Source organism: uncultured Sphingomonas sp. (assembly GCF_964237335.1).
Lineage (GTDB): Bacteria > Pseudomonadota > Alphaproteobacteria > Sphingomonadales > Sphingomonadaceae > Sphingomonas.
Genome location: NZ_CAXSHM010000003.1, coordinates 110,988 through 166,736 on the forward strand (window position 1 = coordinate 110,988; position 55,749 = coordinate 166,736).

A 55,749-nucleotide genomic window follows, 5' to 3' on the forward strand; every position below is an offset into this window, starting at 1 on the left:
CCGGCCCGGCCATGAGGAAGGAGGCGAACGCGAACAGGTACCGCATCCGCGCCTCCTACCCGATCCGAGTCGCGGCGGAACCCTGCGGCGACGAAGCGACGGTCAGGGAAGGTGGCCCGCGAAGGCGGCGAGCACGTCGGCGTAAAGCTGGCGCTTGAACGGCACCGCCAGCCCCGGCAGCTCGGCGGGATCGGCCCAGCGCCACGCGCGGAACTCGGGATGCGGCGTCGCGAGATCGATCCGGGCGTCGGCGCCGGTGAAGCGGAACAGGAACCACCATTGGCGCTGGCCGCGATACCGGCCCTTCCACGCCTTGCCGATCAGCTCGGGCGGCAGATCGTAGGTCAGTGGCTCCGGCGCCTCGGCGACCAGTTCGATCAGGTCGGGGGTGATGCCCGTCTCCTCGCCCAGCTCGCGGATCGCTGCGGTGCGCGGCTCCTCGCCGGGATCGATCCCGCCCTGCGGCATCTGCCAGCCGGCCTGCGTTGTATCGATCCGCTGACCGACGAACACCCGGCCGGCGCGGTTGACGAGGAGAATGCCCGCGCAGGGGCGATATGGGAGAGCGGCGGGATCGGTCATCGCGCCACCGCCTCGGCCACCGCCGCCTTCACGGCGGCCAGATACGCCGCGACGTCACCGACCGACGACGGGATCGCACGGCGCAGGGTTACGAAGCCGTGGATGGTGCCCGCCGCCTCGCGGTAGACGACCGGGATGCCCGCCTCGATCAGCCGCGCGGCATAGTCGCGGCCCTGGTCGCGGATCGGGTCGAGCCCCGCCGTCACGATCACCGCCCGCGGCAGGCCCGCGACGCTGCCCGCCTTGGGAGAGCCGCGGCTGTGGCTCAGGTCCGCCTGATATGAGTCGCGGAACCACGCCATCGACTTGTCCGTCAACAGATAGCCGTCCGAGAACGCGCGCATCGAGGGATAGTCGCCGTCCCAGTCGGTCGCCGGATAGATCGGCGCCTGCACCAGCACCGGCACCGCGGCGGGCGCGTCGCGCAGCGCCATGGCGGTGATGATCGAGAGCGTCCCGCCCGCGCTGTCGCCCATCAGGACCAAGCCGGTGACGTGGCGCCCCAGCAGCGCGGCCGGGCTGCCCGCCACCCAGCGCGCCGCCGCCTCGACGTCGTCAGGCGCGGCGGGCCAGCGGTGCTCGGGCGCGAGGCGGTAATCGACCGAGACGACCGGCAGGTCGAGCTGCCGCGCCGCCTCCGCGCAGAAGCTCGCATGCGTGTCGACGTTGCCGAGCACGAAGCCGCCGCCATGCGCGAAGATCACGACGGGCCCGGGCTCACGCGAGGCGCGCGCGTCGAACAGCCGGGCCGGGATGTCGCCGTCGGGCGACGGGATGGCGAGGTCGACGATCGTCGCCAGCTCACCCACCGGCGGATCGACCACGTCCTTCATCGCGAGGTAGGTCGCGCGCGCGGCGGGCGCCTCCAGCTCGTACATCTTGGGCCCGGGCACGGCGTTCAGATAGGCCAGGAACGCGGCGACGTCCGGCCGGACGTAGGGAGTGGCGTCGGTCATGGGACGGGCCTCGTGGACGTGGCTGGGCAGGAGTCTTACCTAGGACGGGTGATCCCCATCGTCCATCACCCGGCCTATGTCGCCGCACCCGATCCCCGAGCCATGGCCCAGTCGAGCAAGAACGGCCTGATCCGGGACCTGCTGCGGGCAAGCGGCGCGACACTGGCGTGGCATACGCCCGAGCCGATGCCTCGCCGCTGGCTGGAGGAGGTGCACGACCCGGACTATGTCGCCGAGGTGCTGGAGGCCCGCGTGCCGCGCGCGAAGGAACGGCGGATCGGCTTCCCGGTGACGCCCGCGGTGGCGGAGCGGGCGCAGGCGGTGCCGGGCGGGACGTACCTCGCAGCGCGCCTGGCGCTGGAGCACGGGTTCGCGGCGAACAGCGCCGGCGGCAGCCACCATGCGCTCGCCGACACGGGGGCGGGATATTGCGTTTTCAACGACCTGGCGCTGGCGGCCGTCAGACTGGTCGAGGAGGGAACGCTCGAGCGGCTGCTGGTGGTCGACGTCGACGTCCACCAGGGCGACGGCACCGCCGCGTTGACGGCCGGGCGGCCGGGCATCGCCACCTATTCGATCCACGCCGCCAAGAACTTCCCCGTCCGCAAGGCGAGATCGACGCTCGACGTGGAGCTGGCCGACGGGGTGGGGGACGACGAATACCTCGCCACGCTGGAGGCGACGCTGGTGCCGCTGCTCGACGAGGTGCGGCCGCAGATCATCCTGTACCAGGCGGGCGTCGACCCGTTCGCGGGCGACCGGCTCGGCCGGCTGGCGCTGACCGACGCAGGGCTGGCGCGGCGCGAGGCGCTGGTGGCGCGACTGGTCCGCGCCCGCGGCCTGCCGCTCGCGAGCACGGTCGGCGGAGGCTATGGCGACGACAAGGCGGCGATCTCGCGGCGGCACGTGGCGGCGATCCTGGGGCTGGGCGCGGCGCTGGTGGGCTGACGGGCGCCCGTGCAAGAGTAGGTAACAGTAGGTAACACCAAAACGTATCGCTGCGTGGTGCCGTGGAGGGACGGCGCCCTGGGCGGGTAGGATGGGAGGAACCGGGACTGTCAAAGAACCCGCTGAGCTTGTCACCGGAAATCCAACATAGCAAGGACATGAGCAACAACCGTCTACGCACTAATCCTCCCGCTGGCGGGTGAGGATAAGCGAACGCTATCGGCACCACACCACCTCACCCTAAAGTTGCGCCATGCTCCCCTGCGTCCATTCTCCCTTGGCGCACCCCGCGCCGCGCGCCTATGGAACGCCGCATACGCACCGCCCAAGGAACCCGCATGGCATCCGCCATCCACGAGACCACGCTCGCCGAGGCGACCGCCCACCCCAATCCTGAGTCCATCGTCGTCCGCTTCGCCGGCGACTCCGGCGATGGGATGCAGTTGACGGGCGGGCAGTTCACCCTGTCCACCGCGCTCGCGGGCAACGATCTGGCGACCTTTCCCGATTTCCCCGCCGAGATCCGTGCGCCGCAGGGCACGCTGTTCGGCGTGAGCGCGTTCCAGATCAACTTCGGCTCGGCGGAGATCGAGACGGCGGGCGATGCGCCCGACGTGCTGATCGCGATGAACCCCGCTGGCCTGAAGGTGAACGTCGACAGCCTCAAGCCCGGCGGTCTCATCATCGCCGACGAGGGCGAGTTCGGGCAGCGCAACCTCGACAAGGCGAAATATGCCGCCAACCCGTTGACCGACGGCAGCCTGGCGAAGTGGCAGTTGATGACGCTCGACATCAGCCAGTTGACGCTAGACGCGGTGAAGCCGTTCGGGCTGGGCAACAAGGAATCGCTCCGCTGCAAGAACATGTGGACGCTGGGGCTATCACTCTGGATGTTCGATCGTGACCGGCAGCCGATCGTCGACTGGCTGAAATCGAAGTTCGCCAAGGCGCCGACGCTGGCGGAGGCGAACATCGCCGCATTGAACGCCGGCCATGCCTATGGCGAGACGGCCGAACTCTCCGGGCCGATGAAGCAGCACAGCGTGCCGGCCGCGCCGGTCGCGCCCGGCCTCTACCGCACCGTCACGGGGGCGGAGGCGATCAGCCTGGGGCTCGTCGCCGGCACGACGCTGGCCGACGTGCCGATGTTCTTCGGCGGTTATCCGATCACGCCCGCCTCGGCGATCCTCCACCACCTCGCGCGGTTGAAGGAATATCGCGTCACGACGTTCCAGGCGGAGGACGAGATCGCCGCGATCGGCTCGGCGATCGGCGCGTCCTATGCGGGGCAGCTCGGCGTCACCTCGTCGTCCGGGCCGGGCATCGCGTTGAAGGGCGAGGCGATGGGGCTGGCGATCATGACCGAGCTCCCGCTCGTCATCGTCAACTCGCAGCGCGGCGGGCCCTCGACCGGACTTCCCACCAAGACCGAGCAATCCGACCTGTACCAGGCGGTCTACGGGCGAAACGGTGACGCGCCGATGCCGGTGATCGCCGCGCGCTCGGCGGCCGATTGTTTCGACTGCGCGATCGAGGCGGTGCGGATCGCGGTCACCTATATGACGCCCGTGATGCTGCTGACCGACGGCTATATCGCCAACGCCGCCGAGCCGTGGCGCGTGCCAGACATGAGCGGCTATGCGCCGTTCCCGGTCCAGTATCTGGAGACGGTGCCAGAGGGTGGCTTCCTGCCCTATGCGCGCGACGCGAAGCTCGCGCGGCCGTGGGTGAAGCCCGGGACGCCGGGCCTGCTCCACCGCATCGGCGGGATCGAGAAGAAGCAGGGCACGGGCAACATCGACTATTCGCCCGCCAACCACCAGGAGATGACCGACACCCGCAAGGCCAAGGTCGACGGGATCGCGGTGCCCGACCAGCGGGTGGAGCTTGGCGAGGCGCGTGGCACGCTCGCGGTGGTCGGCTGGGGATCGACATTCGGGCCGATCCACCAGGCGGTGCGCCGGCTGCGCAAGCGCGGCGTCGACGTCGCGCACATCCACCTGCGCCATATCTGGCCGATGCCGGGAAATCTCGGCGCGTTGCTGGAGGGTTACGAGCACATCCTGGTGCCCGAGATGAACACCGGCCAGCTCAAGACCGTGTTGCGCGACCAGTATCTGGTGGACGCCAAGTCGCTCACCAAAGTGTCCGGCCAGCCGTTCCGCATCGCGGAGATCGAGGATGCGATCCTGGCGTTCTTCGACGGCGGGACGGAAGGTGGCGAGGTTCGGGCAGACAGCACGCAACTGCCCGATCCGATTGCTGGATACGACGACGGCACGGCCAAGGCGCTGGAACCTGACCGCGAAGCCGCGCTGACGCCGACGGAACATTAGTCCACGGCCGTCACCCCAGCGCACGCTGGGGTCTTCCTGTTACCACGAGATGCCAGCTTTCGCTGGCATGACGCGGAGTTTGCACATGAACGACATGACCCCCTTCGCCAGCAAGCCCAAGGACTGGGAGACCGACCAGGAGGTGCGCTGGTGCCCAGGCTGCGGCGATTACGCCATCCTGAAGGCGGTGCAGCGCACGATGCCGGACTTGGGCGTGCGGCCGGAGAACACCGTGTTCGTGTCGGGCATCGGCTGCTCGTCGCGCTTCCCTTATTACATGGAGACGTATGGCTTCCACACCATCCACGGCCGCGCGCCGGCGGTGGCGACGGGGGTGAAGCTCGCCAATCCGGAGCTCGACGTGTGGATCATCACCGGCGACGGCGATGCGCTGTCGATCGGCGGCAACCACACGATGCACCTGATCCGCCGCAACCTGAACTGCCAGTTCCTGCTGTTCAACAACGAGATATACGGGCTGACCAAGGGGCAATATTCCCCCACCAGCCGGATCGGCACGCGCACGCCGACGTCGCCGCTCGGCTCGGTCGACCGGCCCGCCAACCCGTGCGCCTTCGCGCTGGGCAGCGGCGCGCGGTTCGTGGCACGCGCGATCGACGTCAACAAGAACCTTGTCCCCGTGCTCAAGGCCGCGCACGCGCATGTCGGCACCGCGTTCGTCGAGATCTTCCAGAATTGCATCGTCTACAACGACGACGTGTTCGCGTCCTTCACCGACAAGAAGGCGGGCGCGGACGGCAAGCAGTTGTGGCTGGAGGACGGCAAGCCGATGCTGTTCGCCGGCGGCACGCTGGGTATCGCGCTCGACCTGCAGCGGCTCCAGTTGAAGGTGGTGACGGTGACGGGCGGCGACTGGCAGGCGGCGGGCGTGCTGGTGCATGACGTCACCAATCGCACGATGGCGCATCTGCTCGTCGAGATGGAGTTCGGGCCGTTTCCGATGGCGTTGGGCGTGCTGCTCGACGACCCCGCACCGACGTTCGACGCCGCGGTGATCGAGCAGAATCGCACCGCGAGCGAGGGCAAGCGCGCCGACCTGCAATCGCTGCTGAGCAAGGGCCAGACCTGGATGGTCGACAAGCAGCCGCACGCGATCTGATGCGGCGTTGAAGGGGCACTGCGATCTAGCTATGTTCCGTACCGACAGGCGGAGTTGGCGATGAGCGAAGAGACCGAGAACCTTACGATCCGGCTGTTGCAGGAGATGCGCGCACAGATCGAGCGCACGAACATGCGGATCGAGGAGATGACCGACCAGATCACCGACCTGGTCCAGCGCATCGACGGCAACACACTCGTGTTCAACCTCGTCGCCGGCGTGGTGCACGATCACGAGGATCGGATCGTCACGTTGGAAGGCGGACGTTCCTGACGCCGAAACGCTCGCCCATGTCCGATCCCGTCCTCCTGTGGCTCCGTCAGGACCTGCGCCTCGCCGACCAGCCCGCGCTGATCGCCGCGGCTGCGGAGGGCTCGGTGATCCCGGTCTATGTGCTCGACGACGAGAGCGCGGGCGCGTGGCGGATCGGTGGTGCGCAGCGCTGGTGGCTGCATCATTCGCTGGCCTCGCTCGACGCGGCGATGCGGGGCATCGGCAGCCGGCTGATCCTGCGGCGCGGGCGCGCCGTCGACGTGCTGCGCGCGCTGATCGAGGAAACGGGCGCCACCCGCATCCACGCGATCCGTCATTACGAGCCCTGGTGGCGCGCGGCGGAAGCGGCGCTGGTGGACGTGCTGACCTTGCACGACGGCAATCACCTGGTCCCGATCGAGCAGGTCCGCACCGGGTCAGGCGCGCCGTTCCGCGTCTATTCGTCGTTCTGGAAGGCGCTGCAGGCGCAACTGCCGCCGCCTAACCCCGAGCCCGCCCCCACGAAGCTGCAAGCGCCGAAGACGTGGCCGGCGAGCGACGCGCTGGCGGACTGGGGCCTGCTGCCCAAGCGCGACTGGGCCGCGGCGTTCGCGGACGAGTGGACCCCCGGCGAGGCGGCGGGGCTGGCGGCGGCGGACGCGTTCGCGGACCATGTCGACGCTTACGAGACGCAGCGCAACCTGCCGTCGGTCGCCGGCACATCGCGTCTGTCGCCGCACCTCCACCATGGCGAGGTGTCGGCGCGAACCGTCTGGCATGCGCTCGACGGCCATGCCGAGGCCGAGAAGTTCCGCAAGGAGCTCGCCTGGCGCGATTTCACCGACGGCGTCGTGCTGGCGCTGCCCGACTATGCCGAGACGAACGGCCGGCCGCGCTACGACGCGCTGACGTGGCGGACCGGCGAGGATGCCGACGCCGACCGCAAGGCGTGGGAACAGGGGCGCACCGGCTATCCGATCGTCGACGCCGGCATGCGCCAGCTCTGGACGAGTGGCTGGATGCACAACCGCGTCCGCATGATCTGCGCGAGCTTCAGCGTAAAGCACCTGCTGATCGACTGGCGCGCAGGCGAGCGCTGGTACTGGGATTGCCTGGTCGACGCCGACTATGGCAACAATTCGGTCAACTGGCAGTGGATCGCGGGCACCGGCGTCGACGCCAACATGTTCGGCCGGATCATGGCGCCGCTATCACAGTCGGAGAAGTTCGATGCGGGCGATTACATCCGCCGCTGGGTGCCCGAGCTGGCGGACCTGGGCGACGACGTGATCCACGATCCCGACGCCCATGGGGCGCGTCCCGGTGCCTATCCGGCGAAGATCGTCGGCCACCGCGAGGCGCGAGACCGGGCGTTGGCCGCCAACCGCGCGATCGGCTGACGGCCGACCGGTGGTTGCGATGACGGGGGCCTGATGCCAGAGGCGCGGGCGTGAACGCCGTGTCGCCAGCACCCGAACGAGCCCGCCCGGCGGCCTGGCACCGCCGCGCTGTCGCGGCGCCATTCCACCGCCTTCTCGATCGGATCGACGGAGGGCTGGCGACAGGCGCGATCGAGGCGAGTCTGCCTGACGGCAGCACCCGGCGGCTCGGCGACCGCGCGCCCGGTCCGGTCGCGATCGTCGCCGTCCACCGCTGGCGTGCGCTGGTGCGGCTGGCGACGCGCGGATCGGTCGGCTGGTACGAGGGGTGGGCGGCGGGCGACTGGTCCGCCTGCGATCCGGTGCCGCTGTTCGACCTGTTCATGCGCAACCGCGTGACGCTGGGCGTCGCCGCGCGGTCGGGCGGCGTAGTGCGCGTGGCGGACCGGATGTGGCACCGCTTACGCCGCAACACGCAGGCGGGAGCCCGCCGCAACGTCGCCGCGCATTACGATCTCGGCAACGACTTCTACCGCGAGTGGCTCGACGAAACGATGAGCTACTCCAGCGCGATCTTCCGCGATCCCGAGGAACCGCTGGAGGTTGCCCAGCGGCGCAAGGTCGACCTGCTGCTCGATCGGCTGGCGCTTCGACCGGGTGACGGGCTGACGGAGATTGGTTGCGGCTGGGGGTTCCTTGCCGAGGTCGCGGCACGACGCGGTGCGCAGGTTGTCGCCTTAACGTTGTCGCATGAGCAGAAGCAGATCGCAGAAGCGCGGATTGCCGCGGCGGGCCTGTCGGACGAGGTCGCGGTGACGCTGAAGGACTATCGCGACGCAACGGGCCTGAAGGATGCCGTTGTGAGCTGCGAGATGGTGGAGGCGGTGGGGGAGCGGTACTGGCCCGCGTATCTGGAGACGATCGCACGCGTGCTGAAACCGGGCGGACGCGCGGCGATCCAGTTCATCGCGATCGCCGAGGACGTCTTTCCCGCTTATGCGGCCGGTGTGGACTTCATCCAGCGGTACGTGTTCCCCGGTGGCATGCTGCTGTCGGAAGCACGGTTCCGGTCGATCGCGGAGGGGGCGGGGCTGGAATGGCGCGACCGGACCGGATTTGGCGCTGACTATGCCGAGACGCTGCGCCGCTGGCGGCTGCGGTTCGATGCGGCGGTGGCGGAAGGGCGGCTGCCGGCCCGGTTCGACGCGCGGTTTGCGGGCCTGTGGCGGTATTACCTGATGTACTGCGAGGGTGGGTTTCGCGGCGGCGGCATCGACGTGGCGCAGGTGACGTTGGTGAAGAGCCCCGTCACCCCGGGCCCGACCCGGGGTCCCGCTTCTGCCTGCATCGAGAAGAAGCGGGACCCCGGCTCAAGGCCGGGGTGACAAGGTGCCTACCCCTCCACCCTCTCCCGATACCCCGCGGGGAAGCCCGCCACCGCCAGCGCCGCTATCCGCTCGGCCACGACCGCCGGCTCCTTGACGCTCGCCGGGTCCTCGCCCGGGAAGGCGTCGGCGCGCATGCGGGTGCGGGTCGCGCCGGGGTCGAGGATCGCTGTGCGGATGGGGCTGATCTGCTCCATCTCCTCGCCATAGGCGCCGACCAGCGTCTCCAGCGCCGCCTTGGACGCGCCATACGCACCCCAGAAGGCGCGAGGTCGCTGCGCCACAGTTGACGTGACCGCGATCACCTTGCCCGCCGCCGAGGCGCGCAGCATGGGATCGAAGGCGGCGATCAGCGAGGCGGGCGCGCTGACGTTGAGCGTCAGGATCGCGGCCAGTTCCTTAGGGTCGATCGCCGGCACCGCCGCCAGCGGACCCAAGCGGCCGGCGTTGAGCACCAGCAGGTCGAGCGCGGTCCACCGCTCGGCGATCGCGGCGGCGAGGCGCGCGATGCTGTCCGCCTGCGTCAGGTCGAGCGGCGCGATCGTGGCGCTGCCGCCGGCGTCGAAGATCGCCTCCTCGACGCGCTCCAGCCCCGCAGCGTCGCGCGCCGTGATGACGACGTGCGCGCCGCGGGCGGCCAGCGCCAACGCGGTGGCCGCGCCGATGCCGCGGCTGGCGCCGGTGACGAGGGCAAGTTGGTGGGCGAGGGGCTGGTCCATGAGGGATTCCAAAGGCAGTGCGATGATTCCCGTTCATGCTGAGCTTGTCGAAGCACTGCCCTCGTACGGAAGAAGGGCAGCCCTTCGACAAGCTCAGGGCGAACGGGGTGGGGTACTGGGTTCCCGAGGTCAGGCGACCCGCTCGGCGAGGAGCGCGAACTGGTCGACGTCTTCGGTCTCGTCCTGGTCGGTCAACCGGGTGGGATAATCGCCGGTGAAGCAGGCGTCGCAATGGCTTGGGCGGCCGCTTTCCCGGCCAGGTTGCCCGAGCGCCTTGTAGAGGCCGTCGATCGAGACGAACGCCAGGCTGTCGGCGTGGATGAAGTCGGTCATTCCGCCGAGATCCAGCTTGGCGGCGAGCAGCTTCGCGCGCTCGGGCGTGTCGACGCCGTAGAAGCAGGAATGGCGTGTGGGTGGCGAGGCGATCCGCATATGGACCTCCGCCGCGCCGGCCTCGTGCATCATCTCCACGATCTTGAGCGAGGTGGTGCCGCGCACGATCGAATCGTCGACCAGGATCACGCGCTTGCCCTTGATGAGCGCGCGATTGGCGTTGTGCTTCAGCTTGACGCCGAGGTGGCGCACCTTGTCGCCCGGCTGGATGAAGGTGCGGCCGACGTAATGCGAGCGGATAATGCCGAGCTCGAACGGGATGCCGCTCTGCTGCGCATAGCCGATCGCAGCCGGCACGCCCGAATCGGGCACCGGGATGACGAGATCGGCGTCGACGGGCGACTCGATCGCGAGCTGCGCGCCGATCGCCTTGCGCACGTCGTAGACGGACAGGTCACCGGCGATCGAGTCGGGGCGCGAGAAATACACCCATTCGAAGATGCACGGTCGCGGCGCGACCGCGCGGAACGGGCGGATCGACTCGATCTGCGTGCCGCGGATCAGCACGACCTCGCCGGGATCGATGGTGCGCTCGAACGTCGCGCCGACCACGTCGAGCGCCACCGTCTCCGACGCCACGATGACGGCGCCGTCGAGCCTGCCCATCACCAGCGGCCGGATGCCGAGCGGGTCGCGGCAGGCGATCATGCCCTCGGGCGTCATCACGACGAGCGAATAGGCGCCCTCCACCTGTTTCAGCGCGTCGATGAACCGGTCGATCAGCGTGCGGTAGTGGGATGTGGCGACGAGGTGGATGATCGTCTCGGTGTCCGACGTCGACTGGAAGATCGCGCCGCGCCGGACGAGCTCGCGCCGCAGCGTCATCGCATTGGACAAATTGCCGTTGTGCGACACCGCGAACCCGCCGCTCGCGAGCTCCGCGTAGAGCGGCTGGACGTTGCGTAGCGACGTGTCGCCGGTGGTGGAATAGCGGACATGTCCGCAGGCGACCGTGCCCGGCAGCGAGCGGATCACGTCGTCACGATCGAAATTGCCAGCGACATGCCCCATCGCGCGGTGGACGTGGAACTGGCGCCCGTCCCAGCTCGCGATGCCGCCCGCCTCTTGTCCTCGATGCTGGAGCGCATGCAGCCCGAGCGCCACGAGCGCGGCGGCGCCGTCCGAGCCCGACACGCCGAACACCCCGCACTCTTCGCGCAGGTGATCGTCCTCGAACGGATGGGTCGTGAGCATCGGTGGGGGCTTCCCGGTCAGGAGCCGCGCCTATAGGCCCGGTGGCCGGCCTTGTCGCCTGTTTGTCATCCACCCTGCGGAACGCGAGCGTCGGGCGGCGGGTTTGGCGCCCACACAAGCGATTCCGGAGACTTACCCCATGGCCGATCTTTCCCAGGCGCGCGTCCTGATCCTCGCGACGGACGGCTTCGAGCGCGACGAGCTGTTCGGCCCGCGCCAGGCGCTCCTCGACGCAGGCGCCAAGGTGACACTCGCCTCCATCAAGACCGATCCGATCCAGGGCGTGGTGAACGACAGCGAGAAGGCGGAGACGATCACGCCCGACCTTACGCTGGAGGCCGTCGACACCGAGGAGTATGACGCGCTGCTGCTGCCGGGCGGCGTCGGCAATCCCGACAAGATGCGGCTTGAGGAGCGGGCGGTGGAGATCGTCCAGGAGTTCATGGACGACGACAAGCTGGTCGCGGCGATCTGCCATGCGCCGTGGTTGCTGGTGGAGGCGGACGTGGTCGACGGGCGGCGGATGACGAGCTGGCCGTCGATCCGCACCGATCTGGAGAACGCCGGCGCGGACGTGGTGGACGAGGAGGTGGTGGTCGACGGCAATCTGGTCACCAGCCGCAAGCCGGCGGATATCCCTGCGTTCAACAAGGCGATCCTCAGCGCGCTGGAGGCGGAGTTCGCCGACGAGGAAGCGGCGGCCTGAGGTTCAGCCGTGCGGGGCGGGGCTTCCTTCGGGTCGCCTCGCCCGTGTGGCCAACCGAGTGGGCAGCGTCTCGATCCACCGTTGCGCGGGCTTTTCCCAGAGTTGGTACAGCGCGAAAGATGCGGCGAGGACGATCGTCAGGTACAGCGCGATCAACACCGCCGGCACCGCGCGCGGATCGTCGACCAACGCGAGCTTGAAGACGAGAAACAGCAGGAAATGCGACAGATACGTCGCGAAGCTGATCTCGCCGAGCAGGTGGAGCGGGCGGGTCGCGAGCGGGTTGCGGCGCCACCCGCTGGTGAGCGCCAGCAGCATCAGCAGCGCGGCGAAAGCGGCAGGTATGGCCAGCGTCTCGGGCAAGGCTTGGGTCGCTGCCGCCCCGAACAACAGGACGCCGCCCCCCGCAGCTATTGCAGCCGGCAGCGCCGGTCGCTCCCGCCAGCGGCCGTACAGCTCGCACAGCGCGGTGCCGGCGGCGAACTCGATCAGGCAGCGTGCCAGGCCGAGCCGTGCGATGTCGAAGCCGAGGCTCGTCGCGCCATGGCCGGCGAACACCGCGTGCAGCAGGACGAACAGCGCGCCGATCGCGGCCAGCACCGCCGCCGTCGGCAACCGGCGCCAGTCCACCACCGCGATCAGCACCGGGAACAGCAGATAGGCGCCCCACTCGGCGCTGATCGACCAGGCGGGATCGTTCCATGTCAGCCGGTCGGTAAAACCCCATTCCTGTATCAGCGCGACGTGCAGCGGCAGCTCGGCGAAAGGGAAGTGCCCGCCGTCACTGCGGCCGGTCGCTGCCAGCATGATCGCGATGGCGACCGCCAAGGCGAGCATCAGGAGGTGCAGCGGCCACACGCGCGCGACGCGCTTCCACCAGAACCGCCGCACCGCGCCGGCGTCCCCGTCCCGCAGCCGCTCGTGCCAGGCCAGCCAGATCACGAAGCCCGACAGCAGGAAGAAGAAGTCGACCGCCAGATAGCCCTTGGCCAGCACGGCCACGACGGACGCGGGCAGGCCCGCGATCGACAGGCGGATGTGGTAAAGCACCACCAGCCACGCGGCGATGCCTCTCGCGCCGGTCAGCGCGCGGAGCTCGGGCGGACGAGCGCTCAAGCCGGCACCACCGCCGGCCGCGCGCGCCGCATCGGGCGGAAGCTCTGCCCTGCGGCGACCCGTGCGAGATAGGTGTCGAGCCCGATCTGCGCGCCGATCAGCATGTAGACGAACGGCTGGAACGCGATGGCGATGAACGCCGCGCCGAACAGATAGACGATGTGCCCGTTCTGCAGCGCGCCCGCGAGCGGCGCCACCCACGCCTGGTCGGGCGGTGCGTCGCGATAGCGGCGGCGCAGCACCTCCATGTGGACGAGACCGGCGATGTTGATGAGCAACCAGAGCGCCGCGCCGGGATAGCCCTGCTCGCCCAGCATCTCGAAATAGGCGCTGTGGTAGGCGCGGGCGGCGTCGACCTCCAGCTTGCTGGTGACGGTGGTGGCGGCGCCGGTGCCGGTGACGGCGACCGTGTCGTAGCGGATGTGGTTGCCGCGATACGCCTCGAACCCGCCGCCCAGCGGGTGCGTCTTGGCGTACTCCCACGTCCAGGCCCATACGGCGAGCCGAGTCGAGGCGCTGGCGTCGGCCTGATACGTCTTGATGGTGTTCATCCGCTCGGTGAAGGCGGACGGCAGGAACGGCACCGCGACCAGGCCGATCGCCGCCAGCATGCCGAGGTACAGGAACTTGCGCCTGGCATCGCGCAGCATCAGCACCGCGAGCAGCCCGATGCACAGCAGCCCGGTGCGCGTCGACGTGCCGATCGGGATCAGCAGGCAGGCGAAGATCAGCGCGAGGCAGAACACCGTCACCTTCCAGTTCGGCCGGAAGATCGTGCCGTGGCGGATGAACCAGGCGATGACGGGGATGATTGCGATCGCCACCGCCGAGATCGTGCTGCCCTCGTACAGCCCCGAATTGTTCGAGACCATGAGGTTGAGCTCGCCGTAACCGCCGCCACTCGCCAGTGTCTTCAGCGCACCGATGATGATGATCGAGGCGGCGGACAGGATCATGAACGCCAGCAGCGCCTCGATCCGTAGGCGCGTGCGCAAGGTGAACGGCAGGAAGGCGGCGAAGGCCAGCGCCTTCCAGACCCATCCCCATTTGTCGAGCGCCTCGACCGGGAAGTCGGCGGACAGCGTGGTGGCGAGGCAATAGCCGAGCAGCGCGACGATCATCACCTGCCGCGGCGCGATCCGGATGCCGCTCTTGTCGTCCGCCACCGCCCAGCCGCCGACCGCGAGGCCGACCGCGATCAGCGAGATCGGCACAGCGTTGAGCAGGTAGTAGGTCAGCCGCTGCGGCGCGACGATGTCGATATAGACGTACGCCAGCACGAACAGGAACGGGCGGCGGAAACCCATGCCGAACAGGACCAGCAGATAGCCGATGAACGCGAGATCACGCACGCGGGCGTTCTCCCGCGGGCGGCGGCGATGCGGCAGGCGGCTCGCGGTCGAGGTCAGGGCGGCGCATCAGCAGGACGGCGACGAGCATCATCAGCCCGTGGCTGACCAGCAGCGCGAAATTGTCGATCATGCGCGCCTCCGGGGGTTCGAGAGCCTTGCCCTGCTCCCGTTCAGGCTGAGCTTGTTGAAGGGCTGCCTTTCTGTCGGATGAAAGGGCAGGGCTTCGACAAGCTCAGCCTGAACGGGAGCGGTGAGAGGAGTGGTTAGGTACGCGGTGCCGGTTGACGGCCCGTTAAGCGGCCGCTGGCACAAGCTGCGGCATGCGCATCCTCCACGTCCTCGATCATGGCCTGCCGCTGCAGAGCGGCTACACCTTCCGCACCCGCGCGATCCTGACGGCGCAGCAGGCGCGCGGATGGCAGGTCGCTGCCGTCACCGGCGCGCGGCAGGGCGAGAGTGCGGCCACGTGCGAGACGATCGACGGGCTGACGTTCCACCGCACGCCCATGCCCCCCAAGCTGCCGTTCCCGCTGCGCGAGGCGGCGGAGATCGCCGCGCTGGCCCGCCGGGTGGACGCGGCCGTCGCCACGTTTCGGCCCGACATCCTCCACGCGCATTCGCCGGTGCTGGGCGCACTGGCGGCGTTGCGGGTCGCGCGGCAGCGGCACCTGCCACTGGTGTACGAGATCCGCGCCTTCTGGGAGGACGCGGCCGTCGGCAACGGCACGGGCCGCGAGGGATCGCTCCGCTACCGCGCGACACGCGCGCTCGAAAGCTGGGTGGTCGGCCGCGCCGACGCCGTCGTGGTGATCTGCGAAGGCTTGCGCGGAGACCTGATCGCGCGCGGCGTCGATCCGGGCAAGATCGTGGTCTCGCCCAACGGCGTCGACCTGACGTTGTTCGGCGCAGCCCCGCCGCGCGACGAGGCGCTCGCGGCCGAGCTCGGACTGGAGGATGCCGAGACGATCGGCTTCATCGGCAGCTTCTACGATTACGAGGGGCTCGACGACCTGATCGCGGCCATGCCCGCGCTGGTCGCCGCCCGCCCGCGCGCGCGGCTGCTGCTGGTGGGTGGCGGGCCGATGGAGGCGGTATTGCGGGCGCAGGCGGCGGCGTCGCCGGTCGCGGGGCAGATCCGCTTCGCCGGCCGGGTGCCGCACACGCAGGTGGAACGCTATTACGGCCTCGTCGACGTGCTCGCCTATCCGCGCAAGCGGATGCGGCTGACCGATCTGGTCACGCCGCTGAAGCCGTTGGAGGCGATGGCGCAGGGTCGGCTGGTGGCCGCGTCCGACGTCGGCGGCCACCGCGAGCTGATCCGGGACGGCGACACCGGCACGCTGTTCGCGCCTGACCGGCCGCCCGCCATCGCCGCCGCGCTGGCGGACCTGCTGGCGGACCGCAGCGGATGGGACGCGCGCCGCGCCCGTGCCCGCGCGTTCGTCGAGGCAGACCGTAACTGGGCGTCAAACATTTCGCGTTACTGGCCGGTTTACCAGCAACTTGCTGGCCATCATTCAGTGGACGCTCCATGGTCGCACGCACCGATACTCCCCGCCTGACAGCGCCTTTCGCTCCGCCCACACTCGCCGCTGTCGGCGGCACGGTGGCGGGCGCGACCGTCGCGCTTGCCTGCCTCGCCGGACCCGCCGGATTGCTGGAGTCGGTCGTCGGGCACAGCGGGGTCGCCGCGCTGGTCAACGCCGCCGCGCCGCCGCTCGGGCTGACGGCGCGTGCCGTGCTGGCGACCGGTGGCGGCCTGCTGGTGGCCGCGGTGACGTGGGCGATACTGGTGCTGGTGGCGGGCGACCGCCGCGTGCCGACAGGCTTGCCCTCGCTGCGCCTGCCGACCCGTCGCCCAAAGCGCCTTCCTGGCGGCCAGGCCGTGCGCCGCGCCGACTCGCATCCCGATGCGCCACCGCGCCCGCCGATCCTGGCCGAGCGTGACCTGGGCGCCCCCTTTCTGTCGATCGTCGCCGCTGAACAGTCGGTCCCGTCCGCCGACGATCGCGCGCTGCCGGCGGATCTGGATACCGCGCTCGCCGCAATCGATCCCGCCGCGATCCCGGACGTGCCGCGCGAGCCCGCCCGTCCAGTGGCGCCGCTGGCAGTCGTCGCCGCCTCACCGCGACCGGCTACGTCGCCCATCCCCTCGCTGGCATCATCGCCGCCGCTGGCGCCGGGCGAGCGCATCGACAGCATCGAACTGGGCGCCGACGTGCGCGACCGGCAGGACACGATCGAATCGTTACTCGCCCGGCTCGAGCGCGGCGCACGGCGCAGGCCCGTTTCGACGGTCGAACGGGCTCCCCCGCCGGAGTCAGAGGCCGTCGGCGCGGAGCCGGGCGGATCGCTGGCCGAAACGCTGGGCTCGCTGCGCCGGCTCGCGATGCGCGGCTGAACCCGCCTCAGGCGTCTTCGATCGTCAGCGCCTCGATCGCGATGTCGGCGATCGTCCCGCTCCGGATCACGCTCGCGACCGCTAAATCGACCAGCAGATGCCTGCCGAGTCGGAACTGCGCCTCCGACAGGCCGGCGAGCCAGATCGCCAAGGCGTCGTCGTCGCAGGCGATCAGCCGGATCACGTGCCGCGCCCCGACGAAGGTCGCGCTGGCCCAGCTCGTGCTGGTCATCTCCACGAGCTCGGCCGCAGACGCGAGCGGCGCGCTCGCCAGCAGCGTGCGGAGGAGAATGACGGCTGGATCGCTCTGCGCGCCAGTGCGAGGCGGCGTGGTCATGCTGGTCCTCCGGACAGGAACGCCTCGACCCGTGCGACGGTCCGCGGTCGCAACTCGCGTCCGCGCCGCAGGTCGTGGACCAGGCGAGGGTCTTTGATCGCGAGCCGCCCGAAGGTTGTGGGGCGCATGTTGGTCTGGCGCAGGTAGCGGTCGATCTTGACCATCAGGCACATGGGGCATCCTTTCGACTCCGGTTTCCGTACCCGCTTTGTTCTTTTCTCAAATCCAACTTGTCTAGGAAAAATCCTAGAGCTATTTGTCGTGGGTGTTTGACGACGATCCTCGCGTGGCGCTCGCGACGCTGGTGTCCGCCGGCGAGGGAGAGAGCCTGTCGTCGCTGTCGCGACTGATCGGGCGCAACGAGGCGTATCTGCAGCAGTTCGTGAAGCGCGGCTCGCCGCGGCGGCTGGCGGAGGCGGACCGGGCGCTGCTGGCGCGTTATTTCGGCGTGGAAGAGGCGGTGCTGGGTGGGCCGAAGCCGGCGGCGTCGTTGCCCCTGGTATCCGTGCCGCGGCTCGATGCGCGCGTGTCGGCGGGGCCGGGCGCGCTCAACGACGATGATCGGATCGTGGACGCGATCGACTTTCCGCCACAGATGCTGCGGTCGATCGGTGTGCGCGGCGCCGTCGCGCTGGTGGAGGCGACGGGCGACTCGATGGCGCCCGGCATCGCGGACGGGGACCTGCTGCTCGTCGACCAGGGCGACCGGCGGGTCACCGCGACGGGGCGGGTGTTCGTGATCCGGATCGACGGCGCGACGCTGGTGAAGCGGGTCGCGCGCCGCGGCGGGGCTATCATGGTGACGAGCGACAATCCTTCGGCATCGCCAGTCGCGGCGGACGCGGTGGAGGTGATCGGCCGCGTCGTCTGGCAGTCACGCGCGGTGCGGTGACGCGCGGGAAGGCTACGCCCGCCGGAAGGCTACGCCCGCCGGTGTTCGCGCCACCAGATCGCGAGCGAAGCAAGGATGCCGAGCCCCGTGCCGACGAGGAAACCCGGCGTCGCCTCGCCCATCAAAAAGCCGACCGCCGCGCCCCCGATCGCTCCCAACGCGATCAGCGCGCCGCCGGCCGAGGCGGGGGGGGGAGGCGGGGGAACAGGCTCGGCCATCTCGTCGCTCCTGCCACGTCCCGCCGCGCCATGCCAGCGTCGCAGGGTCGTGCTGACGGCCAGCGATCGGCCGCATGAACGGCACGGTTCGCTGAACGCCGTCCGCGACCCCCTGTCGTCGCCCACCCTGCCACGCTAGGGACCGGTCATGTGGTTGCGGGCACGCAGGGCCGGCGCGGGATGGTGCGCGGCCGGGATGATCGTGGCCGCCCCGGCCTGGGGGCAGACGACTCCCGCCGGGCAACCGGCTCGCGACGGGCCTGCGACCACTGCGCCTGACGGCTCGGCGGTGATGGCGCCGCTGCCCGGCATCGGCGTCGACTGGCCGGACCTCGCGACCGCGCCCGGCGCGCCCGCGGCGGCGGCCGCCACGACCCGCGCGGCCGGGGACACCCGTTACGGCGTGCGGCTCGACGGGCTGGGCGCGGCGGGGACGCCGCTGCTGCGCGAACGGTTCGACGGCGCCTCGGCGCTGCGGCTCCACGGCGGCGACGTCGCCAACGCCGCCCAGCTCGACCGGCGGGCGCGCGAGGATGCGGCCCTGCTCGTCGACCTGCTCCGCGCGGAAGGGTATTACGACGCTCAGGTCGCGACGCGGATCGATCGGTCGGCAGCGGCGCGGCCGGTGATGGTCCTCGCCGCCACGCCGGGCGCGCTCTACCGGTTCGGCAGCGTCACAGTCTCCGGCCTCGCGAGCATGGACGGCGCGGCGGCGCTGCGTGGCGCCTATCGCGTCAAGGCGAACGATCCGGTCGATGCCGACGCGATCGCCGCGGCGCAGGCGGGCCTGCTGACCCGGATCACCGACTCCGGCTATCCCTTCGCGGTCGTGGCGCAGCCCGAGATCGTCCTCGACCGCGCCAGCCGCTCGGCGACGCTGGCGCTGGCGGTCACGCCGGGCGGCGCGCGGCGGTTCGGGCGGATCACCGCCAACCCCGACAACCACGTCTTCGACGCCGACCATGTCGCCGACATCGCCCGGTTCCGGCCCGGCGAGACCTATGACGCGTCGGAGCTGGTCGACCTGAAACGGGCGCTGATCCAGACCGGGCTGGTGTCGGTCGCCGACGTGAAGCCCGTCGAGGGGAGCGCGCCGGGCACCGTGGACGTCGCGGTCCACCTGGAGCGCGCGCCGCCGCACACGATCGCGGGCGAGCTTGGCTATGGCGCCGGCGAGGGCGCGCGGGCGGAGCTGTCGTGGACGCACCGCAACCTGTTCCCGCCCGAGGGCGCGCTGACGCTGCGCGGCGTGCTGGGGACGCTGGAGCAATCGGGCAGCGTTGTCTTCCGCCGTAACAATTTCGAGGGGCGCGACCGGGTGCTGACCGCGCAGCTCGACGCCGCACACACGATCCGCGACGCCTATGACGCACGGACGCTGACGCTGTCGGGCACGCTGGAGCGGCAGACCAATATCTTCTTCCAGAAGAAATGGACGTGGTCGCTGGGTGGCGAGCTGGTCGCGTCGGACGAGCGCGACACGATCGTCGACACGGGCGCGCCGCGGCGGCAGACCTATTTCATCATCGCCGCGCCGACCAGCCTGACCTACGACGGGTCGAACGACTTGCTCAACCCGACGCGCGGGTTCCGGCTGGGCGGGCGGCTGAGCCCCGAGCTGTCGCTGGAGGGAGCGGCGTTCGGCTATGCGCGCGCGCAGATCGATGCCAGCGCCTACCGGTCGGCGGGCGCGCGGGTGGTGATCGCGGGGCGGGTGCGGCTGGGCACCATATTGGGCGCACCGCGCGACGCGGTGGCACCGTCCAGGCGCTTCTATGCAGGCGGCGGCGCGTCGGTGCGCGGCTATGCCTATCAGGACATCGGCCCGCGCGACGTCAACAACGACCCCATCGGCGGCCGCAGCCTGACCGAGTTCTCGCTGGAGGCCCGGGTGCGGACGTTCGGCAGCTTCGGGCTGGTGCCGTTCCTCGACGCCGGCACCATCTCCACCGGCGAGCTGCCGCCGATCAGCGGACTGCACTACGGCACGGGGCTGGGCGTGCGCTATTATTCCAACTTCGGCCCGATCCGCCTCGACGTCGGCACGCCGATCAACCCGCAGCCGGGCGACAAGCGGATCGCGGTCTATGTGTCGCTGGGACAGGCGTTTTGAGGAGCGCCGCCCGGTGGCTGCGTCGTATTGCGGGGGTGCTCGCCGCGCTGCTGGGGCTGATCGCGCTGGCAACGGCGCTGGTCGACACCGGGCCGGGGCATCGGCTGGTCGCGGATGCGATCGGGCGCATCCGCACCGACAACGGCCTGCGCTTCACGGTCGGGCGGATCGACGGGTCGATCTATGCGGCGGCGAGCCTGCATGACGTACGGGTCTATGATCCCGAAGGACTGGTGCTGGCGGTGCCGGTCGCGCGACTCGACTGGCGCCCGCTGCGCTGGTTCCGTCGCCGGCTGGAGATCCGCTCGCTCGCGATCCCGCAGGCGAACGTCCTCAAGCCGCTGCACACCCGCGAGACGGGCAAGCCGTCGACGCTGCCCGATTTCGACATTCTGATCGGGCGGTTGGTCGTCGATCGCCTCGACCTGGCGCCCCGCGTGACGGGCATCGCGCGCACCGGCCGGATCGCGGCGAGCGCGGACCTTCATGCCGGGCGGGCGCTGGTCAGGCTGGACGCGGTCGTGGACGGGACGGATCGAATCCACGCGCGGCTGGACGCCGAGCCGGAGCGCGACCGGTTCGATCTCGCCGCGACGGTTCGGGGCAGCGCCGACGGCGTGCTGGCGCGGATGATTGGGGTGCGCCGCGCGCTCGCGCTCGATGTGGCGGGGCAGGGGGACTGGCGCGCCTGGCGGGGCCATGCCTCGGCGCAGGCGAACGGCCGCCCGCTGCTTGACCTCGCGCTGTCCAACCAAGCGGGCGCCTACCGCCTGACGGGCGTCGCGGCGCCGTCGCTCGTCACCACCGGCAAGCTCGCCGCGATGACCAGCCCGCGCGTGGCCGTCGACGGACGGGCGACGCTGGCGGACCGCGTGGTGGCCGGCACGCTGGCGCTGCGCTCGCCGTCGCTGGTGCTGGGCGCACAGGGAAGCATCGATCTCGGGGCGGGCGCCTGGCGCGACGTGCGGCTGCGCGCGCAGCTCGTCCGGCCCGCGGCGCTGTTCCCCAACATGACCGGCCGCGCGATCGCGCTCGCGATGCGGCTGGACGGCGCCTTCGCGATCACGCGGTTCGACTATGCGCTCGTCGCCGAGCATCTGGCATTCGACGACACCGGCTTCGATCAGGTGCGCGCGAGCGGCAGCGGGCGCTGGTCCGCCGCGCCCGTCGCGGTGCCGATCCGGCTGACGGCGGCGCGGGTGACAGGAGTGGGCGACGTCGCCGGCGGCATCCTGCGCAACCTGACGGCGGACGGCGTGCTGCACGTCACGTCGAAGCTGGTCACGGGCGAAGCGATCCGCTTCCGCTCGGACAAGCTGACCGGCACGTTCGCGCTCTCCGTCGATCTCGACGACGGGGACTTCCACGTCGGCGTCAACGGCGCGCTCGGCCGCTACCTGATTCCCGGGCTCGGCATCGTCGACGTCGTGACGCAGCTTCGCGTGGTGCCCGGGCCGGGCGGCCATGGCACGCGGGTGATCGGGCGCGGCACGGCGCGGATGGTGCGGCTCGACGATGGCTTCTTCCGGAGCCTGGCGGGCGGGCTGCCGAGCCTCGTCACCGACCTGGAGCGGACGCCCGACGGCGTGCTGCACCTGTCCAACCTCGTCCTGACCGGGCCGACGATCCGGCTGGCGGGCACCGGCCTTCGGCGACGCGACGGCAGCTTCCAGTTCGCGGGCGGCGGTACGCAGGGGAGCTACGGCCCGCTGACGCTGCGGCTTGACGGCCGGATCGACAAGCCGACGCTCGACCTGGTGTTCGCCCGCCCGAGCGCTGCGCTGGGCCTTGCCGATGTGGCGCTGCACCTCGATCCGAATCCGGCCGGCTTCGCGTTCCGGGCGCAGGGCGACTCGCGGCTGGGGCCGTTCGCGGGCGCCGGCGAGATCGCGCTGCCGCCGGGCGGTCAGGCCGCGATCCAGGTCGCGCAACTGGCGGTTGCCGGGACGCGGGCGAGCGGCACGGTGGGACTCGTCGACGCAGGCTTCGACGGCGCGCTGGCGATCGGCGGCGGCGGGCTGGCGGGCAGGCTGCTGCTGCACCCGGTCGGCACGGTCCAGCGAATCGAGTTGCACCTCGACGCCGATCGTGCAGCTTTGGGGGGCGCGGCGCTGAGCGGCGCGGCGGTGCTGCGGCGCGGGCATCTGGACGTCGCGACGATGCTCGACCCCGCCGGCACGCGGGTGGAGGCGACCGCGACCGGCGGCGGCTTGCGGCGCGGTCGCTTGGTGCTGGGCCGGTTCGCCGCGCATCTTGCCCTTGCCGGGGGGACGGGCGAGCTGCGTGCCGAGGTCGCCGGCAGCCGCGGCCGAGCGTTCGACATCCAGACGACGACGCGCATCGCGCCCGACCGCTACGAGACGTCGGCGCAGGGGACGCTCGACGGCCGGCCGTTGCGCCTGCTCGCGCCCGCGGTGATCGCGCCGGACGGCGGCGGCTGGCGGCTGCAACCGGCCAGGCTGTCGTTCGCAGGTGGCGAGGCTGCGCTGGAGGGGCGGATCGCCGGCGGTGCGCTGTCGGGCAGCGCCGCTCTCACCGCCATGCCGCTGTCGATCCTCGACATCGGCTATCCGGGGCTGGGGCTTGGGGGCAGCGCGTGGGGCACGCTGTCGTTCGCCGCCGCGCCCGGCCAGGCGCCAACGGGGCGGATCGGGATGACGCTGCGCGGGCTGACCCGGTCCGGCCTGGCGAGCACGTCGACCCCCATAGGCGTCGGGCTGGCCGGCGTGCTGGCACCCGAGCGGCTGGGCGTGCGCGCGGTGATGGCGGCGGGCGGGCGGACGATCGGGCGGGCGCAGGCGCTGGTGACCACCACCGGCACGGGCGATCTCGCGACCCGGCTCGCCCGCGGCACGCTCGCCGCGCAGCTGCGTTATGCCGGGCCGGCAGACACGCTATGGCGGCTGACGGGCACCGAGCTGTTCGACCTGTCCGGCCCGATCGCGATCGTCGCCGACGCCGGAGGACTGCTCGCCGATCCCGCGATCCGCGGCACGGTGCGGGCGGACGGCGCGCGGATCGAGAGCGCGACGACGGGCACCGTCCTGACGAACGTCCAGGCGAGCGGCGCCTTCTCAGGCTCGCGACTGTCGATCGACCGGCTGAGCGCGGACGCCGGCAAGGGCGGCCGGGTGACGGGCGCGGGCCGGTTCGATTTCTCGGCGACGCGCGGCGTCGGCCTCGACCTGTCGCTGAAGGCCGACCACGCGGTGCTGATCGCGCGGGACGACATCGCCGCAACAGTCACGGGTGCGCTCGCCTTCCGCTCCGCCGGCGACGGCGGGACGATCTCGGGCGACGTGGTGCTCGACCGCAGCCGTTACAGGCTCGGTCAGGCAAGCGCTGCCGCCGCCGTGCCGCACCTCGCCATCCGCGAGATCAACGTGCCCGGCGGCGACGAGGCGATCGACGAGGCGCCCGCCGCGCCGTGGAAGCTCGCGCTGCACGCCCGGGCGGTGCAGGGCCTGCTCGTCAGCGGCCTGGGCCTCTCGAGCGAATGGTCGGCGGACCTGACGATCGGCGGCGATCCGGCAAACCCGGCGATCACGGGCCGCGCCACGCTGGTCCGCGGCGACGTCGCCTTCGCGGGCCGCGAGTTCCAGCTCAGCCGCGGCGTGATCCGCTTCACCGGCGAGGCTCCGGCCAATCCGGCGCTGGACATCGCCGCCGACACCACGGCGGGCGATCTCGACGCGACGATCCGCGTGACGGGCACCGCCGCCAAGCCCGAGATCGGCTTCACCAGCGTGCCCGCGCTGCCGGAGGACGAGCTGTTGTCCCGCCTGCTGTTCGGCACCTCGATCACCAGCCTGCAGGCGCCGCAGGCGCTGCAGCTCGCCTCGGCGGTGGCGGCGTTGCAGGGCGGTCATGGCGGGCTCGACCCGATCAACGCGGTGCGCCGTGTCGCGGGGCTCGACCGGCTGCGCATCCTGCCCGCAGATCCGCAGACCGGGCAGGGCACGTCGGTCGCGGCGGGCAAATACGTCACGCGGCGGCTGTACGCGGAGGTCGTGACCGACGGGCAGGGCTATTCGGCGACGCAGGCCGAGTTCCAGGTGACGCGCTGGCTGTCGATCCTGTCGAGCGTCTCGACGCTCGGGCGGACCAGCGGCAACGTGCGCGTCTCGAAAGATTACTAACGTCGTCCAGGGCCCTCAACATGACGATATTTTATATTGTGATACAACGTATCATATTCCATGGGCCGGTCTTGGTCAGGGAAGGCGATAGATGAAGATACTGATGGGTCTGACGGCGAGCGTCCTCGCACTGCAGGCGAGCGGCGCGCTGGCGCAGGTGGCGCCCACGGGGGACGGCCCCGCGACGCAGGCCGGTGCCTCGTCCGGTCAGACCGCAGGCGACGCGGCCCCGAACCAGACGACGCCTGCCGCATCGCGCGACGTCGTCGTCACCGGGCGCCGGCTCGACGAGGCGCGCGCCGCGATCCAGCCGTCGCTCGGCGCGACCAGCTATACCGTCACCAACGAGACGATCCAGGCGCTGCCCGGCGGCGATAACCAGCAGTTCAACCAGATCATCCTCCAGTTGCCGGGCGTCGTGCAGGACGGTTTTGGCCAGTTCCACGTCCGCGACGACCACAACAACCTGCAATACCGGATCAACGGCACGATCCTGCCCGAGGGGATCGCGGTCTTCGGCCAGACGCTATCGCCGCGGCTGGTCGAGCGGTTCAGCCTGCTGACGGGCGCGCTGCCCGCGCAATACGGCCTGCGCACCGCGGGCATCATCGACGTGACCACCAAGAGCGGGCTGTTCAACAACGGCGGCTCGGTGTCGATCTATGGCGGCAGCCACGACATGATCGAGCCGTCGATCGAATATGGCGGCAGCACCGGCAGCACCAACTATTTCGTGTCGGGCGACTATCGCCACGACGATCTCGGCATCGAGAACGTGAATGGCGACCGGACGGCGAAGCACGACAATACGGACCAGTATCAGACCTTTGCCTATGTCGACCACATCATCGATGCGAACAATCGCGTGTCGTTCGTCGGCGGCTATTCGAACCAGTATTTCCAGATCCCTAATCCGCGGGGTCTTCAGCCAGACGGGACCTATTCGGTCGGCGGGCAGAGCAACTTCCTGTCCGACAATCTCAACGAGCGGCAGATCGAGAAGACCGCGTTCGGCCAGTTCGCGTTCCTTCACGACAACGGACCGCTGACGTATCAGGCGTCGCTGTTCGGCCGCTATTCGACGCTGCGCTATCGCCCCGACACGCTCGGTGAGCTGCTGTTTAACGGCCAGGCGCAGCAGGCGTACAAGAAGGACTTCACGATCGGCGGCCAGCTCGACGCATCCTACCGGCTGGACGACACCAACACGCTGCGCGGCGGCGTGCTGCTGACCCGCGATCGCGGCACCAGCGCCACGAACACGGCGGTGTTCGCGGTCGATGGCAACGGCAACCAGGTCGGGCAGCCGATCAACATCGTCGCGAGCGGCGGCCAGACCGAGGTCACGGAAAGCGTGTACCTGCAGGACGAGATCAAGCTCGCGAAGCCGCTGACGTTCAACATCGGCGGCCGGTTCGACCATTATTGCGGCTATCGCTGCGAGCAGCAGTTCAGCCCTCGCGCCAACCTCGTCTACCAGCAGAACGGCACGACGGTGCATCTGGGCTATGCACGCTATTTCTCGCCGCCGCCGTTCGAGCTCGTCGCGACGACCAGCGTCGCGAGCTTCCAGGGCACCAGCGCCGCCGCGCCATCGCTCGTCAACACGACGCCGTTCGCGGAGCGGCAACATTACATCGATCTGGGCATCCAGCAGAAGCTGAGCGCCGCGTTCACCGTCGGCGTCGACGGCTATCTACGCTATTCCAAGAACCTGATCGACGAGGGCCAGTTTGGCGCGCCCATCGTGCTGACGCCGTTCAATTACTACCGCGGCAACATCCACGGCGTCGAGGCGAACGCGAGCTACGCCGCGCACGGTCTGCTCGCCTATGCCAATTTCGCCTATGCCAAGGCGCAGGGCAAGGACATCACGTCGAGCCAGTTCGACTTCGATCCGGCCGATCTGGCCTATATCCAGAACCACTATATCTACCTCGACCACGACCAGACCTACACCGCGTCAGGCGGCATCTCGTACAGCTTCCGGTCGGGCGGGCTGACGGGGCTTAAGGTCGGCGGCGACGCGCTGTACGGATCGGGCCTGCGCGCGGACGGCGACGTGCCCAATGGCGCGAAGCTTCCGCAATATGCGGTCGTCAACCTGTCGGTCTCCTACCACCTCGCCCATCCGGGTGTCGGCATGCGGTTCGACGTCATCAACGCCGGCGATCATATCTACGAGATCCGCGACGGAACCGGCGTCGGCGTCGGCGCGCCGCAATATGGCGCACGCCGCGGCTTCTTCGTCGGCCTGACCAAGGACCTGTAGCGGGCCGCGGCGCGGCGGGGTAACAGGCGCGATGCCCGACGTCCCGTCCGCCGCCGCTCCTTCCCCGCCGGCCGGTCGCTTGCGCGCATGAGCGACGGACGCGACACGGGGCTGGTGCTCGATCCCAAATGGGACGCCGCCGGCCTCGTCACCGCCGTCGTCACGGACCGCGCGACCGGCGAACTGCTGATGGTCGCGCACATGGACGCCGAGGCACTGGCCGCCACCCGCGCGACAGGCGAGGCGCATTTCTGGTCGCGCAGCCGGGGGCGGCTGTGGCGCAAGGGCGAGAGCTCGGGCAATATGCTGCACGTGCGCGAGCTGCGGATCGACTGCGACCAGGACGCGCTCTGGCTGATCTGCGATCCCGCGGGTCCCGCCTGCCACACCGGCGCGCGCTCGTGCTTCTTCCGGCGGATCGAGGGTGACGGGTTGGTGGGGGTGGAGTGACTTTCTCCTTCCCCGTCACCCCGGGCCTGACCCGGGGTCCCGCTTCTTCTCGGGCGGGGACAAGAAGCGGGACCCCGGATCAAGTCCGGGGTGACGGGAAATGAGGGCGGTGCTCATCGTGGCGATGATCCCAGCAGCGCTGCTCGCAAGCTGCCACCAGCGGCACTCGGTCCCCGCCCACGGCGACACGCCCGGCGACCGGCTGGAGGCGGCGGCGCAGGCGGCCGGCGTCGTCGCCGACCCCGCCCACGCCGACCCGATCGGTTCGTACGGGCGCGACAACGACCGGCTGTGCGTCGTGCCCGGCGGCGCGGGCGCGTACCGGATCGGCGTCCTCGTCCGGTTCGAGGACGGTCAGGGCTGCACCGCGCGCGGCACTGCCACCCGCTCGGGCGACCGGCTCGACATGAGCCTCGACATGAATCTCGACGGGGAGCCATGCCGCGTCGCCGCGCGGTTCGAGGGCGACCGGATCGTGCTGCCTGCCGAGCTGCCCCCCGGCTGCGATCGGCGCTGCACGGGGCGCGCGTCACTGGCAGCACTCGACGTCGAGCGGTTGAGCGACGGAACCGCCGAAGCCACAGCGCAGGTGGACGGCAAGGGCAACCCACTCTGCGGCGGTTGACGCTTACGTCAACGTCAGCTACGTGCCGGTCATGGCGCTGAGCCTCGCTTCCGCGGTTGATCGCACCAGCTACTCGATCTCGGACCTCTCGGCCGAGTTCGGGGTCACCGCGCGCGCGCTGCGCTTCTATGAGGACGAGGGGCTGATCGATCCCGAGCGTCGGGGGATGCAGCGCATCTATTCGGCCCGCGATCACGCGCGGTTGGCGTGGATCCTGCGCGGCAAGCGCGTGGGGTTCAGCCTGGCCGAGATCCGCGAGCTGATCGACCTGTACGACGTCGGCGACGGCCGCGCGGCCCAGCGCCGGCTGACCGCGACACGCTGCCGCGAGCGGATCGTGGCGCTCGAGAACCAGCGCAGCGACATCGACGCTGCCATCGCCGAACTGTCCGCCTTCGTCAACACCATCGAGGCGACCCAATCCTCCCGATCATCGGAAACCCATCATGCCGAGCTATAATTCGCCCGTCCGCGACACCCGGTTCGTGCTGGAGCACGTCGTCGGCCTGCCACGCTACGGCAACCTGCCACGGTTCGAGGCGGCGAGCCCCGACATCGTCGACGCGGTGCTGGAGGAGGGCGGTCGGTTCGTCGCGGACGTGCTGTTCCCGCTCAACCAATCGGGCGACCGGGAGGGCTGCACCCGCCACCCCGACGGCAGCGTGACGACGCCCGCCGGGTTCAAGGACGCGTACCGGCAATATGTCGAGAGCGGCTGGGCGACGCTGGGCAATGCGCCCGAGTTCGGCGGCCAGGGGATGCCGCACGTCGTGTCGACCGCGTTCCAGGAGTATCTGATCTCGTCCAACATGGCGTTCGCCATGTACCCTGGGCTGACGCACGGCGCGATCGCGGCGCTGATCGCCAAGGGATCGGATGCGCAGAAGGCGATGTACGTCCCCAGACTGGTGTCGGGCGAGTGGGGCGGCACGATGAACTTGACCGAGCCGCAGTGCGGCACCGACCTGGGCCTCATCCGCACGCGCGCGGAGCCAAATGCCGACGGATCGTGGGCGGTCACCGGTACCAAGATCTTCATCTCGTCGGGCGAGCATGACCTGACGGAGAACATCATCCACCTGGTGCTCGCCAAGACGCCGGGCGCGCCCGACTCCTCGAAGGGCATCAGCCTTTTCGTGGTGCCCAAGGTGATCGTGAACGAGGACGGCTCGCTCGGCGCGCGCAACGCCGTCACTTGCGGCTCGATCGAGCACAAGATGGGCATCCACGCCAATTCGACTTGCGTGATGAACTATGACGGCGCGACCGGCTGGCTGGTGGGCGAGGAGATGAAGGGCCTCGCCGCCATGTTCATCATGATGAACGCCGCGCGGCTCGGCGTCGGCCTGCAGGGGCTGGGCGTCGCCGAGGTCGCGTACCAGAACGCGGTGACCTACGCGAACGACCGCCGCCAGGGCCGCGCGCTGACCGGCGCGAAGGAGCCGGCGGAAAAGGCGGACACGCTGTTCGTCCACCCCGACGTGCGCCGCATGCTGATGGAGGCCAAGGCGCTGACCGAGGGCCTGCGCGCGCTGTGCCTGTGGGGCGCGTTGCAGGTCGATCTGGAGGAGGATGCGGGCACGCCCGAAGAGACGGAGATGGCGGCCGACCTGATCGGGCTGCTGATCCCGGTGGTGAAGGGCTATGGCACCGACATCGGCTATCGCGTCGCGACGCAGGCGCAGCAGGTGTACGGCGGCCATGGCTATGTCGCCGAATGGGGCATGGAACAGTACGTCCGCGATGCCCGCATCGCGATGATCTATGAAGGCACCAACGGCGTGCAGGCGATGGACCTCGTCGGCCGCAAGCTCGCCTACAAGGGTGGCCGCGCGGTGCAGGCGTTCTTCCGCATCGTGACCGAGGAGGTCGCGGCGGCGAAGGGCGATCCTGCCACCACGGACATCGCCGAGCGGCTGGGCAAGTCGCTCGGCGACCTGCAGGCCTCCACGATGTGGTTCATGGCGAACGGCATGACGAACCCCGACAACGTCGGCGCGGGCGCGTACAGTTACATGGAGGCGATGGGCGTCGTCGCGATCGGGCTGATGTGGCTGCGCATGGCGGTCGCCGCCGCACGGCTGAAGGTCGAAGGCGATACGGCCTTCGGACCGGCGTTCCTAGACGCCAAGCTCGTCACCGCGCGTTTCTACGCCGAGCGTGTCCTGCCCGAGACGGGCGCGCTGCGTCGCAAGATCGAGGGCGGGGCGGAGGCGATCATGGCGCTGCCGCCGGAGATGTTCCTGGCGGCGTGAGCGGGCGGGGCCGCTCGCCCGGGCGGGCGGCCTTCGGGTCGGTTGGTGCCGGCGCGGCGACTGGGTCGGACGGACCCGTGCGGCGTAGGCCGGACAGGATCGGCGACACGGCGGCCGGCGTCGCGCTTCCGGTCGAAACAGGCGGTGCGGTGGCGACGGGCGGGGCCGGGTCCGCCGAAGCTCCGAAGCCGATCAGCACCTGCCGCTTCATGCACTGGCGCGGATCGGGCCGTGGCGCGTCACGGCAGTTCCACCACGCCCGGTCGTAGCCGATGGTCCGGTCGCGGACATAGCTGAACTGCATCGCGGCGACCTGGACCACCTCGAGCGGCAGCGTCGTCGCGGTATGCGCCTTGTCGCGCCAGGCCATCACCCGGCACTGCACGCGCGCGCCGCACAGCCGGTTCGCGAACGCGGGCCAGCTTGCCGCGGGAAGCCCGGCAGGCAAGGTCACCAGGAACTGGCCCAGCGTCTCCGCGAGCGCCGCCGGATCGACCGCACCGACCGGCGCATCGCCCGCCACCGCCGGATCGACGAGCGGATCCTGCGGCGCGATCCCGGTCCGATGCGCGTCGGACAGCCGGGCCAGCGCCGGCACGGCCGCCTCGGCGGGCTCGGCATGGCGATTGAAGGCGGGCGGCGTGCCCCACCAGCCGGTCCAGCGGTAGAAAAGCTGGGTATGGACCGCGACGATCTTGTCGAGGCTGGCGAGCCAATAGGGCACGACCCAGTTCGTATGGTAATGCGTCGCATAGCCGACGTCCGCGTCCACCTTCCCCGCCAGCGCCGCCGTCGCGACCGCCCGCGCGCGTTTCCAGCTGTCGGGCGTGGGCGTGTAGCGGACGAGCGACCCGTCGCAGGTGAAGGTGAACTGGCACCCGGTGGTCCGTTCCGATCCCTGGAACACGACGCCGCACACCGTCTTGGGAAAGGCGGGGTGGCGGACGCGGTTGAGCACCACCTGCGCCACCGCGCGCTGGCCGGCGGGATCGTCCCCCGCCTCATAATAGGCGGCGGCGGCGAGACAGTCGGTCGCGCGCGCCAGGTCGTCGGCGGTGCCCGCCGGCCGGAACGGGCGCGCCGCGGGGTTGGGATCGGTGGAGAAGGGCACGGTCGCGTTGAAGGCGCGCGCGGCATCGGGGTCGAGGAGGCGGATCTCGACCGGCTCGACCGGCGGCAGCTCGGCCACGGGGATCACCCTGCCCGGGATCGCGACCAGCAACTGATACGGCTGATGTCGCGCCGGGCCGAAGCGAACGGTCGCCGCCGGCAGGACGATCGCGGCCGCGCCGATCAGCGACACGGCGAGCCGGATGCGACGGTTAGCGCGCACCGGACCCGCGCGCCCACCAGCCAGCCGCCGCACCCGGGTGTCGGTCGCCAGGTCCAGCAGGTCGGAGGGGACGGCGGCCGCGGGGTCGCCGCGGATGTCCGCCTTCATCAGGCTTCCGGCAGGAAGTCCGGCACCGACAGATAGCGCTCGCCGGTATCGTAGTTGAAGCCCAGCACCCGCGTGCCGTCGGGCAGGTCGGGCAGTTTCTGCAGGATCGCCGCCAGCGTCGCACCCGACGAGATGCCGACCAGCATGCCCTCCTCGCGCGCCGATCGGCGCGCCATGTCCTTGGCGACCGCGGCATCCACCTCGATCACGCCGTCGAGCAGGTCGGTGTGCAGGTTCTTGGGGATGAACCCGGCGCCGATGCCCTGGATCGGGTGCGGTCCGGGCTGGCCGCCGGCGATGACCGGCGAGGCGGCGGGCTCGACCGCGAAGACCTTGAGGGCCGGCCACGCCTTCTTGAGCACCTGCGCCGCGGCGGTGATGTGCCCGCCGGTGCCGACACCGGTGATGATGACGTCGATCGGCGTGTCGGCGAAGTCGGTCAGTATCTCCTGCGCCGTCGTGCGGACGTGCGCATCGATGTTGGCCGGGTTCTCGAACTGCTGCGCGAGCCACGCGCCGGGCGTTTCGGCGACGATCTCCATCGCGCGCTCGATCGCGCCCTTCATGCCTTTCTCGCGCGGGGTGAGGTCGAAGGTCGCACCATAGGCGAGCATCAGCCGGCGACGCTCGAGGCTCATGCTCTCGGGCATCACGAGCACGATCTTGTAGCCCTTGATCGCGGCGACCATCGCGAGGCCGATGCCGGTGTTGCCGCTGGTCGGCTCGACGATCGTGCCGCCGGGCGCCAGCCGACCGTCCGCCTCCGCCGCCTCGACCATCGCCAGCGCGACGCGGTCCTTGATCGAGCCGCCGGGGTTCGACCGCTCGGACTTGATCCACACTTCCGAGCCTGGAAACAGCTTGCGGACGCGGATCGCCGGCGTGTCGCCGATCGTGTCGAGGATCGTTTCGGCCTTCATGGCGTGATCTCCAGTTCCAGGTCTCTGCCCCCCGTCTTGGGCAGGTCGATCAACGACGACGGCGGATCGAAGGTCCGCGCCGCGCGCAGTGCGGGGAACAGGAAGGTCCATAGCATTGTGACGACGATCGCGCCGCCGCCGCCCACCAGCACCGCGCCGACCGGGCCGAGCGCCGAGGCGAGGAAGCCCGACTCCGCCTCCCCCAGCTCGTTGGAGGCCGATATGGTGAGCTGGGATACTGCGCCCACCCGCCCGCGCATCGCGTCGGGGGTATGAAGCTGGACGAGTGTGCTGCGGATGTAGACGGAGAACATGTCCGCCGCCCCCGCGACCGCCAGCGCCGCGAGACTGAGCGGCATGACCGTCGACAGCCCGAACACGATGGTCGCCGTGCCATAGACGATGACGGCGCCCAGCATCTTGGGGCCAACGTTGGTCTTGATCGGCCGAAAGGAGAAGATCGCCGCCGTGATCGCGGCGCCGACGGCGGGGGCGGCGGCTAGCAGGCTGAGCCCGCGTTCGCCGACGTGCAGAACGTCGGCGGCATAGATCGGGAGCAGCGCGCTGGTGCCTGCCAGGAACACCGCGAACAGGTCGAGCGTGATCGAGCCCAGCACCAGCTTGTTCTGGCCGACATAGACGAGCCCGTCGACGATCTGGCGCAGGGGATGGACGCCCACCAGTCGCTTGGGGCGCGGCACCGGCGTGATCTGCAGGACCGCGACGAAGGCGACCGCGAACAGGACGCTGGCGACGATGTAGGCGGCACTCGGCGCGAGCGAATAGGCATAGCCGCCGATCGCGGGGCCGACGATCGCACCTGCCTGCCACGAGGTGGAGGACAGCGCGATCGCAGTGGGCAGCACCTCCTTGGGTACCAGATTGGGGGCGAGCGCGCCGAACGCCGGCCCGGCGAACGCGCGCGCCAGTCCCAGCAGGACCGCTACGGTGAACACGATCCCGAGCGTCATCGCACCCGACCAGGTCGCGTACCCCAAGGTGGCCGCGCACAGCAGTTGCAGGAACACGGTGATCCGGACGATGTATCGCCGGTCGAACCGGTCCGCGATCAGCCCGGTGACGGGCGTCGTCAGGAACAGCGGCAGGAACTGGCACAGGCCGATCAGGCCGAGCTGCGCGGCGGCGTGGCTCTGGTCCATCGTCCGCCGCGCGATCGCATAGGCCTGCCAGCCGATGACGATGATCATCGCGTTCTGCGCCAGCGTCATCGCCAGCCGGGCGGCCCAATAGGCGCGGAAGTTGGGGATGCGGAACGGGTGTGGAGGGGCGTCCATCAGGGGGTGGCCATAGGCGGGCGCGGGCCGCAGGGGAACAGCCTTCGCGCCTCGCTGCGTCGTCGCTTGCTCCGTTGGCGTCGACGTGGGTCCCGCCCGTTGCCCTTCCGCCTTCCCCGCGCCTATAGCGACATCTTCCCAGGATAAGGTCCTTACGCCTTGGCCAAGAACCCCGCCGTCCGTCCCGCCCCCGAGCCGCCGGTCCCCAATCACGAACGTCCGGCCGATCCGACGCCCTATGACGCCAGCCGCGACGAGCTCATGTCCTTCTACAAGAACATGCTGCTGATCCGCCGGTTCGAGGAGAAGGCGGGGCAGCTTTACGGCTTGGGCCTGATCGGCGGCTTCTGTCACCTGTACATCGGCCAGGAGGCGGTGGCGGTCGGGCTGCAGTCCGCGCTGTCCGAGAAGGACTCGGTCATCACCGGCTACCGCGACCATGGCCACATGCTGTTGTGCGGCATCCCGCCGCAGGACGTGATGGCCGAGCTGACCGGGCGCCAGGCGGGCATCTCGAAGGGCAAGGGCGGCTCGATGCACATGTTCAGCGTCGAGCATAAGTTTTACGGCGGCCACGGCATCGTCGGCGCACAGGTGTCGCTCGGCACCGGGCTCGGCTTCGCGCACAAGTACCGCGGCGACGGTGGCGTCTGCCTGGCCTATTTCGGCGACGGCGCGTCGAACCAGGGCCAGGTGTACGAGAGCTTCAACATGGCGGAGTTGTGGAAGCTGCCGGTCATCTACGTCATCGAGAACAACCAATATGCGATGGGCACGTCGGTGAACCGCGCGTCGAGCGAGGACCAGCTGTATCGCCGCGGCGAGAGCTTCCGCATCCCCGGCATCCAGGTCGACGGGATGGACGTGCTCGCCTGCCGCGGCGCGGCGGAGGAGGCGCTCGCCTGGGTGCGCGCCGGCAAGGGGCCGATCATCCTCGAGATGAAGACGTACCGCTATCGCGGCCACTCGATGAGCGATCCCGCCAAATACCGCAGCCGTGACGAGGTGCAGGCGGTGCGCGACAAGTCCGACCCGATCGACCGGGTGAAGAAGATGCTCGAGGAAAGCGGCGTGACGGCCGACCAGATGAAGACGATCGAGGCGGAGACGCGCCGCATCGTCAATGAGGCCGCCGACTTCGCCGAGCAGACGCCCGAGCCCGATGCGGCCGAGCTCTACACCGACGTGCTGGTGGAAACCTATTGATGCCGATCGAGATCAAGATGCCCGCGCTCTCCCCGACGATGGAGGAGGGCACGTTATCCAAATGGCTGGTCAAGGAGGGCGACGCGATCAAGTCCGGCGACGTCATGGCCGAGATCGAGACGGACAAGGCGACGATGGAGTTCGAGGCGGTCGACGAGGGCATCGTCGGCCACATCCTGGTGGCGGAGGGCACCGACAACGTGAAGGTCGGCACCGTCATCATGACGCTCAGCGAGGAGGGGGCCGAGGAGGGCGAGGAAGCCGGCGCCGCGCCCGCGCCCGCCCCCGCGGAAAAGGCGATCGGCGGCGGCGAGCAGGTGGCCGAGAGCATGCCGCCCGCGCTGACCGGCGCCTCCCCCGAACAGCCCGCACCGCACCACGCGGAGACCGGCGCGCGCCAGTTGTTCGACGCGGCGCGGAAGGACGCGGCGAGCGACGCGGAGATACCGGAAGGCACCGAGATGGTGCGCCAGACGCTGCGCGAGGCACTGCGCGACGCGATGGCAGAGGAGATGCGCGCCGACAATCGCATCTTCGTGATGGGCGAGGAGGTCGCGCAATATCAGGGCGCGTACAAGGTGACGCAGGGCCTGCTCGACGAGTTCGGCGATACGCGCGTGATCGACACGCCGATCACCGAATACGGCTTCGCCGGCATCGGCACCGGCGCGGCGATGGGGGGCTTGCGGCCGATCGTCGAGTTCATGACGTTCAACTTCGCGATGCAGGCGATCGACCACATCGTCAACTCGGCCGCCAAGACCAACTATATGTCCGGCGGCCAGATGCGCTGCCCGATGGTGTTCCGCGGCCCCAACGGCGCGGCCAGCCGGGTGGGCGCGCAGCATTCGCAGAATTACGCGCCCTGGTACGCCAGTGTCCCGGGCCTGATCGTGATCGCGCCCTATGATGCGGCGGACGCCAAGGGGTTGCTGAAGGCCGCGATCCGTACCGAGGACCCGGTCGTGTTCCTGGAGAACGAGCTGCTCTACGGCCGCAGCTTCGAGGTGCCCAAGCTCGACGACTGGGTGGTGCCGATCGGCAAGGCGCGCGTGATGCGCGCGGGCAGGGACGTGACGATCGTCAGCTATTCGATCGGCGTCGGGCTGGCGCTGGAAGCGGCGGAGAAGCTGGCCGGCGAGGGGATCGACGCCGAGGTGATCGACCTGCGCACGCTACGCCCGCTCGACCGCGGCACCGTGCTCGAAAGCCTCGCCAGGACCAACCGGATGGTGGTCGTGGAGGAGGGCTGGCCGACCTGTTCGATCGCGTCCGAGATCATCACCACCTGCATGGAGCACGGCTTCGACGACCTCGACGCGCCGGTGCTGCGCGTGACGAACGAGGACGTGCCGATGCCCTATGCCGCCAACCTGGAGCAGTTGGCGCTCGTCACGTCGGACAAGGTCGTGAGCGCGGTGAAGAAGGTGTGCTACCGCTGAGACCATGTCTTTGCGTATTGGGACAGCCTGTCAGGCAGAATGCTTATCGCAGGTCGATGCTGTCGCGGCGGGGCTTGGGTTGTACACCTGCACCCAGCTGCGATTGTCGCGCACGATGAACGATGCGACGTAGTGGATCGTCCGGGGACTTATGTAGAGCGAGCCGAACAGCGGCTTGTACAGATAGTTGATCTCGACGAACATCACGCCTGTGTTGAGGGGGGCCGTGATCGGCGTGCCGGCGGAGCCGTAGTTGAGGACGGTCATTCCGGCGGTCGCTCGCGTGCCATCCGACCCGGCGGTGATGGGGACGGTCGGATAGGTGGAGTCATAGCCCGTCCCGCTCATCGCACCGGTGCACCGCTGCCAGTGGACGCGTTGTACGGGTGCGGCATCGGACGTGCCGTCGGAAAAACTGCGCTGAACGTTTTCCAGGCTGGTGAGCGTGATGCGGCCGTTGGCGGTCAGCGCGATCGCTGCGCCTTCCAGCTTCGAGCCTTGCAACACATCGTTGACGTCGGTCTCGCGCAGGGTCGTGACGCCGCTGCCGCTGTCCAAGCCGACACGCGACGCATTGTCGGCGAGGTTCAACGCATATTGGCTTACCCGCAGGTTGCAGATCGCGAGGTTGGACAGCTCGATGCCCCAGCAGCCGACGGCAAGGACCAACGGCAAGGTGAACGCGAACTCCAGCAGGGACGTGCCCGACCGGTCGCGCGCGAGCCGGGCGAGCATCGCTCCTACGCGGCGACCGGCCCGGGTGACAGGTGGCGCGATGACGGTCACTTGGGACATATCTGTTTTGGCGTGTAGGCGGATTGGTTCGCCCAGGGTTGGTTCTTGAGGACGGTCATGCCCGTCAACGTCGCGGTGGAGGACAGGCCGATCAGCGTGGCGATGGGGAACAGCCGAGGGTAATAGACGTGGATCGTGTACACGGTCACATCGTTCGCGCCGCCCTGACCGGAGGTGCCGGGATCGGCGTCCCAGGTTCCGTTGCCGTTGAGGTCGGTGAAACAGTCTGACCCGGCGTCGTAGACGCCGTTGTTGTTGCTGTCGACGAACGGCTCCGGGCCGACGGCGCTGAAGTTCGAATAGCTCGACCGCTTGGAATCGTAGGTCGCGTTCTTCGAGATCTGCAGGACCTGCTGCATGACGACGGTGTCGATCTGCCCCGTCTGGGTGCCGGCGCCCTGGATCGTCGAATCGCGCCCGGCTTTCTGTACGGCACCGGTGAGCACAGATTGGACATAGCCCTGATAGGTCAGTTCGCCGAGGCTCATGATGACCAGCAGCATGACGGGTACGACGATGGCGAACTCGATGACGGCGAGCCCGCGCGTGTCGCGCGCGAGCCGCTGCGTGAACCCAATCCCGAGCCGCAACGCAGCGGTCATTGGCTGATCCTCAGCTTGGCGACGCGGGTGGCGATGCTGGCGAAGGCGGCCGTCAGCTGGTCGGTGCTGCTTGCGGTGAACGCCTGGCCGGGCGATGCGCAATAGTTCAGGTCGGTCGTCAGGCCGGTGCCGAGCGCGACGACGTAGATGGTGACGCCACGCGCCTTGGCCGCATCGCACTCGATCCTGAACCGTGCGGTATGGTTGTTGTAGTCGGTGTTGTAGGTGCCGTCGCCGGTCACCCGCTGGTCGAGCATCTCGACGCCGGTCTCGCCGTAGATCGTCTCGCTCGGCGCCATCGTGCCGTCCGTCATGAACACGATCGAGCGCGACGGCGGATTGCGGCCGGGCCAGGCCGCGGTATCCGCCGCGAAGATGCCCTTGGTGGACAGCATCCGGTTGCCCCATGTCATGCCGACGTCATGGTACGTGCCGCCGAACGCACGGAAGTCGTTGGCGTAGACGTAATCATGGACCTGCTGCGCCGTCATGACGCCCAGCCGCTGCGCAGCCATGCCGCATGTCGCCGCGCCACCCTGGTCGAAGGTATCGCCTGCCCGATAGGCGACGTCTGTGTAGACCTGGGGACTGGCCTCGTTGACCTGATCGTCGTTCACGTCCTGGTTGGCAGTGGAGTTGCGAAGCCAGACCGCATCGGCCCACATCGGGCGCCATAGATTGGTGGAATCCGTAGGGATCACGTCGGGATCAAGGTCGTTCGGAAGGCTCGACACGTTGAACGACGACGCCGTCGTCGTGTTCAACTCCTCCACGCATCCACGCCACCGCGCCGTGCTGCCGTCGAGGCGGCTGGGGTTGGCCACCGCCGGGTTCTGCGACGACAGGCTCTGGACGTACGCGCCTGTGTTGAGCTGATACGGTTGGTAGCGCCAGACCGCGCGCAGCGGTTGCTGCATGCCCGAACAGGTGCCGCCGTTGGGTTGGGTCCAGCTCAGATTATAGTATTGAACCGCCATGTAGAAGCCGGCGTTGCTCCAGGTCGGTCCCGTAATGGTGTAGCCCGCGGCAGGATAGCGTTGTGGCGTGCAGATCGACTGCGGGATACCGGTAAGGCTGAAGCTGGACGGACCCTTGGTCTGGTTTCCGTTCGCCAGCAGGTAGTTGCCCGTGAACTGATAGTCCCGGTTGACCTGTCGGCTCTGATACGTCCAGTTCGTGTTCTGGATATATTGCGGCGAGACCGAGGAGATCGCGGCGCCGATGTTCATCGCCGAATTGTACGGCGCAAAGCCATAACGGAAATGGGTCGATGGATCGGCATTCGCCCGCATGGTGCTGTCGAACAGCAGCACCGCCCGTCGCAGCGATTCGATCTTGGAATACATGGTGCTGCCGTTGACCTGCGTCGGCGACTTCTCCGGATCGTAATAACCTGTTGTACCATCGGTACGCTGAAATGACGCCGCCGGCCCGTTCGCGCAATCGGTCGAGTCACTGGGATAGCAGGACATCGACCCCGTCGTATCGAGTACGAACATGACGTCCGCGTCAGCCAGATCGTACACCGCCTGGCAGGTGACCGTCAGCGCGACCGGCGGTGCACCGAAATAGTTCATCAACGCCATCGGCACCGTGACGGTGGCCACGCCATAGGCGGCGTTGGCCACCGCGGATGTGCCCTGCCGCGTCTTGGATGCCGTGAACGTCGCGTTCGTCGTCTGGAACCAGGGGCTTTGCGGACTGCTGGGGAAGTTGTTCGCGAAGAACTGCTGAGCCTGAGTGTTCGCGACCGGATCAAGCGGCGCGGTCGTCTGTCCTGCCGGCAGTCCGGATGGCCATGACGTGTCGGTCATCGCATGACGGCCCGCCAGGACGCCAGCGTCGCACGATTGTTGCAGGCGCACCTTCACCACGTACAGTCGCGCCATGTCGACGGCGGAACCGGTGAAACCGATCAGAGGTATCAGCGCCGCGCCCATGATCGCCAGCGTATTGCCCGCGGTGTCGCGTCGCAGGCGCGCGAGAAAGCCGACCGCGCCGCGCGGAGCGGCGAACGTCCGGGCGGCCTGCGCCGGTTTGGCCTTGCTCGCCGATCTGAACCTGAACCAACTCATGTCCTTCGACGCTTCCCACCTCGCCTATGTACGGCGGTGGTGGTAGCGACGGCCGCCTAATTGCTGGCCAATGCATATGGTTAACGAGACCTTGCGACCTGCCGCGAACACCGATGCGCCACCCGAGCGCGCGGTGGCGCTGAGCTACGCGCCCGCCAGAGCTCGGGCCGCACTCGCTGCGTTGCTGGCGCTGGACGATACGCTCGCCGGCCTGCTGCGCGCCGGGCGCGAGCCGCTGGTGGCGCAGATGCGGCTCACCTGGTGGCATGGCGCGCTGACCGCTCTGGACGACGGGATCGTGCCCGCCCAGCCGGTGCTGGCCGCGCTCGCGCAGGATGTCCTGCCGCGCGGCGTCGCGGGCGTGCGGCTTGCCGGCATGATCGACGGGTGGGAGACGCTGCTCGACCTTGAGCCGCTGGATAGCGGACGGCTCACGACCTACGCGGCGGGACGGGGGCGGGTGTTGTTCGAGGCGGCGGGGACGGTGCTGGGCGCCGCGCCGGGCGACCCGGTGGGGGAGGCGGGCGAGGGCTGGGCGCTGGCCGATCTGGTGGGCCACATCGCAAACGCCGCCGAGCGCGCCGCCGCCGCCGATCTCGCACGGGCGCGGCTAGGGCAGGCGCTCGCGCTCCGTTGGTCGCGCCCGGCGCGGGCGCTCGGGGCGATGGCCCATGCGGCGCGGATGGACTTGGCCGAGCCGCCCGTGCGCGTGGGGTCTCCGCGCCGCGTCGCGCGGTTGCTGCGGCACCGGCTCACCGGCGGCTAGACACCTCCCGCTGGACAGCGGCGCGCGAGCGGTTAGCCTGTGGCGACAGCGGGGGACCTTAGGCGATGTGGCGGTATCTGGTGGGCGGCGTGGCGGCGTTGCTGATGGTCGCTGCGGTCATGCTGGTGATGAACAAGCGCGCGCGTAGCGACGCCGTCCTGCCACTCGCGCCCGCGGCTCTGGTGGCCGCGGGGGGCGGGCAGGCGGCCGCGCCGTTGCCGGCGACCGTGCCCGAAGCCAGCGAGCGCACCCGCGAGCAGAAGCGGTTCGACCGTTACGACAAGGATCGCAACGGCACCGTCACGCGCGAGGAATATCTTCAGGCGCGCCGGAAGGCCTTCGCCAAGCTCGACACCGATCACGACGGCAAGCTGTCGTTCGACGAATGGGCGATCAAGGCCGAGACCAAGTTCGCGGGCGCTGACGCCGACAAGTCCGGCACGCTGACCGCGACCGAGTTCGCGACCACCGCGGTGAAGCGCAAGGCACCGCGCCGCGTGCCCTGCGCGCCGGCGGTGGCGGCTCCGGCGGCGGAGGACAAGGAGGACAGCTGACTGCATCCGTCACCCCGGGCTCGACCCGGGGCCCCGCTTCTTGCGCGTCGGCCACGGGAAGAAGCGGGGCCCCGGCTCAAGGCCGGGGTGACGGGAGGTAATCAGGCCGGCTCCGCGACCCGTTCGTCCAGCGACGCCATCCAGCCCGCCAGCGCCTCGCGGCCGCGATCGGTGTACATCTTCTTGCGGTCGGCCTTCTTCGTGCGTCCCTCGATTGGCGGGAACAGGCCGAAATTGACGTTCATCGGCTGATAGCTGTCCGCCGCCGCGCCGCCGGTGATGTGGCCGAGCAACGCGCCCAGCGCCGTCTCGGGCGGTGGTGCCGGCAGGGTGCGCCCGGCGAGCTCCGCCCCCGCGAACCGTCCGGCCAACAGCCCGATCGCCGCGCTCTCGACATAGCCCTCGCACCCCGTGATCTGCCCGGCGAAGCGCAGCGACGGGCGCGACTTCAGCCGCAGCGTGCCGTCGAGCAGCACCGGCGAGCGGATGAAGGTATTGCGGTGCAGCCCGCCCAGCCGCGCGAACTCGGCCCGCTCCAGCCCGGGGATGGTGCGGAACAGCCGCACCTGCTCGGCATGTTTCAGCTTGGTCTGGAAGCCGACGATGTTCCACAGCGTGCCCTGCGCATTGTCCTGGCGCAGCTGCACCACCGCATGCGGCCAGCGGCCGGTCCGCGGATCGTCGAGGCCGACGCCCTTCATCGGGCCGAAGCGCAGCGTGTCGAGCCCGCGCTCCGCCATCACCTCGATCGGCATGCAGCCGTCGAAATAGGGCGTGTCGCGTTCCCACTCGCGGAACTCACCCTTCTCGCCCGCCATCAGCCCGGCGTGGAACGCGGCGTACTGATCCTTGTCGAGCGCGCAGTTGATGTAGTCCGACCCGTCGCCCTTGTTCCAGCGCGACTGGAACCAGGCGACGTCCATGTCGATTGAATCGCGATGCACGATCGGCGCGATCGCGTCGAAGAACGCGAGCGCGTCGGCGCCGGTCGCCTCCGCAATCCCGGCCGCCAGCGCCGCGCCGGTGAGCGGACCGGTGGCGATGATCGCCGGGCCGTCCGGCAGCGCGTCCACCCGCTCGCGCACGACCTCGATGTTGGGGTGCGATTCGAGCGCGGCGGTGACGGCGGCGGAGAAGCCGTCGCGATCGACCGCGAGCGCCGATCCGGCGGGGACGCGGGTGGCGTCCGCGGTGCGCAGGATCAGCGAGCCGAGCGTCCGCATCTCCTGGTGCAGCAGGCCGACCGCGTTCGAGGTCGCATCGTCGGAGCGCAGGCTGTTCGAGCAGACGAGCTCGGCTAAGCTGTCCCCTTGGTGCGCCGGGGTCGCATGGCCGCCGCCGCGCATCTCCGACAGGCGCACCGGCCAACCGGCCTCCGCGAGCTGCCAGGCGGCTTCGGACCCGGCAAGGCCGCCGCCGACGATGTGGATGTCGTGAGTCATGTCCGACGCTAACCGATGCGGGCCGACGACGCGAGCGCAGTCGCCGTTCGCGCGACCATCGCGTTGATACGCATCAATAGTTGCGACCAACTGAAGCTTGGATGCGTTAAAGGCCAGCTATTGCAGGAGAGAAAAGATGTTAAAGACCAATTTGATGGCGGCTGCGGCCATGGCCGTCTGCTTCGCTGGCGCAGCGAACGCGCAGATGGCGCCGACCGCGCCCGCCGGTGATCCGATGACCGCGCCGACGATGGCGCCGGATTACGTCAAGGATGCGGGGGCCGGCGACAAGTTCGAGCTCGATTCGAGCAAGCTGGTGCTCAAGTCGACGAAGGACCCCAAGGTCCGGTCGTTTGCCAACAAGATGATCGCCGATCACACCAAGAGCACCGCGATGATCAAGGTCGCGGCGCGCAAGGACGGCGTGGCCGTACCGCCGCCCATGTTGATGCCGATGCAGCAGCAGATGATGGGCGACATCCAGTCCGCCACGGGCAAGGCGCGCGACGCGGTCTACATGCAGGATCAGGCGACCGCGCATCAGGCCGCGCTGCAGATCCAGCAGAGCTATGCCTCGGGCGGCGACAAGCCCGCGCTGATGGCGACGGCGGCCAAGATCGTCCCGGTGGTGCAGAGCCATATCGACATGCTCGGCAGTATGGGCTCGATGTCCGGCATGTGATCGTCGGCTTCGACTGATCTCGAAACGGGGCGGTGGCGCGAGCTGCCGCCCTTTTTTCGTTATCCCCGCAGCCCGCTACCCCAGCGCACGCTGGGGTCGCGTCGTGATCAAGTCCGCATTTGCGAGCGATCCCAGCGTGCGCTGGGATGACGATCAGTCGTTACCCCGCAATCGGCAGCTTCACCTGCCCACCACCGTCCCGTACCAACGGACCGTAAGCGATCACCGTCTCCAGCAGCAGCGGGCCGTACAGGTGGGGGAAAAGCTGGCCGCCGCGCGACGGCTCCCATTTCAGCGACGCGCCGAACGAGCCCAGGTCCACCGCCGCGACGTGGAGATCGGACTGGCCGGCGAAATGCCTGTCCACCGTCTCGGTCAACTGCTCGGCGGTTGACAGGTGGACGAAGCCGTCCGCGACGTCGATCGGCGCGCCGGCGAAAATGCCGTCGCGCTCCAGCGCGGCCATCTGGTTGGCGGTCAGCACCTTGTACGCGGTGGCAGTGTCGCGCGTGTCGCTCACTCGCCGTCCTCCGGCCCGGCCGCCGAGTCCTCGCCGATCGTCGCGCCGGTGTCGGGCGCGATCGCGACCGGGCCGTCGGCCAGCACGATCTCGGCGTCCTCCTCATTCTCCTCGATCCGCGCCGCCGACACGACGTGCTCGCCCGGCGCGACGTCGAACAGCCGCACGCCCGCCGAGCCGCGGCCGATGACGCGCAGGGTGCCCAACGGCATGCGGATCAGCTTCGCCTGGTCCGTCACCAGCATCAGCTCCTGCGCCTTGGTGACCGGGAAGCTCGCCACCACCGGGCCGTTGCGGGCCACGTTGTCGATGTTGGTGATACCCTGACCACCGCGCCCGGTGCGCCGGTATTCGTACGCGCTGGACAGCTTGCCATAGCCATTGGCGCACACCGTCAGGATGAACTGCTCGGCGCCGCGCAGCATGTCGAACCGCTCCATCGGCATCTCGGGATCGCCGTCGCGCTCCTTGTAGGGCGCGAACTTGAGGTAATCCTCGCGTTCCTCCTGGCTCGCCGGAATGCCGTGGAGGACCGACAGCGAGATCACCTCGTCGCCGTCCTTCAGCGTCATGCCGCGCACGCCCGTCGAGGTGCGGCTCTGGAACGCGCGCACGTCGTCCGCGGCGAAGCGGATCGCGCGGCCGAGCCGCGTCGCGAGCAGCACGTCATCGTCCTCGCGCAGCAATGCGACGCCGATCAGCCGGTCGTCATAACTGCCGTCCTCGTCCGCCTCGAACCGCATCGCGAGCTTGCCGTTCGAGGGCACGTTGGTGAACGCGTCCATCGAGTTGCGCCGCACGGTGCCGCGCGCGGTCGCGAACATCACGTGCAGCTTCGCCCAGTCGCCCTCATCCTCCGGCAGGGGCAGGACGGTGGAGATCGTCTCGCCCGGCCCCAGCGGCAGCAGGTTGTTCATCGACCGCCCACGCGTCGCCGGGCCGCCCTCGGGCAGGCGCCACACCTTCATGCGGTACACCTTGCCGGCGGTGGAGAAGAACAGGACGGGCGTGTGCGTCGACGTCACGAACAGCTCGGCGACCGCGTCCTCGTCCTTGGTCGCCATGCCGGCGCGCCCCTTGCCGCCGCGTTTCTGCGCACGGAAGCTGTCGAGGCTGGTACGCTTGATGTAGCCGCCGATCGTCACGGTGACGACCATGTCCTCGCGCTCGATCAGGTCCTCGTCCTCGATCCCGTCGGCGGCGGCGGCGATCTCGGTCCGGCGCGGCGTCGCGAACTGATCGCGCACCGCCACGAGCTCCTCGCGCATCACCGCGTACAGCTTCACCCGGTCCGCCAGGATCGCGAGCAACTCGGTGATCGAACCGGCGAGGCCCTTGAGCTCGTCGCCGATCTCGTCGCGGCCCAGCGCGGTCAGCCGGTGGAGCCGCAGGTCGAGGATCGCGCGGACCTGGATCTCCGACAGGCGGTAATGGTCGCCCGTCACCTCCGCCTCGACCGCCTCGACCAGCCGGATGTAGGGCGCGATATCGGCGATCGGCCAGTCGCGCGTCACCAGCGCCTCGCGCGCCACCGCGGGCGACGACGAGCCGCGGATGATCCGCACCACCTCGTCGAGGTTGCCGACCGCGACGACGAGCCCGAGCAGGATGTGGGCACGGTCGCGCGCCTTGGCGAGCTCGAACTTGGCGCGGCGGGTGATGACCTGCTCGCGAAAGCCGATGAACGCCTCGATGATGTCGCGCAGCGGCAAGAGCTCGGGCCGCCCGCCGCGGATCGCCAGCATGTTGGCGGCGAACGAGCCCTGCGCCGGCGTGTGCCGCCACAATTGGTTCAGCACCACCTCGGGCGTCGCGTCGCGCTTGAGGTCGATGACGACGCGCACGCCCTCGCGGTTGCTCTCGTCGCGGATGTCGCTGACGCCCTCGACGCGCTTGTCCTTGGCGGCTTCGGCGATGCGCTCGACCAGCGCGTTCTTGCCTTGCTGATAGGGTATCTCGGTCAGCACGATCGAGCGACGGTCGCCGCGGCTCTCCTCGATCTTGTGGCGCGACCGCACGATGATCGAGCCGCGCCCGGTCAGATAGGCGGACCGGCAGCCGGTGCGGCCGAGGATGATCGCGCCGGTCGGGAAGTCCGGCCCCGGCACGATCCGCAGCAGCTCCTCGTCGGTGACGGGATCGTCGCCCGCGACGCTCGCGTCGAGCACCGCGAGGCAGGCGTCGATCACCTCGCCCAGATTGTGCGGCGGGATGTTGGTCGCCATGCCGACCGCGATGCCGCCCGCGCCGTTGACCAGTAGATTGGGGAACCGCGCGGGCAGCACCGTCGGCTCGCGCTCCGACCCGTCGTAATTGGGCTGGAAGTCGACGGTGTCCTTATCGAGATCGTCGAGCAGATAGCCGGCCACCTTCGCCAGCCGCGCCTCGGTGTAGCGCATCGCGGCGGCGGGATCGGGGTCCATCGACCCGAAATTCCCCTGGCCGTCGATCAGCGGGAGCCGCATCGCCCAGTCCTGCGTCATGCGCGCCAGCGCCTCGTAGATCGAGGTGTCGCCATGCGGGTGGTATTTGCCGATCACGTCGCCGACGATGCGCGCCGACTTGCGATATGGCCGGTTGTACACGAAGCCGCTCTCGCTGGCGGAGAACAGGATGCGGCGATGCACCGGCTTCAGCCCGTCGCGCACGTCGGGCAGCGCGCGCGCCACGATCACGCTCATCGCGTAATCGAGGTAGCTGGTCTTCATCTCCTCGACGATCGAGATCGGCGAGATGTCGGACGGATCGGCGAGGGTCGTATCGGTCAAATCATGGGCCTTGCGGGGATCGGAGAGTTGATCCGGTCTAGTCCGCGCGCGTCCTTATGGCCACCCTCTCGTCACCCCGGGCTTGACCCGGGGTCCCGCTTCTGGCGACCCGTGGGAAGAAGCGGGACCCCGGATCAAGTCCGGGGAGACGTGGGAGGGTCAGGGCGCAATTTCCGTTCCGTCCCAGCCGAACAACCGGCCGCTGTCGGGCGGCTTCAGCCCGTCGAGCACATCTAGTAACTGTACCGCCGCGCGGCCGGGATCGAACAGGTCGCGGCCGGAGGACTGGAACGGCTTCGACAGCGCGGTGTCGACGGTGCCGGGATGCAGCGCGACGACGATCGAGCGATCGTTGCGCCGCCGCTCCTCGACCGAGAGCGTGCGCACCAGCTGGTTGAGGCCTGCCTTGCTCGCGCGATAGCCGTACCAGCCGCCGAGCTTGTTGTCCGAGATGCTGCCGACGCGCGCCGAGAGCACCGCGAACAGCGTGCGACCGGTGCGCGGCATGATCGGCAGGAAGTGTTTCGCCACCAGCGCCGGGCCGATCGCGTTCACCGCATATTGCCGTGCGAGCCAGGCGGGATCGAGGTCGCGCAACGCCTTCTCGGGGCCGCGGTGCGCGTCGTGCAGCAGGCCGGTCGCGACGATCACCAGCTCGGGCGATCCGGCACGCGCGGCGGCGGCGGCGATGCTCGCCTCGTCCTCCAGATCGAGGTGCCGGTCGCCGACGAACGAGCGCGCGAGGCCGGTGACGGCGCGGTCCTCGTCGGCCAGCGCCTCCGCCAGCGCGGCGCCGATGCCGCCCGACGCGCCGACGACGATCGCGGGAGAGGAGCCGCCGCTCATCCGCGCACGAACCGCCAATGATCGGCGTCTCCGTCGACCAGTTCGGCGAACCGGTAGCCGTCGGCATCGAAGCCCTTCATCGCCTCGATCTCCTCGATCCGGTGCTCCGCCATCCAGCGCGACATGGTGCCGCGCGCGCGCTTGGCCGCGAAACTCTCGAACTTCGGCCCGTCCGGCCTGGCCTGGCGGAAGTCCACCGCCACCACGCGGACGTTCTCGGCAAGCCGATCGCCGATGGCGGCCCAATATTCCTGGCTGGCGAGGTTCAGCACGACGCCCGAACCCTCCTCCGCCAGATCGTCGGCCAGCGCGGCCGCGATCCGGTCCCCCCACCAGTCGGTCAAAGCCTTGCGTCGCGGCGCCCAGCGCGTGCCCATCTCCAGCCGATAGGGCCGGATCGCGTCGAGCGGGCGGAGCAGGCCATAGAGGCCGGACAGCAGCCGCAGATGATCCTGCGCGAAGGCCACCCCTTCCGGCTCCAGCGTCTTCGCCTCCAGCCCGCGATACACGTCGCCCGCGAACGCGTAGAGCGCCGGCCGCTCCTCCGCCTCCGCGAAGCCGCGGAACCGCTGGACGTTGAGCGTCGCGAGCTTGGGGGAGATGCCCATGAGGTCGCCCAGCCGCTTCGCGCCCAGCCGCCCGGCGGCGGCGGCGAGCGTCCGGGCCTCCTCGCCGAAGCGCGGATGCGTCGCCTCGATCGGCGGCAGCGGCGTGGCATAATCGAGCGTCTTGGCGGGGGAGAGGACGGCGATCATCAAGGCTGGGTAAGCGCCGCCGCCGGCCAGTTCAATGCCGGTTCAGCGCCGCTCGGCTTGAACGTCCGGCGGCAGCGCCTATACGCGCCCCAACCCATCCGGCGGCTCGCTCCCGCCGCAACAGGAGAGTATCGCGATGACGCAGTTTTCCAGGCTCACGCTCGCCGCCGCGCTGCTGGCCGGCGTCGGCGGCCTCGCCGTGTCGGTGCCGGCGGACGCCAAGAAGGACGACAAGGCGGCGACGGGCCCGAGCTACTCGCCCGAGTTCATCAAGGCGGCCGGCCCGGCGCAGGCGGCGCTGAAGGGCACCGACGTCGCGGCGATGCAGTCGACCGTCGCGGCGGTCGAGGCGGTGGCCAAGACGGACGACGACAAATATGCGGCCGCGCACATGCGGATCCAGGTGACTCAGACGCAGCTCAAGGCCGATCCGCAAGGCGACCAGTCGGTCCTCGCCCCGACGCTGCAGTCGCTGGTCGACAACGCCAAGACGCCGCAGACCGAAAAGGCGCAGCTTTATTTCTTCCTTGGTCAGTTCGCCGAGAAGAAGCGCGACTTCGCGGGCGCGCTGCGTGACTATCAGCAGGCGCAGACGCTGGGGTATGTCGAGCCGCAGTTGCCGCTGATCATCGCGCAGACCAAGATCAACGCGGGCGATGTCGCGGGCGGCACCGCCGATTTCGGCAAGGTGGTCGAGACGGCGGAAGCAACGGGCAAGCCAGCACCCGAATCCTATTACAAGTACGCGCTCGGCCAGAGCGTCAACACCAAGAACAAGCCGCAGGCGCTCGACTGGCTGAAGCGCTGGCTGAGCGCCTATCCGACGTCGAAGAACTGGCACGACGCCATGACGATCTATGGCCTCCAGCAGGGCTCGCTCGCCACGCTCGATCGCAACCAGACCATCGATCTGTTCCGGCTGATGCGCTCGACCAAGTCGCTTGATCAGTACGGTTATGAGGAATATGCCGACAAGGTACTGAAGGCCGGGCTGCCCGACGAGGCGAGGACCGCGATCACCGAGGGCCGCGCGGCGGGCAAGGTCCCGGCGACGGGCGGCAACGGCACCGGCATCCTCGCCGACGCGAACAAGTCGATCGCGAGCGAGGGGCCGCTGACCACGCTCGCCACCCGGGCGCGTGCGGGCGCGAACGGCGCGCTCGCGTCGCAGACCGCGGACGCGTATCTGGGCAAGGGCGACTATACCGCCGCGATTCCGCTGTACCAGCTCGCGCTCAGCAAGGGGGGCGTGAGTAACGACACGGTCAACCTGCATCTGGGCATCGCGCTCGCGATGTCCGGCGACAAGGCGGGCGCGAAGACCGCGTTCGGCGCCGTCACCGGCTCGCCCAACACCGACATCGCGCAATTCTGGCTGCTGTCGCTGGATCATCCGGCGGTCGCCTGACCGCCACCACCCCGCTCCATGGCCACCGACGGCCATGGAGCGGGATCGGCCGGCTATTCCGGCACGACCGGTATGCCGGACAGCGCCTTGGCGGTACGGATCGTCAGCGACGTCTTGACGCCCGCGACGTTGGGCGCCGGCGTCAGATGCGTCGTCAATATCTCCTGAAATGCGCGCAGGTCCTGCGCCACGATCTTCAGGATGAAGTCGATCTCCCCGTTCAGCATGTGGCACTCGCGCACCTCGGGGATGGTGGCGACATGCTCCTCGAACAGCGTCAGGTCGTGCTCGGCCTGGCTGCGCAGGCTGACCATCGCGAACACGGTGATCGGAAAACCGAGCTTCGCTGCGTCAAGCTCCGCATGATAGCCGCGGATCGCGCCCGCCTCTTCCAGCGCGCGCACCCGCCGCAGGCACGGCGGCGCGGTCAGGCCGACGCGCTCGGCGAGGTCGACGTTCGTCATCCGTCCGTCGTCCTGCAACAGTGCCATGATCTGCCGGTCGATCCGGTCGAATGCCATTTTGCGCGCTCCTCCCGACGCTGTGGCGGCCCGGACACCCGGTTCGCTTGGCGCCGCTATAGGAAGCTGACGCGCGAACGCAATTGTGCCACTTTGAACCGTACCGAAATGGATGGTTCCGCCGGCGATTCGGGCGGGTTAAGGTTTGACCCGACGCGCCGATCCGGCGGACGGTCTGGGGACTTCGGTGCGCTTCGACGACAGCTTGCGAACGGTGCTCGCCGCGGACACGGACAGCGCGTTCGGCGCCGCATCGGCGTGGCGGCAGATCGTCGACCTGATCGGTCGCGGGCGGGCGGCCCCGCTGCCCGAGGCGCTCGACAGGCTGCGCGCGATCCGGTCGTCGGTGTCCGCCGCGACGCGCGCCGCGAGTGCGCGCAGCCTGGCGTTCGCGTCGCCGGGCGTCGAGCTCGTGTCCCTGTTCGCGCAGGAGGATCTGGCGATCGCGGCGCCCGTCCTGCGCACCGCCACGCTTGCGAGCGACGAATGGGTCGCGCTGCTGCCCGCGCTGTCGCCCGCGGGGCGATCGGTGCTGCGACACCGGCGCGACCTGCCGGCCGAAGTGGAGCGTGCGCTGGAGAGCTTCGGGGCGACCGACTTCGTGCTGCCCTACGCGCCGGACGACGGCGCCCGGCCAGCCGAGGCCGCGGAGCTCGTCGGCGCGCGGACGGCTCCTGCGCCTGCTCCCGCGCCGCCCACGCCGCCTGTCGGAGAGGGCAGTTTCGTGGCGCTGGGCGTCGTCGCTGCCGGATTGCCCGTCGTGTCGGAAGCGCTGCGCCGGTCCGGTGATCCCGCGCTGCCCCCCGCGCCGGACCCGAACGCGGATGGGGACACGGCCGGGAACGGGTTCCCCATCTCGGACCTCGTCGCCCGGATCGAGGCGTTCCAGCGCCAGCGTGAACTGTCGGGCCCGGACGAGGCGCAGCATCCCGCGACGGCTGCCCGCACCGTCTTGACCTTCCGGTTCGAGACGGACGCGGCTGGTGCGATCCGCGGCGTCGAGGGGGTCGCGCGATCGCCGGTGATCGGCCTGTCGCTGGTGGGGACGGCCGGGCCATCGTCGGCGGTCGACGGCGTCGCGTCGGGCGCGTTCCGCCGCCGGGCGCCGTTCCGCGACGCCCGGATGGTGGTGGGCGGCGTTTCGGAGGCCGCGGGATCGTGGCGGATCACTGCCGAGCCGCGGTTCGATCCGGCGAGCGGCCGGTTCGTCGGCTACAACGGTGTCGCGCGCCGCCCACGACCCGACGAAAGCGCCGCGCCAAGGCTGGCCGGATCGCTCCCGATCGCGCCGCGCTCGGCCGGCGCGGACTCGCTGCGGCAACTCGTCCACGAGCTGCGTACGCCCGCCAATGCGATTGCGGGCTTCGCCGAACTGATGGAGCGCGAGATGCTCGGCCCGGTGCCGACGGTCTATCGCGTGCGCGCCGGCACGATCCGCGCGCACGCCGCCGACCTGATCGCCGCGATCGACGACCTCGACACCGCCGCCCGGATCGAGGGCGGCGCGCTCGACCTGCGACCGGGATCGGTGCCGCTTGCGCCGCTGCTCGCCCGCGCGCTCGACGATCTTGCGCCGCTGGCGGCGTTGCGCGGTGCCGCTGTGTCGCTGACGCCGGTCGCGCCCGGCCTGGTGCTCGAAGTGGACGATCGCGCGGCCGAGCGGTTGATCGCCCGGCTGCTGGGCGCGCTGGTGTCGGCCTGCGCGCCTGGCGAGCGGCTGTCGGTCGCGGCGATGCGGGATGGGGAGGGGCATGTCCTCGTCGTCGCCGACCGGCCCTCGGCACTGGCGGCGCTCACGCCGGACCGGCTGCTCAGCATCGATGCCGAGCAGGAGGCCGCCTTGCCTGGCGCTCCGCTGCTCGGGGCGGGGTTCGCCTTGCGGCTGGCGCAGAACCTCGCCGCCGAGCTCGGCGGATCGCTCGGTTTCGAGCCGCGCCGCTTGACTCTTCGGCTACCGGCCGCTGTCACGCAGGAGATGGGCCAGACCTACGCGAGTTGAGGTGTCGGAACGGGGATCCCGCGGCGGCTATCGTGTGCCCGCGCCCGCCATGGACGCCCTGATCCGATGGCCCGATGGCTTCGGGTCGCGCTTCACGCTGTTCGTCGACACGGAGGAGGAGTTCGACTGGTCCGCGCCGCTGACGCCGCGCGCGCGCGCGGTCACCGCCATCGCCGCCCTGCCGTCCACGCACCGCCGCTTCCGTTCGCTGGGCGTGCCCGTGACCTACATGGTCGATCATCCGGTCGTGACCGACGCACGCGCCGTTTCGGCGATGCGCGCGGTGATGGCGGAGGGCGGCGCGACGATCGGCGCCCAGCTTCACCCCTGGGTCAATCCGCCGTTCCAGGACGTCGTCGGCCCCGCTGCCACCTATCCCGGCAACCTGCCGCGCTCGGTCGAGGCGGCCAAGATCGACGTGCTGACCGACGCGATCACGGCCGCGCTGGGCGTTCGACCGCTGGCGTATCGGGCCGGACGCTACGGCATCGGGCCGGCGACCGCCGCGTTGCTGGCGGAGCGCGGCTACCGGCTCGATAGCTCGGTGCGCGCGGGCTACGACTACACGCGCGACGACGGCCCGGATTTCCGCGCGGTCGGCTCGGCCGCTTACCGCACCGGTTCGGGCGGCTCTCTGATCGAGTTGCCGTTGACGACCGTCTTCACCGGCCGGTTTCGGCGTCGCGGCGCGCGCTGGCATGCGGCGGCGGGGCGGGTGCGGCACGGGCGGGGCCTGCTCGCGCGGCTCGGGCTGGTCGGGCGCGTGGCGCTGACGCCGGAGGACATGCCAGCCGCCGACGTAGTCGAGGCGATCCGGATCGCCGCGGGTGAGGGGCTGCGCGTGCTGAACCTGTCGTTCCACTCGCCGTCGCTGGTCCCGGGTCATACGCCCTATGTGCGTGATGCCGCCGATCTCGCGCGCTTCTGGGCCTGGTGGGGCGTCGTGCTCGAGGCACTGGATGCGGCAGGCTATCGCGCAGCGACGCTCGACGAGGTGATTGCCGCCGCGCGATGACCGCGCTACCCGGCGGATCGGCGCGGGCCTGTAGCTCAATTGGTTAGAGCTGGCCGCTCATAACGGCTAGGTTGCGGGTTCAAGTCCTGCCGGGCCCACCCGCCGCCTCGTTGTACGTCCGCAGCGCCTTGTCGGCGTTCGAGGCCCGAGCGGCAAAGACCGCCATCAGTGGACGCCTCAACGCGCCGCAACCCGCGCGTTGCCATTGCCCAGCATCAGGACTTGCGTTCCCGCGGACCTTAGTCCCGGCGAGCGGAGGCGACGCGTTTCAATCTGTCCGCGGTGCCAGCGAGGAGAAGCGCCAATGCCATGCCTACGAAAATCCACGCCACGAGAAGCATAACCATCGGACCCGTCGTCTCCTGTCGCGGCCGCTATGCTGCGGCCGTCGGCGATGGTTCTGCGCTTGAAGTGAGACATGGTCAATAGCGGCGGAGCCATCGCCGCCTCGGATCGCCGCGGCACCCGATCGTGCCAGGCGCCTCAGCAAGAACGTGCGTGGTCTAACGGTATTGCCGTGCGTTGTAGGCGGATCGAGCGACCTGACGTCGATCGATGACGTCGCGCCAGTCTTTTCCAGGAGTGCCACCATGACGAACCCCCACCCATTTCCCGTCGATCCGAGCGCGCCCGATCAACAGCCGGTCGTCGATGCCTTCACCGACGTCCCCGAGTTCGAGGGTCAGCGTCCGACGAAGGACGAGGTCGACACCGACGACATGTTCGTGCAAGGTGGCGAGTAGACGCTTTTCGATGGTTGTTGCCGCCGCGTGGCAGCTGACCGTCGACACGATCTACGCCCTTCATTTCCGGCGGGAGAGGCGCTAGGGCGACCGTCGTCGGGGAGTGGCGCAGGCTGGTAGCGCACCTGGTTTGGGACCAGGGGGTCGCAGGTTCGAATCCTGTCTCCCCGACCACTTTATCGCGAAAGCGACGGATTTCCGCCACTTTGCGTGTGCCGCTATCATGGTCTGTAACACAGGCAGACCACATGGCGGTGATACACGCGGAAAAGGCCGAAGCCCCGTGTCCCGCATTCCCCATACCCGCCGCATCAACGGCCGCTACATCTTCCAGCGCCGCGTCCATTACCGAAATGTAATCTCCAAGGTGATACCGGCAGCGCTGGGCACCGCCGACCCCCGGGTCGCGCGCACCCGCGCGGCGATGCTGTCGGCGCGCTTCATGACGACAAAGGCGACGGTCGACACGATGCTGGAGGATGGGCGGACGCTGACCGGCACCGAGATCGAGGCGCTGTTCCGCGTCGCGCTCGAAGCCGAGCTGCGCTTCTACGTCCATAGCGCCTACGAGAACGCTCCCTGGTCGTCGTCAGTGCCCGAGGTCGCCGCCCAGGAAGCCGAGGCGTACCGGATCATCCGCCGCCCCGATCGGCACCTCGGCCTTACCGACCGCGATCGCGCGGAGCTGGTCGAGCGCGGCCTCGAGGCGGAGATCCACTCGATCGAGGAGTATGCGCAGAAGATTCGCGACATGCTCACCGACGATGCGGTCGCCGAACGGCTCAGGGCGATTGGTGCGCCCGTGACCGGCTCGAGCATCGCGGTGGGCCGGACGCACCTGATCCGTGCCGCTGCGAGCGCCTGCACGCGCGTCAGCCGCGTGTTCGACGACGACGTGATGGATGCGCCCGATCCGGTGGCGGCGCTGATGGCCGACCTCGGGCCGCCGTCCGACGCCGCGCGCGCGCTGGTCTCTGGTGGAAGCACCCGGGCTCAAGAGACTGCGCCGCCGGTAAACCAGCCGGCCCCGGAAAGTCTGTTCCAGGTCTACGACCCGCGGCCGTTCAGCTCGGCGATCTCCGACGTGCTCATCGATCTCAAGACCGACGACACCTGGAAGGGCGACCTCAAGCAGCAGCGCCGCATCATGGAGACGTTCGCCTGGATCACCGGCGACAAGCCGCTTGGGGCCTATACCCATCTCGATGCGGCGGCGTTCAAGAAGGGCATCCAGAAGGTGCCCGCCAAATTCTATTATGGATCGCTGACCGAGGGCGCGATGGCGCGCCCGTTCGCCGACGTGATGGCGGAACTGCCGCCGCTGACGGCGGCCAGCCGGCGCAGTCACAAGACCGTCAATCGCGACCTGTCGACGATGGCAACGGTCGCCAAGCACCTGGGCACCACCTCATGGATGCCCCGCATGCCCGGCGCCATCATCATGAACTTCGGCGCCGGCCGGATCGCGATCAAGGACGATCCCGATATCGACACGCGTCCACCCTGGACGACCGCCCACCTCGACCATCTGTTTCACTCGCCCTTATATACAGGCGGTGGGGGCGCGCTGAGCCGCCTGTGCGACGATGGAACCAGGCCGCAGGTCTGGCATGACGCGGCCTATTGGGCACCTCTTTTGTGGTTCTATCATCACAGCTGCCGTGAGGAGACCTGCGGGCTCGAGGTTGCCGACATTGTCGCCGACCACCCCGTCCCGCATTTCCACATCCGCGATAATCTGACGCGCGGCCGGGATGGCGAGATGGCAGGCGAGAAGCGCCGCGCCCGTAAGCGCGTGCTGCCGATCCACGCCG

50 protein-coding genes and 2 tRNA genes (2 of these 52 running past the window's edge) are annotated in these 55,749 nt (G+C 69.6%); 29 read left to right on the forward strand and 23 right to left on the reverse strand.

The window, feature by feature from the left end; translation table 11 throughout:
* The 3 genes in view from ACFE65_RS03105 to ACFE65_RS03115 are tightly spaced (at most 56 nt apart) and all read right to left on the reverse strand, a layout consistent with a single transcriptional unit that may run on beyond the window.
* On the reverse strand, positions 1-46 hold the beginning of the coding sequence (locus ACFE65_RS03105) for a YdiY family protein (RefSeq protein ID WP_375380872.1). 893 nt of this gene lie to the left of the window's left edge; 46 of the gene's 939 nt are visible here — the first part of the coding sequence; it begins with the start codon at positions 44-46; its stop codon lies off the left edge, out of view.
* Positions 47-102: 56 nt separating this feature from the next.
* Positions 103-582, reverse strand: coding sequence for an RNA pyrophosphohydrolase (locus ACFE65_RS03110; RefSeq protein WP_375380873.1), 480 nt, complete (start codon positions 580-582; stop codon positions 103-105).
* A complete protein-coding gene (locus ACFE65_RS03115; protein WP_375380874.1) occupies positions 579-1,538 on the reverse strand; it encodes an alpha/beta hydrolase in 960 nt (319 codons plus the stop codon). Before ACFE65_RS03115 ends, ACFE65_RS03110 begins: the two co-directional genes overlap by 4 nt.
* A gap of 48 nt (positions 1,539-1,586) precedes the next feature.
* Between ACFE65_RS03115 and ACFE65_RS03120 the strand changes: the two genes are divergently transcribed.
* The 6 genes from ACFE65_RS03120 to ACFE65_RS03145 all read left to right on the forward strand — a co-directional run bounded on the left by ACFE65_RS03120 (position 1,587) and on the right by ACFE65_RS03145 (position 8,958).
* Complete coding sequence (locus ACFE65_RS03120; RefSeq protein ID WP_375380875.1) at positions 1,587-2,486, forward strand: histone deacetylase; 900 nt, start codon at positions 1,587-1,589, stop codon at positions 2,484-2,486.
* Between the two features lie 338 nt (positions 2,487-2,824).
* Positions 2,825-4,822 carry a 2-oxoacid:acceptor oxidoreductase subunit alpha gene (locus ACFE65_RS03125; RefSeq protein ID WP_375380876.1) on the forward strand — a complete coding sequence of 666 codons (1,998 nt, stop codon included), beginning with the start codon at positions 2,825-2,827 and terminating at the stop codon, positions 4,820-4,822.
* A gap of 85 nt (positions 4,823-4,907) precedes the next feature.
* On the forward strand, positions 4,908-5,942 hold the full coding sequence (locus ACFE65_RS03130) for a 2-oxoacid:ferredoxin oxidoreductase subunit beta (protein ID WP_375380877.1): 1,035 nt from the start codon (positions 4,908-4,910) through the stop codon (positions 5,940-5,942).
* Between the two features lie 60 nt (positions 5,943-6,002).
* Positions 6,003-6,215 (forward strand): hypothetical protein, encoded by a 213-nt coding sequence (locus ACFE65_RS03135; protein ID WP_375380878.1) that lies wholly within the window; start codon positions 6,003-6,005, stop codon positions 6,213-6,215.
* A gap of 17 nt (positions 6,216-6,232) precedes the next feature.
* Positions 6,233-7,594 (forward strand): cryptochrome/photolyase family protein, encoded by a 1,362-nt coding sequence (locus ACFE65_RS03140; protein WP_375380879.1) that lies wholly within the window; start codon positions 6,233-6,235, stop codon positions 7,592-7,594.
* Positions 7,595-7,644: 50 nt separating this feature from the next.
* Positions 7,645-8,958: a class I SAM-dependent methyltransferase gene (locus ACFE65_RS03145; RefSeq protein ID WP_375380880.1), complete on the forward strand. Its 1,314-nt coding sequence runs from the start codon at positions 7,645-7,647 to the stop codon at positions 8,956-8,958.
* An 8-nt stretch (positions 8,959-8,966) separates the two neighbouring features.
* Here ACFE65_RS03145 and ACFE65_RS03150 read toward each other — a convergent pair whose 3' ends face one another.
* Positions 8,967-9,677, reverse strand: coding sequence for an SDR family NAD(P)-dependent oxidoreductase (locus tag ACFE65_RS03150; RefSeq protein WP_375380881.1), 711 nt, complete (start codon positions 9,675-9,677; stop codon positions 8,967-8,969).
* Positions 9,678-9,806: 129 nt separating this feature from the next.
* On the reverse strand, positions 9,807-11,264 hold the full coding sequence (gene purF / locus ACFE65_RS03155; RefSeq protein ID WP_375380882.1) for an amidophosphoribosyltransferase: 1,458 nt from the start codon (positions 11,262-11,264) through the stop codon (positions 9,807-9,809).
* Between the two features lie 139 nt (positions 11,265-11,403).
* Between purF and ACFE65_RS03160 the strand changes: the two genes are divergently transcribed.
* Positions 11,404-11,970: a type 1 glutamine amidotransferase domain-containing protein gene (locus ACFE65_RS03160; RefSeq protein WP_375380883.1), complete on the forward strand. Its 567-nt coding sequence runs from the start codon at positions 11,404-11,406 to the stop codon at positions 11,968-11,970.
* Between the two features lie 3 nt (positions 11,971-11,973).
* On the opposite strand, the gene ACFE65_RS03165 is transcribed toward ACFE65_RS03160, so the two are convergent.
* From ACFE65_RS03165 to ACFE65_RS03175, 3 genes are read right to left on the reverse strand one after another with little or no spacing between them, the layout of a single operon-like run.
* Positions 11,974-13,086, reverse strand: coding sequence for an acyltransferase family protein (locus tag ACFE65_RS03165; protein WP_375380884.1), 1,113 nt, complete (start codon positions 13,084-13,086; stop codon positions 11,974-11,976).
* On the reverse strand, positions 13,083-14,438 hold the full coding sequence (locus tag ACFE65_RS03170; RefSeq protein ID WP_375380885.1) for a putative O-glycosylation ligase, exosortase A system-associated: 1,356 nt from the start codon (positions 14,436-14,438) through the stop codon (positions 13,083-13,085). The genes ACFE65_RS03165 and ACFE65_RS03170 overlap by 4 nt, the downstream gene beginning before the upstream one ends.
* A complete protein-coding gene (locus tag ACFE65_RS03175; protein WP_375380886.1) occupies positions 14,431-14,568 on the reverse strand; it encodes a hypothetical protein in 138 nt (45 codons plus the stop codon). Before ACFE65_RS03175 ends, ACFE65_RS03170 begins: the two co-directional genes overlap by 8 nt.
* 190 nt (positions 14,569-14,758) lie before the next feature.
* On the opposite strand from ACFE65_RS03175, the gene ACFE65_RS03180 reads away from it, so the two are divergent.
* The gene (locus ACFE65_RS03180) at positions 14,759-16,000 is read left to right on the forward strand and encodes a TIGR04063 family PEP-CTERM/XrtA system glycosyltransferase (protein WP_375380887.1); all 1,242 of its coding nucleotides are present in this window, start codon (positions 14,759-14,761) and stop codon (positions 15,998-16,000) included.
* Complete coding sequence (locus ACFE65_RS03185; RefSeq protein ID WP_375380888.1) at positions 15,970-16,839, forward strand: hypothetical protein; 870 nt, start codon at positions 15,970-15,972, stop codon at positions 16,837-16,839. Before ACFE65_RS03180 ends, ACFE65_RS03185 begins: the two co-directional genes overlap by 31 nt.
* Positions 16,840-16,846: 7 nt before the next feature.
* On the opposite strand, the gene ACFE65_RS03190 is transcribed toward ACFE65_RS03185, so the two are convergent.
* Both ACFE65_RS03190 and ACFE65_RS03195 read right to left on the reverse strand, forming a co-directional pair.
* Entirely contained in the window at positions 16,847-17,176 is a 330-nt protein-coding gene (locus ACFE65_RS03190; RefSeq protein WP_375380889.1) for a hypothetical protein, read from the reverse strand.
* Positions 17,173-17,349 (reverse strand): hypothetical protein, encoded by a 177-nt coding sequence (locus tag ACFE65_RS03195; RefSeq protein ID WP_375380890.1) that lies wholly within the window; start codon positions 17,347-17,349, stop codon positions 17,173-17,175. Before ACFE65_RS03195 ends, ACFE65_RS03190 begins: the two co-directional genes overlap by 4 nt.
* Positions 17,350-17,462: 113 nt before the next feature.
* Here ACFE65_RS03195 and ACFE65_RS03200 point away from each other — a divergent pair, with 113 nt between their 5' ends.
* Entirely contained in the window at positions 17,463-18,068 is a 606-nt protein-coding gene (locus ACFE65_RS03200; protein ID WP_375380891.1) for a helix-turn-helix transcriptional regulator, read from the forward strand.
* Positions 18,069-18,097: 29 nt separating this feature from the next.
* Here the strand turns inward: ACFE65_RS03200 and ACFE65_RS03205 are convergent, their stop codons facing one another.
* On the reverse strand, positions 18,098-18,286 hold the full coding sequence (locus tag ACFE65_RS03205; RefSeq protein WP_375380892.1) for a hypothetical protein: 189 nt from the start codon (positions 18,284-18,286) through the stop codon (positions 18,098-18,100).
* 196 nt (positions 18,287-18,482) lie between these two features.
* Between ACFE65_RS03205 and ACFE65_RS03210 the strand changes: the two genes are divergently transcribed.
* From ACFE65_RS03210 to ACFE65_RS03240, 7 genes are all read left to right on the forward strand, one after another.
* Complete coding sequence (locus ACFE65_RS03210; RefSeq protein ID WP_375380893.1) at positions 18,483-20,399, forward strand: autotransporter assembly complex family protein; 1,917 nt, start codon at positions 18,483-18,485, stop codon at positions 20,397-20,399.
* Positions 20,396-24,538 (forward strand): translocation/assembly module TamB domain-containing protein, encoded by a 4,143-nt coding sequence (locus tag ACFE65_RS03215; protein WP_375380894.1) that lies wholly within the window; start codon positions 20,396-20,398, stop codon positions 24,536-24,538. Before ACFE65_RS03210 ends, ACFE65_RS03215 begins: the two co-directional genes overlap by 4 nt.
* Positions 24,539-24,629: 91 nt before the next feature.
* The gene (locus tag ACFE65_RS03220; protein WP_375380895.1) at positions 24,630-26,810 is read left to right on the forward strand and encodes a TonB-dependent receptor; all 2,181 of its coding nucleotides are present in this window, start codon (positions 24,630-24,632) and stop codon (positions 26,808-26,810) included.
* Positions 26,811-26,897: 87 nt separating this feature from the next.
* Positions 26,898-27,260 (forward strand): phosphoribosyl-AMP cyclohydrolase, encoded by a 363-nt coding sequence (gene hisI / locus ACFE65_RS03225; RefSeq protein WP_375380896.1) that lies wholly within the window; start codon positions 26,898-26,900, stop codon positions 27,258-27,260.
* Between the two features lie 100 nt (positions 27,261-27,360).
* Complete coding sequence (locus tag ACFE65_RS03230; RefSeq protein ID WP_375380897.1) at positions 27,361-27,885, forward strand: hypothetical protein; 525 nt, start codon at positions 27,361-27,363, stop codon at positions 27,883-27,885.
* A gap of 31 nt (positions 27,886-27,916) precedes the next feature.
* Positions 27,917-28,345 carry a MerR family DNA-binding transcriptional regulator gene (locus ACFE65_RS03235; RefSeq protein ID WP_375380898.1) on the forward strand — a complete coding sequence of 143 codons (429 nt, stop codon included), beginning with the start codon at positions 27,917-27,919 and terminating at the stop codon, positions 28,343-28,345.
* On the forward strand, positions 28,332-30,140 hold the full coding sequence (locus tag ACFE65_RS03240) for an acyl-CoA dehydrogenase C-terminal domain-containing protein (protein ID WP_375380899.1): 1,809 nt from the start codon (positions 28,332-28,334) through the stop codon (positions 30,138-30,140). Before ACFE65_RS03235 ends, ACFE65_RS03240 begins: the two co-directional genes overlap by 14 nt.
* On the opposite strand, the gene ACFE65_RS03245 is transcribed toward ACFE65_RS03240, so the two are convergent.
* The 3 genes from ACFE65_RS03245 to ACFE65_RS03255 are packed head-to-tail and all read right to left on the reverse strand — an operon-like array spanning position 30,103 to position 33,796.
* Positions 30,103-31,581, reverse strand: a complete 1,479-nt coding sequence (locus ACFE65_RS03245; RefSeq protein ID WP_375380900.1) for a cell wall hydrolase — start codon at positions 31,579-31,581, stop codon at positions 30,103-30,105. The two genes, ACFE65_RS03240 and ACFE65_RS03245, sit on opposite strands and share 38 nt — an antisense overlap.
* Positions 31,581-32,501 (reverse strand): cysteine synthase A, encoded by a 921-nt coding sequence (cysK, locus tag ACFE65_RS03250; protein WP_375380901.1) that lies wholly within the window; start codon positions 32,499-32,501, stop codon positions 31,581-31,583. Before cysK ends, ACFE65_RS03245 begins: the two co-directional genes overlap by 1 nt.
* Positions 32,498-33,796 carry an MFS transporter gene (locus ACFE65_RS03255; protein ID WP_375380902.1) on the reverse strand — a complete coding sequence of 433 codons (1,299 nt, stop codon included), beginning with the start codon at positions 33,794-33,796 and terminating at the stop codon, positions 32,498-32,500. Before ACFE65_RS03255 ends, cysK begins: the two co-directional genes overlap by 4 nt.
* A 159-nt stretch (positions 33,797-33,955) precedes the next feature.
* On the opposite strand from ACFE65_RS03255, the gene pdhA reads away from it, so the two are divergent.
* Positions 33,956-35,002, forward strand: coding sequence for a pyruvate dehydrogenase (acetyl-transferring) E1 component subunit alpha (gene pdhA, locus ACFE65_RS03260; RefSeq protein WP_375380903.1), 1,047 nt, complete (start codon positions 33,956-33,958; stop codon positions 35,000-35,002).
* Positions 35,002-36,444 (forward strand): pyruvate dehydrogenase complex E1 component subunit beta, encoded by a 1,443-nt coding sequence (locus ACFE65_RS03265; protein ID WP_375380904.1) that lies wholly within the window; start codon positions 35,002-35,004, stop codon positions 36,442-36,444. Before pdhA ends, ACFE65_RS03265 begins: the two co-directional genes overlap by 1 nt.
* Positions 36,445-36,474: 30 nt before the next feature.
* Here ACFE65_RS03265 and ACFE65_RS03270 read toward each other — a convergent pair whose 3' ends face one another.
* The 3 genes from ACFE65_RS03270 to ACFE65_RS03280 are packed head-to-tail and all read right to left on the reverse strand — an operon-like array spanning position 36,475 to position 39,916.
* The gene (locus ACFE65_RS03270; RefSeq protein ID WP_375380905.1) at positions 36,475-37,239 is read right to left on the reverse strand and encodes a TadE/TadG family type IV pilus assembly protein; all 765 of its coding nucleotides are present in this window, start codon (positions 37,237-37,239) and stop codon (positions 36,475-36,477) included.
* Positions 37,227-37,841: a TadE/TadG family type IV pilus assembly protein gene (locus tag ACFE65_RS03275; RefSeq protein ID WP_375380906.1), complete on the reverse strand. Its 615-nt coding sequence runs from the start codon at positions 37,839-37,841 to the stop codon at positions 37,227-37,229. The genes ACFE65_RS03270 and ACFE65_RS03275 overlap by 13 nt, the downstream gene beginning before the upstream one ends.
* Positions 37,838-39,916 carry a TadE/TadG family type IV pilus assembly protein gene (locus ACFE65_RS03280; RefSeq protein ID WP_375380907.1) on the reverse strand — a complete coding sequence of 693 codons (2,079 nt, stop codon included), beginning with the start codon at positions 39,914-39,916 and terminating at the stop codon, positions 37,838-37,840. The genes ACFE65_RS03275 and ACFE65_RS03280 overlap by 4 nt, the downstream gene beginning before the upstream one ends.
* Before the next feature lie 76 nt (positions 39,917-39,992).
* On the opposite strand from ACFE65_RS03280, the gene ACFE65_RS03285 reads away from it, so the two are divergent.
* Together ACFE65_RS03285 and ACFE65_RS03290 are read left to right on the forward strand one after the other, a co-directional pair.
* Positions 39,993-40,682 (forward strand): squalene/phytoene synthase family protein, encoded by a 690-nt coding sequence (locus ACFE65_RS03285; protein ID WP_375380908.1) that lies wholly within the window; start codon positions 39,993-39,995, stop codon positions 40,680-40,682.
* 65 nt (positions 40,683-40,747) lie between these two features.
* Positions 40,748-41,236 carry an EF-hand domain-containing protein gene (locus tag ACFE65_RS03290; protein WP_375380909.1) on the forward strand — a complete coding sequence of 163 codons (489 nt, stop codon included), beginning with the start codon at positions 40,748-40,750 and terminating at the stop codon, positions 41,234-41,236.
* 101 nt (positions 41,237-41,337) lie between these two features.
* Here the strand turns inward: ACFE65_RS03290 and trmFO are convergent, their stop codons facing one another.
* The gene (gene trmFO, locus ACFE65_RS03295) at positions 41,338-42,678 is read right to left on the reverse strand and encodes a methylenetetrahydrofolate--tRNA-(uracil(54)-C(5))-methyltransferase (FADH(2)-oxidizing) TrmFO (RefSeq protein WP_375380910.1); all 1,341 of its coding nucleotides are present in this window, start codon (positions 42,676-42,678) and stop codon (positions 41,338-41,340) included.
* 136 nt (positions 42,679-42,814) lie between these two features.
* Here trmFO and ACFE65_RS03300 point away from each other — a divergent pair, with 136 nt between their 5' ends.
* Positions 42,815-43,360, forward strand: a complete 546-nt coding sequence (locus ACFE65_RS03300) for a DUF4142 domain-containing protein (RefSeq protein ID WP_375380911.1) — start codon at positions 42,815-42,817, stop codon at positions 43,358-43,360.
* A gap of 160 nt (positions 43,361-43,520) precedes the next feature.
* Here ACFE65_RS03300 and ACFE65_RS03305 read toward each other — a convergent pair whose 3' ends face one another.
* The 4 genes from ACFE65_RS03305 to ACFE65_RS03320 all read right to left on the reverse strand — a co-directional run bounded on the left by ACFE65_RS03305 (position 43,521) and on the right by ACFE65_RS03320 (position 48,249).
* Entirely contained in the window at positions 43,521-43,880 is a 360-nt protein-coding gene (locus ACFE65_RS03305; RefSeq protein ID WP_375380912.1) for a DUF952 domain-containing protein, read from the reverse strand.
* Entirely contained in the window at positions 43,877-46,648 is a 2,772-nt protein-coding gene (gene gyrA / locus ACFE65_RS03310; protein ID WP_375380913.1) for a DNA gyrase subunit A, read from the reverse strand. Before gyrA ends, ACFE65_RS03305 begins: the two co-directional genes overlap by 4 nt.
* A 159-nt stretch (positions 46,649-46,807) precedes the next feature.
* Positions 46,808-47,494, reverse strand: coding sequence for an SDR family NAD(P)-dependent oxidoreductase (locus ACFE65_RS03315; RefSeq protein WP_375380914.1), 687 nt, complete (start codon positions 47,492-47,494; stop codon positions 46,808-46,810).
* The gene (locus ACFE65_RS03320) at positions 47,491-48,249 is read right to left on the reverse strand and encodes a YaaA family protein (RefSeq protein WP_375380915.1); all 759 of its coding nucleotides are present in this window, start codon (positions 48,247-48,249) and stop codon (positions 47,491-47,493) included. The genes ACFE65_RS03315 and ACFE65_RS03320 overlap by 4 nt, the downstream gene beginning before the upstream one ends.
* A gap of 136 nt (positions 48,250-48,385) precedes the next feature.
* On the opposite strand from ACFE65_RS03320, the gene ACFE65_RS03325 reads away from it, so the two are divergent.
* Positions 48,386-49,657, forward strand: a complete 1,272-nt coding sequence (locus ACFE65_RS03325; protein ID WP_375380916.1) for a tetratricopeptide repeat protein — start codon at positions 48,386-48,388, stop codon at positions 49,655-49,657.
* Positions 49,658-49,710: 53 nt separating this feature from the next.
* Here ACFE65_RS03325 and ACFE65_RS03330 read toward each other — a convergent pair whose 3' ends face one another.
* The gene (locus ACFE65_RS03330) at positions 49,711-50,178 is read right to left on the reverse strand and encodes an Lrp/AsnC family transcriptional regulator (protein WP_375380917.1); all 468 of its coding nucleotides are present in this window, start codon (positions 50,176-50,178) and stop codon (positions 49,711-49,713) included.
* Positions 50,179-50,365: 187 nt separating this feature from the next.
* Between ACFE65_RS03330 and ACFE65_RS03335 the strand changes: the two genes are divergently transcribed.
* The 6 genes from ACFE65_RS03335 to ACFE65_RS03360 all read left to right on the forward strand — a co-directional run.
* Entirely contained in the window at positions 50,366-52,177 is a 1,812-nt protein-coding gene (locus ACFE65_RS03335) for a sensor histidine kinase (protein ID WP_375380918.1), read from the forward strand.
* A 49-nt stretch (positions 52,178-52,226) separates the two neighbouring features.
* Positions 52,227-53,192, forward strand: coding sequence for a polysaccharide deacetylase family protein (locus ACFE65_RS03340; RefSeq protein ID WP_375380919.1), 966 nt, complete (start codon positions 52,227-52,229; stop codon positions 53,190-53,192).
* Between the two features lie 24 nt (positions 53,193-53,216).
* A tRNA-Ile gene (locus ACFE65_RS03345) sits at positions 53,217-53,290 on the forward strand.
* A 492-nt stretch (positions 53,291-53,782) separates the two neighbouring features.
* The gene (locus ACFE65_RS03350; RefSeq protein ID WP_375380920.1) at positions 53,783-53,935 is read left to right on the forward strand and encodes a hypothetical protein; all 153 of its coding nucleotides are present in this window, start codon (positions 53,783-53,785) and stop codon (positions 53,933-53,935) included.
* 97 nt (positions 53,936-54,032) lie between these two features.
* A tRNA-Pro gene (locus ACFE65_RS03355) sits at positions 54,033-54,109 on the forward strand.
* Between the two features lie 109 nt (positions 54,110-54,218).
* Positions 54,219-55,749 carry the 5' portion of a hypothetical protein gene (locus tag ACFE65_RS03360; protein ID WP_375380921.1) on the forward strand. The gene runs 524 nt beyond the window's last position, so only the first 1,531 of its 2,055 coding nucleotides appear in the window; it begins with the start codon at positions 54,219-54,221; its stop codon lies off the right edge, out of view.

Excerpts from the sequence above, each read along its gene's own strand:
- ACFE65_RS03110 (WP_375380873.1), bottom strand. The coding sequence starts at position 582 with ATGACCGATCCCGCCGCTCTCCCATATCGCCCCTGCGCGGGCATTCTC.
- ACFE65_RS03115 (WP_375380874.1), bottom strand. The coding sequence starts at position 1,538 with ATGACCGACGCCACTCCCTACGTCCGGCCGGACGTCGCCGCGTTCCTG.
- ACFE65_RS03125 (WP_375380876.1), top strand. The coding sequence starts at position 2,825 with ATGGCATCCGCCATCCACGAGACCACGCTCGCCGAGGCGACCGCCCAC.
- ACFE65_RS03130 (WP_375380877.1), top strand. The coding sequence starts at position 4,908 with ATGAACGACATGACCCCCTTCGCCAGCAAGCCCAAGGACTGGGAGACC.
- ACFE65_RS03135 (WP_375380878.1), top strand. The coding sequence starts at position 6,003 with ATGAGCGAAGAGACCGAGAACCTTACGATCCGGCTGTTGCAGGAGATG.
- ACFE65_RS03140 (WP_375380879.1), top strand. The coding sequence starts at position 6,233 with ATGTCCGATCCCGTCCTCCTGTGGCTCCGTCAGGACCTGCGCCTCGCC.
- ACFE65_RS03150 (WP_375380881.1), bottom strand. The coding sequence starts at position 9,677 with ATGGACCAGCCCCTCGCCCACCAACTTGCCCTCGTCACCGGCGCCAGC.
- purF (WP_375380882.1), bottom strand. The coding sequence starts at position 11,264 with ATGCTCACGACCCATCCGTTCGAGGACGATCACCTGCGCGAAGAGTGC.
- ACFE65_RS03160 (WP_375380883.1), top strand. The coding sequence starts at position 11,404 with ATGGCCGATCTTTCCCAGGCGCGCGTCCTGATCCTCGCGACGGACGGC.
- ACFE65_RS03175 (WP_375380886.1), bottom strand. The coding sequence starts at position 14,568 with ATGATCGACAATTTCGCGCTGCTGGTCAGCCACGGGCTGATGATGCTC.
- ACFE65_RS03180 (WP_375380887.1), top strand. The coding sequence starts at position 14,759 with ATGCGCATCCTCCACGTCCTCGATCATGGCCTGCCGCTGCAGAGCGGC.
- ACFE65_RS03185 (WP_375380888.1), top strand. The coding sequence starts at position 15,970 with ATGGTCGCACGCACCGATACTCCCCGCCTGACAGCGCCTTTCGCTCCG.
- ACFE65_RS03190 (WP_375380889.1), bottom strand. The coding sequence starts at position 17,176 with ATGACCACGCCGCCTCGCACTGGCGCGCAGAGCGATCCAGCCGTCATT.
- ACFE65_RS03195 (WP_375380890.1), bottom strand. The coding sequence starts at position 17,349 with ATGTGCCTGATGGTCAAGATCGACCGCTACCTGCGCCAGACCAACATG.
- ACFE65_RS03205 (WP_375380892.1), bottom strand. The coding sequence starts at position 18,286 with ATGGCCGAGCCTGTTCCCCCGCCTCCCCCCCCCGCCTCGGCCGGCGGC.
- ACFE65_RS03210 (WP_375380893.1), top strand. The coding sequence starts at position 18,483 with ATGATCGTGGCCGCCCCGGCCTGGGGGCAGACGACTCCCGCCGGGCAA.
- ACFE65_RS03220 (WP_375380895.1), top strand. The coding sequence starts at position 24,630 with ATGAAGATACTGATGGGTCTGACGGCGAGCGTCCTCGCACTGCAGGCG.
- hisI (WP_375380896.1), top strand. The coding sequence starts at position 26,898 with ATGAGCGACGGACGCGACACGGGGCTGGTGCTCGATCCCAAATGGGAC.
- ACFE65_RS03230 (WP_375380897.1), top strand. The coding sequence starts at position 27,361 with ATGAGGGCGGTGCTCATCGTGGCGATGATCCCAGCAGCGCTGCTCGCA.
- ACFE65_RS03235 (WP_375380898.1), top strand. The coding sequence starts at position 27,917 with ATGGCGCTGAGCCTCGCTTCCGCGGTTGATCGCACCAGCTACTCGATC.
- ACFE65_RS03240 (WP_375380899.1), top strand. The coding sequence starts at position 28,332 with ATGCCGAGCTATAATTCGCCCGTCCGCGACACCCGGTTCGTGCTGGAG.
- ACFE65_RS03245 (WP_375380900.1), bottom strand. The coding sequence starts at position 31,581 with ATGAAGGCGGACATCCGCGGCGACCCCGCGGCCGCCGTCCCCTCCGAC.
- cysK (WP_375380901.1), bottom strand. The coding sequence starts at position 32,501 with ATGAAGGCCGAAACGATCCTCGACACGATCGGCGACACGCCGGCGATC.
- ACFE65_RS03255 (WP_375380902.1), bottom strand. The coding sequence starts at position 33,796 with ATGGACGCCCCTCCACACCCGTTCCGCATCCCCAACTTCCGCGCCTAT.
- ACFE65_RS03265 (WP_375380904.1), top strand. The coding sequence starts at position 35,002 with ATGCCGATCGAGATCAAGATGCCCGCGCTCTCCCCGACGATGGAGGAG.
- ACFE65_RS03270 (WP_375380905.1), bottom strand. The coding sequence starts at position 37,239 with ATGTCCCAAGTGACCGTCATCGCGCCACCTGTCACCCGGGCCGGTCGC.
- ACFE65_RS03275 (WP_375380906.1), bottom strand. The coding sequence starts at position 37,841 with ATGACCGCTGCGTTGCGGCTCGGGATTGGGTTCACGCAGCGGCTCGCG.
- ACFE65_RS03280 (WP_375380907.1), bottom strand. The coding sequence starts at position 39,916 with ATGAGTTGGTTCAGGTTCAGATCGGCGAGCAAGGCCAAACCGGCGCAG.
- ACFE65_RS03285 (WP_375380908.1), top strand. The coding sequence starts at position 39,993 with ATGGTTAACGAGACCTTGCGACCTGCCGCGAACACCGATGCGCCACCC.
- ACFE65_RS03290 (WP_375380909.1), top strand. The coding sequence starts at position 40,748 with ATGTGGCGGTATCTGGTGGGCGGCGTGGCGGCGTTGCTGATGGTCGCT.
- trmFO (WP_375380910.1), bottom strand. The coding sequence starts at position 42,678 with ATGACTCACGACATCCACATCGTCGGCGGCGGCCTTGCCGGGTCCGAA.
- ACFE65_RS03300 (WP_375380911.1), top strand. The coding sequence starts at position 42,815 with ATGTTAAAGACCAATTTGATGGCGGCTGCGGCCATGGCCGTCTGCTTC.
- ACFE65_RS03315 (WP_375380914.1), bottom strand. The coding sequence starts at position 47,494 with ATGAGCGGCGGCTCCTCTCCCGCGATCGTCGTCGGCGCGTCGGGCGGC.
- ACFE65_RS03320 (WP_375380915.1), bottom strand. The coding sequence starts at position 48,249 with ATGATCGCCGTCCTCTCCCCCGCCAAGACGCTCGATTATGCCACGCCG.
- ACFE65_RS03325 (WP_375380916.1), top strand. The coding sequence starts at position 48,386 with ATGACGCAGTTTTCCAGGCTCACGCTCGCCGCCGCGCTGCTGGCCGGC.
- ACFE65_RS03330 (WP_375380917.1), bottom strand. The coding sequence starts at position 50,178 with ATGGCATTCGACCGGATCGACCGGCAGATCATGGCACTGTTGCAGGAC.
- ACFE65_RS03340 (WP_375380919.1), top strand. The coding sequence starts at position 52,227 with ATGGACGCCCTGATCCGATGGCCCGATGGCTTCGGGTCGCGCTTCACG.
- ACFE65_RS03350 (WP_375380920.1), top strand. The coding sequence starts at position 53,783 with ATGACGAACCCCCACCCATTTCCCGTCGATCCGAGCGCGCCCGATCAA.